This is a genomic window from Porphyromonas gingivicanis JCM 15907 (genome assembly GCF_000614585.1).
Taxonomy (GTDB): Bacteria; Bacteroidota; Bacteroidia; order Bacteroidales; family Porphyromonadaceae; genus Porphyromonas; species Porphyromonas gingivicanis.
On sequence record NZ_BAKX01000003.1, the window covers coordinates 173015 to 230685 of the forward strand.

The 57671-nt window shown below is 41.4% G+C and carries 48 protein-coding genes and 7 pseudogenes (1 of these 55 cut by a window edge); 30 read left to right on the plus strand and 25 right to left on the minus strand.

Annotated elements, in window-relative coordinates; translation table 11 throughout:
* Positions 1-14: 14 nt before the first annotated feature.
* The 5 genes and pseudogenes from JCM15907_RS13835 to lepA all read right to left on the minus strand — a co-directional run bounded on the left by JCM15907_RS13835 (position 15) and on the right by lepA (position 5694).
* Positions 15-443, minus strand: coding sequence for a glycosyltransferase family 2 protein (locus JCM15907_RS13835; RefSeq protein WP_306305474.1), 429 nt, complete (start codon positions 441-443; stop codon positions 15-17).
* Complete coding sequence (locus JCM15907_RS13840; protein ID WP_306305475.1) at positions 431-1033, minus strand: glycosyltransferase family 2 protein; 603 nt, start codon at positions 1031-1033, stop codon at positions 431-433. The genes JCM15907_RS13835 and JCM15907_RS13840 overlap by 13 nt, the downstream gene beginning before the upstream one ends.
* Positions 1034-1048: 15 nt before the next feature.
* Positions 1049-2380, minus strand: coding sequence for a tRNA (N(6)-L-threonylcarbamoyladenosine(37)-C(2))-methylthiotransferase MtaB (mtaB, locus tag JCM15907_RS04495; RefSeq protein WP_025842880.1), 1332 nt, complete (start codon positions 2378-2380; stop codon positions 1049-1051).
* A gap of 8 nt (positions 2381-2388) precedes the next feature.
* Positions 2389-3779: pseudogene (gene dnaB / locus JCM15907_RS10725) on the minus strand (replicative DNA helicase).
* A 128-nt stretch (positions 3780-3907) separates the two neighbouring features.
* A pseudogene (gene lepA / locus JCM15907_RS10730) lies at positions 3908-5694 on the minus strand (translation elongation factor 4).
* A gap of 843 nt (positions 5695-6537) precedes the next feature.
* Here lepA and JCM15907_RS04510 point away from each other — a divergent pair.
* The gene (locus JCM15907_RS04510) at positions 6538-6987 is read left to right on the plus strand and encodes a YbaN family protein (protein ID WP_025842881.1); all 450 of its coding nucleotides are present in this window, start codon (positions 6538-6540) and stop codon (positions 6985-6987) included.
* The gene (locus tag JCM15907_RS04515; protein ID WP_025842882.1) at positions 6988-7476 is read left to right on the plus strand and encodes a hypothetical protein; all 489 of its coding nucleotides are present in this window, start codon (positions 6988-6990) and stop codon (positions 7474-7476) included.
* On the opposite strand, the gene JCM15907_RS04520 is transcribed toward JCM15907_RS04515, so the two are convergent.
* Positions 7473-7709, minus strand: coding sequence for a hypothetical protein (locus JCM15907_RS04520; protein ID WP_025842883.1), 237 nt, complete (start codon positions 7707-7709; stop codon positions 7473-7475). The two genes, JCM15907_RS04515 and JCM15907_RS04520, sit on opposite strands and share 4 nt — an antisense overlap.
* A gap of 154 nt (positions 7710-7863) precedes the next feature.
* Between JCM15907_RS04520 and rocD the strand changes: the two are divergent.
* The 3 genes and pseudogenes from rocD to pruA all read left to right on the plus strand — a co-directional run bounded on the left by rocD (position 7864) and on the right by pruA (position 11709).
* A pseudogene (rocD, locus tag JCM15907_RS10735) lies at positions 7864-9095 on the plus strand (ornithine--oxo-acid transaminase).
* A gap of 3 nt (positions 9096-9098) precedes the next feature.
* Complete coding sequence (ctlX, locus tag JCM15907_RS04530) at positions 9099-10058, plus strand: citrulline utilization hydrolase CtlX (RefSeq protein WP_051522380.1); 960 nt, start codon at positions 9099-9101, stop codon at positions 10056-10058.
* Positions 10059-10083: 25 nt separating this feature from the next.
* A complete protein-coding gene (gene pruA, locus JCM15907_RS04535; RefSeq protein ID WP_025842885.1) occupies positions 10084-11709 on the plus strand; it encodes an L-glutamate gamma-semialdehyde dehydrogenase in 1626 nt (541 codons plus the stop codon).
* Positions 11710-11788: 79 nt separating this feature from the next.
* Here the strand turns inward: pruA and JCM15907_RS04540 are convergent, their stop codons facing one another.
* From JCM15907_RS04540 to JCM15907_RS04605, 16 genes and pseudogenes are all read right to left on the minus strand, one after another.
* Positions 11789-12553, minus strand: coding sequence for a tyrosine-protein phosphatase (locus tag JCM15907_RS04540; RefSeq protein ID WP_036885496.1), 765 nt, complete (start codon positions 12551-12553; stop codon positions 11789-11791).
* Positions 12554-12577: 24 nt separating this feature from the next.
* Entirely contained in the window at positions 12578-15064 is a 2487-nt protein-coding gene (locus JCM15907_RS04545) for a GumC family protein (protein ID WP_025842887.1), read from the minus strand.
* A 13-nt stretch (positions 15065-15077) separates the two neighbouring features.
* Positions 15078-15893 (minus strand): polysaccharide biosynthesis/export family protein, encoded by an 816-nt coding sequence (locus tag JCM15907_RS04550; protein ID WP_025842888.1) that lies wholly within the window; start codon positions 15891-15893, stop codon positions 15078-15080.
* Between the two features lie 96 nt (positions 15894-15989).
* Complete coding sequence (locus JCM15907_RS04555; RefSeq protein ID WP_025842889.1) at positions 15990-17144, minus strand: AI-2E family transporter; 1155 nt, start codon at positions 17142-17144, stop codon at positions 15990-15992.
* Between the two features lie 191 nt (positions 17145-17335).
* Positions 17336-17986, minus strand: a complete 651-nt coding sequence (locus JCM15907_RS04560; protein WP_036884497.1) for a LysE family translocator — start codon at positions 17984-17986, stop codon at positions 17336-17338.
* Between the two features lie 391 nt (positions 17987-18377).
* Positions 18378-19646: an exo-beta-N-acetylmuramidase NamZ family protein gene (locus JCM15907_RS04565; protein ID WP_025842891.1), complete on the minus strand. Its 1269-nt coding sequence runs from the start codon at positions 19644-19646 to the stop codon at positions 18378-18380.
* A 120-nt stretch (positions 19647-19766) separates the two neighbouring features.
* Positions 19767-19943, minus strand: coding sequence for a hypothetical protein (locus JCM15907_RS13150; protein ID WP_199897225.1), 177 nt, complete (start codon positions 19941-19943; stop codon positions 19767-19769).
* 100 nt (positions 19944-20043) lie between these two features.
* A pseudogene (asnS, locus tag JCM15907_RS10740) lies at positions 20044-21440 on the minus strand (asparagine--tRNA ligase).
* 26 nt (positions 21441-21466) lie between these two features.
* Positions 21467-22753: a pseudouridine synthase gene (locus tag JCM15907_RS12595; protein WP_025842892.1), complete on the minus strand. Its 1287-nt coding sequence runs from the start codon at positions 22751-22753 to the stop codon at positions 21467-21469.
* Positions 22754-22885: 132 nt separating this feature from the next.
* Entirely contained in the window at positions 22886-24226 is a 1341-nt protein-coding gene (gene purB / locus JCM15907_RS04585; protein ID WP_025842893.1) for an adenylosuccinate lyase, read from the minus strand.
* Positions 24227-24301: 75 nt separating this feature from the next.
* A complete protein-coding gene (ispF, locus tag JCM15907_RS04590; protein ID WP_148297468.1) occupies positions 24302-24790 on the minus strand; it encodes a 2-C-methyl-D-erythritol 2,4-cyclodiphosphate synthase in 489 nt (162 codons plus the stop codon).
* A 4-nt stretch (positions 24791-24794) separates the two neighbouring features.
* Positions 24795-25973 (minus strand): type IX secretion system outer membrane channel protein PorV, encoded by a 1179-nt coding sequence (porV, locus tag JCM15907_RS04595; protein ID WP_025842895.1) that lies wholly within the window; start codon positions 25971-25973, stop codon positions 24795-24797.
* 147 nt (positions 25974-26120) lie between these two features.
* Positions 26121-26297 (minus strand): hypothetical protein, encoded by a 177-nt coding sequence (locus JCM15907_RS12975; RefSeq protein ID WP_159099910.1) that lies wholly within the window; start codon positions 26295-26297, stop codon positions 26121-26123.
* A gap of 32 nt (positions 26298-26329) precedes the next feature.
* Positions 26330-27961 carry a type IX secretion system sortase PorU gene (gene porU / locus JCM15907_RS12200; protein WP_081773794.1) on the minus strand — a complete coding sequence of 544 codons (1632 nt, stop codon included), beginning with the start codon at positions 27959-27961 and terminating at the stop codon, positions 26330-26332.
* A complete protein-coding gene (locus JCM15907_RS13650; protein WP_159099911.1) occupies positions 27958-29607 on the minus strand; it encodes a C25 family cysteine peptidase in 1650 nt (549 codons plus the stop codon). Before JCM15907_RS13650 ends, porU begins: the two co-directional genes overlap by 4 nt.
* Positions 29608-29761: 154 nt before the next feature.
* Positions 29762-30628, minus strand: a complete 867-nt coding sequence (locus JCM15907_RS04605; protein WP_025842896.1) for a GIN domain-containing protein — start codon at positions 30626-30628, stop codon at positions 29762-29764.
* A 435-nt stretch (positions 30629-31063) separates the two neighbouring features.
* Between JCM15907_RS04605 and JCM15907_RS04610 the strand changes: the two genes are divergently transcribed.
* The 16 genes and pseudogenes from JCM15907_RS04610 (at position 31064) to JCM15907_RS10770 (ending at position 47645) form a co-directional block, all read left to right on the plus strand.
* Entirely contained in the window at positions 31064-32125 is a 1062-nt protein-coding gene (locus tag JCM15907_RS04610; protein WP_051522384.1) for an agmatine deiminase family protein, read from the plus strand.
* Between the two features lie 4 nt (positions 32126-32129).
* On the plus strand, positions 32130-33017 hold the full coding sequence (locus JCM15907_RS04615; RefSeq protein WP_025842898.1) for a carbon-nitrogen hydrolase: 888 nt from the start codon (positions 32130-32132) through the stop codon (positions 33015-33017).
* An 18-nt stretch (positions 33018-33035) separates the two neighbouring features.
* A complete protein-coding gene (zupT, locus tag JCM15907_RS04620) occupies positions 33036-33857 on the plus strand; it encodes a zinc transporter ZupT (RefSeq protein WP_025842899.1) in 822 nt (273 codons plus the stop codon).
* A gap of 190 nt (positions 33858-34047) precedes the next feature.
* A complete protein-coding gene (locus tag JCM15907_RS04630; protein WP_025842900.1) occupies positions 34048-34587 on the plus strand; it encodes a phosphoribosyltransferase in 540 nt (179 codons plus the stop codon).
* On the plus strand, positions 34584-35153 hold the full coding sequence (locus tag JCM15907_RS04635; protein WP_025842901.1) for an adenylate kinase: 570 nt from the start codon (positions 34584-34586) through the stop codon (positions 35151-35153). The genes JCM15907_RS04630 and JCM15907_RS04635 overlap by 4 nt, the downstream gene beginning before the upstream one ends.
* Before the next feature lie 19 nt (positions 35154-35172).
* Positions 35173-36330 (plus strand): GTPase ObgE, encoded by a 1158-nt coding sequence (gene obgE, locus JCM15907_RS04640; RefSeq protein ID WP_025842902.1) that lies wholly within the window; start codon positions 35173-35175, stop codon positions 36328-36330.
* 4 nt (positions 36331-36334) lie between these two features.
* Positions 36335-37018: a B3/B4 domain-containing protein gene (locus tag JCM15907_RS04645; RefSeq protein ID WP_025842903.1), complete on the plus strand. Its 684-nt coding sequence runs from the start codon at positions 36335-36337 to the stop codon at positions 37016-37018.
* A gap of 41 nt (positions 37019-37059) precedes the next feature.
* Positions 37060-37920 (plus strand): glycosyltransferase family 2 protein, encoded by an 861-nt coding sequence (locus JCM15907_RS04650; protein WP_025842904.1) that lies wholly within the window; start codon positions 37060-37062, stop codon positions 37918-37920.
* Between the two features lie 16 nt (positions 37921-37936).
* On the plus strand, positions 37937-38986 hold the full coding sequence (locus JCM15907_RS04655; protein ID WP_025842905.1) for a glycosyltransferase family 4 protein: 1050 nt from the start codon (positions 37937-37939) through the stop codon (positions 38984-38986).
* A complete protein-coding gene (locus tag JCM15907_RS12210) occupies positions 38953-39960 on the plus strand; it encodes a glycosyltransferase family 2 protein (RefSeq protein WP_025842906.1) in 1008 nt (335 codons plus the stop codon). Before JCM15907_RS04655 ends, JCM15907_RS12210 begins: the two co-directional genes overlap by 34 nt.
* A complete protein-coding gene (locus JCM15907_RS04665) occupies positions 39957-40538 on the plus strand; it encodes a glycosyltransferase family 2 protein (protein WP_159099912.1) in 582 nt (193 codons plus the stop codon). Before JCM15907_RS12210 ends, JCM15907_RS04665 begins: the two co-directional genes overlap by 4 nt.
* Positions 40538-40936 (plus strand): hypothetical protein, encoded by a 399-nt coding sequence (locus JCM15907_RS04670; RefSeq protein ID WP_025842908.1) that lies wholly within the window; start codon positions 40538-40540, stop codon positions 40934-40936. The genes JCM15907_RS04665 and JCM15907_RS04670 overlap by 1 nt, the downstream gene beginning before the upstream one ends.
* Before the next feature lie 355 nt (positions 40937-41291).
* Positions 41292-42473: an RIP metalloprotease RseP gene (gene rseP / locus JCM15907_RS10760; protein WP_242396797.1), complete on the plus strand. Its 1182-nt coding sequence runs from the start codon at positions 41292-41294 to the stop codon at positions 42471-42473.
* A 139-nt stretch (positions 42474-42612) separates the two neighbouring features.
* Complete coding sequence (locus tag JCM15907_RS04680) at positions 42613-45171, plus strand: endonuclease MutS2 (protein WP_242396798.1); 2559 nt, start codon at positions 42613-42615, stop codon at positions 45169-45171.
* Between the two features lie 79 nt (positions 45172-45250).
* A pseudogene (gene tyrS / locus JCM15907_RS10765) lies at positions 45251-46545 on the plus strand (tyrosine--tRNA ligase).
* A 26-nt stretch (positions 46546-46571) separates the two neighbouring features.
* Positions 46572-47645, plus strand: coding sequence for a glycosyltransferase family 2 protein (locus JCM15907_RS10770; RefSeq protein WP_025842910.1), 1074 nt, complete (start codon positions 46572-46574; stop codon positions 47643-47645).
* 423 nt (positions 47646-48068) lie between these two features.
* Here the strand turns inward: JCM15907_RS10770 and JCM15907_RS10775 are convergent.
* From JCM15907_RS10775 to aroQ, 3 genes and pseudogenes are all read right to left on the minus strand, one after another.
* Positions 48069-48721, minus strand: a pseudogene (locus JCM15907_RS10775) (O-methyltransferase).
* 97 nt (positions 48722-48818) lie between these two features.
* Positions 48819-50243 (minus strand): pyruvate kinase, encoded by a 1425-nt coding sequence (pyk, locus tag JCM15907_RS04700; RefSeq protein WP_025842911.1) that lies wholly within the window; start codon positions 50241-50243, stop codon positions 48819-48821.
* Between the two features lie 2 nt (positions 50244-50245).
* A complete protein-coding gene (aroQ, locus tag JCM15907_RS04705) occupies positions 50246-50695 on the minus strand; it encodes a type II 3-dehydroquinate dehydratase (protein ID WP_025842912.1) in 450 nt (149 codons plus the stop codon).
* 57 nt (positions 50696-50752) lie between these two features.
* Here aroQ and xerD point away from each other — a divergent pair.
* From xerD to rfbD, 9 genes and pseudogenes are all read left to right on the plus strand, one after another.
* Positions 50753-51675, plus strand: a pseudogene (gene xerD / locus JCM15907_RS10780) (site-specific tyrosine recombinase XerD).
* 291 nt (positions 51676-51966) lie between these two features.
* On the plus strand, positions 51967-53514 hold the full coding sequence (porX, locus tag JCM15907_RS04720) for a T9SS response regulator signal transducer PorX (RefSeq protein ID WP_025842913.1): 1548 nt from the start codon (positions 51967-51969) through the stop codon (positions 53512-53514).
* Positions 53511-53978 (plus strand): tRNA (adenosine(37)-N6)-threonylcarbamoyltransferase complex ATPase subunit type 1 TsaE, encoded by a 468-nt coding sequence (gene tsaE, locus JCM15907_RS04725; RefSeq protein ID WP_025842914.1) that lies wholly within the window; start codon positions 53511-53513, stop codon positions 53976-53978. The genes porX and tsaE overlap by 4 nt, the downstream gene beginning before the upstream one ends.
* On the plus strand, positions 53959-54579 hold the full coding sequence (locus JCM15907_RS04730) for a thymidine kinase (protein ID WP_025842915.1): 621 nt from the start codon (positions 53959-53961) through the stop codon (positions 54577-54579). Before tsaE ends, JCM15907_RS04730 begins: the two co-directional genes overlap by 20 nt.
* Before the next feature lie 4 nt (positions 54580-54583).
* The gene (locus JCM15907_RS04735; RefSeq protein WP_025842916.1) at positions 54584-54919 is read left to right on the plus strand and encodes a ribosome-binding factor A; all 336 of its coding nucleotides are present in this window, start codon (positions 54584-54586) and stop codon (positions 54917-54919) included.
* 109 nt (positions 54920-55028) lie between these two features.
* On the plus strand, positions 55029-55958 hold the full coding sequence (locus JCM15907_RS12980) for an ABC transporter permease family protein (RefSeq protein ID WP_159099913.1): 930 nt from the start codon (positions 55029-55031) through the stop codon (positions 55956-55958).
* Positions 55949-56191, plus strand: coding sequence for an FtsX-like permease family protein (locus tag JCM15907_RS12985; RefSeq protein ID WP_025842918.1), 243 nt, complete (start codon positions 55949-55951; stop codon positions 56189-56191). Before JCM15907_RS12980 ends, JCM15907_RS12985 begins: the two co-directional genes overlap by 10 nt.
* Before the next feature lie 7 nt (positions 56192-56198).
* Complete coding sequence (locus JCM15907_RS04750) at positions 56199-56750, plus strand: DUF4924 family protein (RefSeq protein ID WP_025842919.1); 552 nt, start codon at positions 56199-56201, stop codon at positions 56748-56750.
* 14 nt (positions 56751-56764) lie between these two features.
* A protein-coding gene (gene rfbD / locus JCM15907_RS04755) for a dTDP-4-dehydrorhamnose reductase (RefSeq protein WP_025842920.1) crosses the window boundary here: on the plus strand, positions 56765-57671 show its 5' portion. It continues 23 nt past the right edge of the window; the window shows 907 of its 930 coding nt (coding positions 1-907); the start codon lies at positions 56765-56767; its stop codon lies beyond the right edge, outside the window.

The window sequence follows — 57671 nt, forward strand, 5'->3', positions numbered from 1 at the left end:
AGGGCAATTCACCTTTACAATGGCAATTCTCGAAAGTACTTTCTTCCTCGAATAAAGTATTGCCAAATGATAGAAATAGAAGAGAGTGTAGGCGTATAAGGACAGAGAGCCGATGGAGAAGCTGAAGAATAGAGTTTTTTCATCTTTGCAAAGTCTCGGTAGGCCTTAAAAATGGCTTTACTTAGTTGAGGTTTTGCTTGCAGAAGATATACCATGCTGGCAGTACAATCTAAGAAACATCTTTGCCAAAAGACTTTTTGAAAAGAGTTTTTAGGTAGATTTTTGTAGAGCATGAGTAGGTTGTTACGGAAGTTGAGATAAATCTTTTGAGGAGATCCCTGTTGTAAACTTGCCCCCCCTTGATGATAGATAGAACTAAGAGGGGTATAGACAATCTTTTTACCCATGCGTTGTAGGCGCCAAGCGAGGTCTATCTCTTCCATATGAGCAAAGAAGAGCTATCCAAGCCTCCTACTGCAATGAAGTCAGCTCTTCGAATAAAAAGAGCTGCACCACTAGCCCAAAATATAGGACTTTCTGTGTCATATTGTTGGTAGTCTTCTTCGACACACTCCAATATGCGCCCTTTACAAAAAGGGTAGCCCAAGCGGTCTAAAAAGCCTCCAGCCGCGCCAGCGTATTCAAACATAGAGGGTTGGCTATAACTCTTTATTTTAGGTTGCACGGCAGCTATGTGGCAATTCTCTTTGAGAAGAGAGAGAGGCGCCTCTGTCCATCCTTCTGAAACCTCCACATCATTGTTCAAAAGACATAGATAGGGTGTGGTGATTTCCTGAATACCTTTATTGTATCCCTCTGCAAAACCGTAGTTCTTTTCTAATCGGATGAGCCGAATCTGTGGATAGGAGGAGGTAATAAAGGAGCAAGAAGTATCTGTAGAACCATTATCTATAACCACGACCTCCACATCTCTGTGGTGGGAATAACGTACCACTGAGGGCAAAAAACGTTCTAATAGTGCTTGTCCATTCCAATTGAGTATAGCAATGCTTAGTAAAGGGGAGGCATTCATCTTCAAAAGTGGCGATTATACAATTTCAGAGAGGCAGTAGCCTTTATCGTTATTTTCCTGTACTCCGATGCAAGTTGAGGTAATAGAGCCTGCCAAAGCCTCTTGATAGGGATGGGCTACTCGGATATAATTGTCCGTAAAGCCAAGCATCATACCATCAACCTCGGAACGTTCCCAAAGAACAGGTCTTACGCTACCATGAAAATCTTTGTAGAAGTTAGAGAGATGCTCTTGCGAAAGGTCTTGTAACCTTTGGTTTCTTATTTTTTTGTCCTGTGGGGCAACAATGTGGTTAATCTTTAGAGCATCCGTTCCACTACGCTCGCTATAACTGAATACGTGTAACTGGGTGAAGGGTTGCTGTGAAAGAAAGTCAAATGTCTCTTGAAATAAAGCATCAGTTTCCCCTCTCATTCCGACAATAACATCTACACCAATGAAAGCATCTGGCATAGTTTCTTTGATGCGTTGTAGACGATTGGAAAATAGAGCTGTCGGATAGCGACGTCGCATAAGGCGAAGGATAGTGTCGGAACCACTCTGCAACGGTAGATGCCAATGGGGCATAAAGCTACGTGAAGAGGCTACGAAGTCTATCAATTCATCCGAGAGCAGGTCGGGTTCTAAGGAGCTTATCCGATAACGCTCTATCCCCTCTACTTGGTCTAAAGCTTTAACTAAATCGATAAAACGCTCGCCTGTACTTCGACCGAAGTCGCCGATGTTGACTCCTGTAAGTACGATTTCTCTCCCTCCCTCTTGAGCTACACGTTGGGCAGAAGCTACAAGTGAGGCAATGCTCCCGTTGCGACTGACTCCTCTTGCCTTAGGGATAGTACAATAGGAGCAAGCATAGTTACAACCATCTTGTACCTTGAGGAAGTGACGGGTGCGATCGTCGCTTGAACACCCCTCTTCAAAGCGGTGCAAATGCTCTCTTGTGGCAGAAAATAGATGCTGACGAGAGAGGTCGCCTTCTTGGGCAAAGTATTCGGCTATCTTGCCTACTACCTCACTCTTCCTTCCTGCTCCAAGCACCAAATCTACACCTGGGATTTTGACTATCTCATCTCCTTTGAGCTGAGCATAACAACCCACCACCACTACCACAGCATTGGGATGCTCTCTGATGACTCTATGGATAAGTGTGCGCCCCTTGCGGTCTGCAACGCTGGTTACGGAGCAAGTGTTGATAATACATATATCTGCGGGGTCTCCGTCGGGAGCCTTTTCTACCCCTATGCTTTGCAGTTCTTGGGCTATGGTAGAGGTCTCTGCGAAATTCAACTTACACCCTAACGTGAAGAAAAGGGCAGTTTTTCCCTTAAGGATGGCTCTTAAATCCATTGCGTAGGTTAGAAAGGAACGTTATCTGTATTGAAAGGAGAGAAATTACTACTATTGAGAGAGCTTTCGTAGTTAATGATGCCTAAACTCTCTAAAGGTGCGAATTTGGCAAACTCTCCACGGAACGCCAATTTTACATCGCCCGTTGCCCCATTACGATGCTTGGCTATAATGAAGTAAGCTATCCCTTTAGTGGAGGTATTATCCTCTGGGTCTGTGTATATATGATAGATTTCGGGGCGATGGATGAAGCAAACCATGTCGGCATCTTGTTCGATAGCTCCAGACTCTCGAAGGTCTGAGAGCTGAGGGCGTTTGCTATTGGCATCTCCTTGCCGTGTCTCTACCGATCGGTTGAGCTGTGAAAGGGCAATAATAGGGATATTCAGCTCTTTTGCTAAGATTTTTAGGGAACGAGATATGGTACTGACCTCCTGCTCACGATTGCCCAGCCCCATACCACTGGCACTCATAAGTTGTAAGTAGTCCACTATGATAATCTTAACCCCATGCTCTTTGACCAATCGGCGCGCTTACTACGAAACTCAAATACTGAAAGCCCAGAAGTGTCATCAATGAATAAAGGTTTTTCCTCTATTTGAGAAATTTTAGCGTTCAGCTGTGCCCACTCATGCTCTTCCAAACGACCGCTTTTGAGCTTATTACCCTCAATCTCACAAACATTACTCATAATACGTTTGATGATTTGTAGGTTGCTCATCTCTAAGTTAAAAACAGCTGTAGGAATATTTTGGTCTATGGCAATATGTTTTGCCATAGAGAGGACAAAAGCCGTTTTACCCATAGCGGGGCGTGCTGCAATGATAATTAAGTCAGAGTTTTGCCAACCCGAAGTAATTTTGTCAATGCCCGGGAAGCCTGTAGAGATACCACTTATACCATCTGCCTTATTGGCAGCTTCCATAATCTCTTCGATAGCAAGAGGGGTCAAAGTATCTGCACGGCGGAAGTCTTTTTGAATGTTACGTCGAGAGAGTTCGAAGAGTTTAGCCTCTGCCTCTTGCATCTGTACGTCTACCTCAAGAGAATCTTCGTAGGCTTGGGTAACGACCTCTGATGCGTAGGAGATTAGGTTACGGCTCAACGCTTTATTGGCTACGATATGTGCATGGTAGTCAAGGTTGGCAGCCCCCCCGATATTCATAGTTAATTCGGCTATGTATGCCGCTCCTCCTACCGATTCGAGTTGGTCGGTTCGGCGTAGTTCTTCTGTTACGGTAAGCATATCTATGGGCTTCTGCTGCTGCTCCAAAGAGCGGATAGCTTCATAGATAAGCTCATGGGCATGGACGTAGAAAGATTCGGGTGCAAGGGTCGAAGCTACAGAGCTATAAGCATCTTTTTCACTCATTATAGCCCCCAAGACAGCTTTTTCCATTTCGATAGCTTGGGGCGGTATACGTCCTTCCAAAGAAGATTGTATGGAGGCGGTCGCTCCCTTTGGCTTCTTCTCTTTGGGGATATATTTTTTCTCTGCCATAGCTTTAGCTTTCGATAGCAAAAGGGTTAATCCAATTTAAGTACTGCCAAGAAGGCTTTTTGAGGCACTTCTACCGTGCCTATCTGCTTCATACGCTTCTTACCCTCTTTTTGCTTTTCTAAAAGTTTTCTTTTACGAGATATGTCACCTCCGTAACACTTTGCGGTAACGTCTTTACGTACAGCTTTGATGGTTTCACGTGCAATGATTTTCGCTCCAATAGCGGCTTGGATAGCGATATCGAACTGCTGACGAGGAATGAGTTCCTTGAGCTTTTCACACATACGACGACCAAATGTAACACTATTGTCTACGTGAGTTAGTGTCGAAAGGGCATCTACGGGTTCTCCATTGAGCAAGATGTCCAGTTTGATGAGTTTAGAGGGACGGAAGTCGCTAATATGATAGTCGAAGGAGGCATATCCGCGAGAAATGCTCTTTAGCTTGTCGTAAAAGTCGATAACAATCTCTCCAAGAGGCATATCGAAGATAACTTCTACACGATTACCTGTGATAAACTCCTGTTTTATGAGGATACCTCTTTTGTCCATACAAAGAGATATGATAGGTCCAATATAGGCAGCTTGTGTAATGATGGTAGCCTGATATAGGGTTCTTCTATATGGTCAATAGAAGCAATATCGGGCAAGCCAGAGGGATTGTGTACTTCGAGCATCTTTCCTTTTTTATCGTACACATTGTAAGATACGTTGGGGACAGTAGTAATTACATTCATACCAAACTCTCTATCCAAACGGTCTTGGATAATCTCCATGTGGAGAAGCCCTAAGAAACCGCAGCGAAATCCGAACCCCAAGGCTGCCGAACTCTCTGGAGTAAAGGTAAGAGAGGCATCGTTTAGCTGTAACTTTTCAAGCGAGGAGCGCAAGTTTTCGAAATCTTCTGTCTCGATAGGATAAACCCCCGCAAACACCATTGGTTTGACCTCCTCGAACCCCTCGATAGCCTCTTTGGCGGGTCGTTCGATATGGGTAATAGTGTCGCCTACCCGTACCTCACTACTGGTTTTAATACCAGATATGATGTAGCCTACATCTCCCGTTTTTACTTCGGAGCGGGGTGCCATATCTAACTTTAGCACACCGACCTCGTCGGCTTCGTACTCCATATTGGTGGCGATGAATTTAACCTTATCCCCTGTTTTTATGCTCCCATTTACAACTTTGTAGTAGGCTATAATACCCCGAAATTGGTTGAATACAGAGTCGAATACTAAACATTGGAGAGGAGCATCAGGGTCTCCTTTGGGAGCTGGTACGCGCTCTACAATCGCTTTGAGGATGTCAGCTACCCCTTCGCCTGTTTTGCCACTGGCTCGGATAATATGTTCGGCATCTTCTCCTAAAAGGTCTACGATTTGGTCTTCTACCTCCTCTGGATTGGCACTGGGTAAGTCTATTTTATTGATTACGGGTATTATAGTGAGGTCGTTCTCAATAGCCATATAGAGGTTGGAAATGGTCTGTGCTTGGATACCTTGAGAGGCATCTACAACCAGCAGAGCCCCCTCACAAGCAGCAATAGAGCGCGAAACTTCGTAACTAAAGTCCACGTGTCCAGGAGTATCAATGAGGTTAAGGACATAAGTCTCCCCTCCTTGTTTGTACTCCATTTGTATGGCATGGCTCTTAATGGTTATCCCTCTCTCACGTTCCAAATCCATGTTGTCAAGTACTTGTGCTTGCAAATCTTTTCCAGACACGGTATTGGTTATCTCCAATAGACGATCGGCAAGAGTACTTTTTCCGTGGTCGATATGAGCTATAATACAGAAATTACGGATATTTTTCATTGAGAACGAGCTATAACTTAATAGATAATATGCCACAAAGTTACTCAAAAAAATGTCTGAAATATACAGGGTGTCGATATAGAAATCATTGTGCGATTTTTTTAAGATTGGAGGAGAGCTTTGCATAGTTTCTCAAAAAGGCGATAAAAGAACACTTTTGTAAAGTGTCGGTATCGAAGGAGAAGAGTGTATAGGTATTGAATCGAACATAGATACCGATAATAATGCAACGAATATAGTGCAGTACAACAGCCTTTTATAGAGTAGGATTATATGATGATTGTGTAAGGTGAAAATAGAGTGGGTTTATGCTCTATACCGAGGAAAACTATTTTGTCTGAGAAGGTTCTGAAATGAATTAAGAGGGGAGTGTATGGGAGTAGGTAATGAGTTAGGGTGTCAAAAGTAATGCTGCCGAAAGCCTTGCATAGAAACCTATAATGCTTTGTTGTAATAGGACTAATGGTTATGCCTAAAAGGGTTAATGCTTAAAGAGAAAAGGTACATAGGTTATAGTTGGGAATACAAATCTTTGCCGTGTTGCCTTATTGAACTTGTGTCATAACACCCTGCATACTTCGTTACTTTTGCTTTACAAATTCGATTGAGGACCTATACAGTTTTCTCCTTCGGGCTTTATATTTCACGCTTGTGCTCTACAATACCTTGTGAAAAAATCCCTCATAAGAGACTTTTTTGAGGCTTTCGTGGGTTCTTTTGAGAACTTTTTAGAGGCTTTTTCTTTCAACTTCACTCCCCTTTATCCGCTCCTTTTGCAGTACTTTTGTAATGGATGTCGAACAATGCTTTTCAATAATTGTTTTGTTTGATAGTAAATAGTTGATGCGTTCAAAATATTCTCCTCGTAGGATTGCTTTCCTTATGGCTGGATGCCTCGCTCTGATACTTGGTATAGTGGGGGCATTCTTACCTATTTTGCCGACTACACCTTTTATGTTGTTGGCAGCTTTTTGTTTTGCTCGCTCTTCTCAGAAAGCCTTTTGTTGGCTAATGACACATTCTTTGTTCGGCTTCAAGATATATTCTTACTCCGTAACCCATGCTATCCCCAAAGGAGTTAAGTGGAAGATTTTTTTTGTCCTCTGGATTTCTCTTTTTATCAGTATGCTTTTTATTCCTCTTTGGTGGGTACGCATTTTGCTCGTTGGGGTAGGAGTGGGGGTTACGATACATATTGCTCATCTGAGAACGATTGCCCCCGAAGAGATAGCACTCTATAAAGAGCAGTATGAGGCGTACAAGGCGAGATGGGAATGCAACCGAAAGAAATAGATGAAAGAGCCCCAACTATTAGAGAAATTCTTTAGGCAACTTTTCCGAAGAGGAGGGCATGGAGTACACTCTCCCTTTGTTTTTAATCTTTTGACTCGTGTAGTGGAAGAAAGGGCTCTTTATGCTGCATACCAAGAGATTTTAGGCCTCCCCTCGGATACTTTTATTTCTAAAATGAAAATCAAAGAGAAAGAGGCTTTGTTGCTCTATCGGATAATGGTTCATTATCCGATTTCTCAGGTTCTTTACAAGGGTGAATTTCTCCCTTTTTTGCGCCTTCTTTCTCTAAAACCTACTATCGTAGAGGGCGGAGAGGAGCATCATGCCTATGGTCCTTATTCGAAAGAAGAGATCTTTCGCCTTATTATTGTAGATGAAGAGAAAGATTTACCTTCCCCTAAAGGCTATGGCAGGAGCCTACAATCTTCTATCTCTCTACATCGAAGCGTAAATATGCAAAAGAGTGGTGCAGACATTTTTATGAACTAATGCCCTATGGTGTGGAGGTTGATTTGTTGTATAGTAAACTTTGGATTATAACTCCCAATCTCTTTAAGCAACGCTATAAAAGCATCGTTTAGGGATCTCTTTTTGTTTTTTACATAGTAGGATTTTTTCTTATTAAGATGGTGGAATAGTCTTCCAAAAGTCGTTTTTCTTGTTTTTATAGCCAATATGGAGATTGCTATATAGGGAGTTCCTCGTTCTTTTCTCAGAACCATAGCCCTGCTTTATAGGGGAAAAACTTATTTTTCCTTGCGGTTAAATATTTTGTTTTGTATGTAAAAATAATTACTTTCGCTATTGTAAGATTGAAATAATCTTATTTTATATTTTAGAAGGATAATTATCTGCATACTTTAACTCTATTTGGCTATGTATATTTCTGAAAAAGCAAATTCTTTTATTGAGCAAGAGCATCGCTTTGGAGCTCATAATTATCACCCCCTTCCTGTTGTGCTATCCCGAGGAAAAGGGGCTTTTGTTTGGGATGTAGATGGTAAAAAGTATTTCGACTTTTTATCGGCATACTCTGCGGTAAATCAAGGTCATTGCCATCCTAAGATAATTGCAGCCCTAAAGGAACAAGCGGAACAACTCTGTCTTACTTCTCGTGCTTTTTATAACAACTGTTTAGGACCTTTTGAAGAGTTTATGCACCATTACTTTGGGTACGACAAGGTACTGCCAATGAATAGTGGGGCAGAAGCTGTAGAGACGGGGATTAAGTTGGCTCGTCGTTGGGGCTATCGAAAGAAAGGTATAGAGCAGGGAAAGGCTCTTATCGTAGTTTTTGAAGGGAATTTCCATGGACGCACTGTTAGCATCGTATCTATGAGTACAGACCCTGATGCCTATTCAGATTATGGACCTTATACCCCCGGATTTATAAAAGTCCCCTACAATAATGTTGAGGCCTTACGTGAGGTTTTGGAGCAAAAAGGCAAGGATATAGCTGCAATGATTATGGAACCCATTCAAGGAGAAGCTGGTGTCTTTGTCCCTGACGAAGGGTATCTAAAGAAATGTTTCGATCTTTCTAAAGAGTATAATGTGCTTTTTGTAGCCGATGAAATACAAACAGGTATCGCTCGTACAGGAAAAATGCTTTGCTGTGATCATGAAGGCATTCGACCCGATATAGTTCTTTTAGGGAAAGCTATTTCAGGGGGTGTGTTGCCAGTATCGGCAGTGCTCGCAGATGATGAAATAATGCTTACTATTCAACCTGGAGAACATGGCTCTACGTATGGAGGATTTCCCTTGGCTACGCGTGTAGCTATGGCAGCCTTGACCGTAGTGAAAGAGGAGAACTTGACAGAAAAAGCAGAGTATTTGGGAAAGATATTCAGAGAAGAAGTCGCTAAGATACAAAGTCCAATGGTAGATTTAGTACGAGGCAAGGGGCTTCTGAATGCTGTTGTAATAAAACCTTATAAGGGAAAAGAGGCATGGAATGTGTGCGAGAAATTGGCAGAAAATGGACTTCTTGCCAAGCCAACACATGGCATATTATCCGTTTTGCCCCTCCTCTTGTCATTACCGAGCAGGAGTTAAGGGAAGCTATAGAAATTATTCGCCATTCGATACTCTCTTTAAGTGAATAGTTTATGAAGCGTTTGCAAACTACCGATACGGTTTTAATGGTGCGTCCTGCCCGTTTTGGATTTAATGAGGAGACTGCGGGTAATAACTATTTTCAGAAAAAAGAAGAGGGAGAGCATGTGGCGATAAAGGCTTTGAATGAGTTTGATAATTACGTACAGCTACTTCGTGCCAATGGTGTACGAGTTATCATTATTCAAGATACTCCAGAGCCTTATACTCCAGACTCGATTTTCCCCAACAATTGGTTTAGTACGCACTGCACGGGAGAGTTGGTTTTTTATCCGATGCTTGCCGAGAATAGACAGTTGGAACGAAAGCATCAGGCTGTTAATATGCTCTCTCTAATGCCCGGTGTTAAAAAGACAATTAACTTGACCGATTGGGAAAAAAGAGGAAAGTTCCTCGAAGGTACAGGTAGTATGATTTTAGATAGAGTACATAGGGTACTTTTTGCATGTCGTTCTCCTCGTACTGATGAAGAGGTATTGGCAAAGTTTTGTCAAGAACTAAACTATGAGTACATACTTTTTGATTCGGTCGATTCACATGGGCGTCCCATTTATCATACTAATGTGATGATGTGCATTGCTTCTCGCTATGTGGTGATCTGTATGGATTCAATTCCCGATGCAGTTGATCGTCGTGTGCTTAGAGCTTGCTTTAGAAGCAGTGGAAGAGAGATTATCGAAATAACGCAAGAACAGGTAGACCACTTTGCTGGTAATATGTTGGCTGTACATAATGAAAATGGAGAGTCTATACTGTTAATGTCTCGTGCTGCTTACCAAAGTTTGCGCTCTGATCAGCTCCAAAAACTGGAAGCCTACAGTAAGATATTAGCTCCCGATTTGACGACGATTGAACAGAATGGTGGAGGCTCTGCCCGCTGTATGGTGGCAGAGCTATTCCTCGATGTTGATAATGAAGTGGCCGAAGAGGGTCTCTCCTTTATTTTTGAATAACACAAACAACTAATTAAATTATACAATGGACAATATTCTATATCACTTTGAACGCCCTAAAAATGAACCTGTAAACACTTATGCTCCCAATAGTCCTGAGAGAGAATTGCTACGTGAAGCCCTGAACAAAGTGGCGAGTGAAATGGCAGATATACCCCTAATAATAGGAGGTCAAGAGGTGCGAACAGGTGAAACCGCCAAAGTAGTCATGCCCCACAAGCATAGACATACGTTGGGAGTTTACCATATGGCGGGAGAGAAAGAGGTGAAAATGGCAATAGAGGCTTCGATGAAAGCACATAAAGAGTGGAGTCGTTTGCCTTGGTTAGAGAGAGCTTCTCTGATGCTAAAAGTAGGAGAGCTTTTTAGTACCAAATATCGCTATGAGTTGGCTGCTTCTGTTATGTTAGGGCAGAGTAAAAATCCTATGCAAGCAGAGATTGATGCCCCTTGCGAATTGATTGACTTTTTGCGATTCTCTACCTATTACGCATCAAAGATTTATACCGATCAACCTCTCAGTGAGCCTACGATCCTCAATAGAGTAGAGTATAGACCTTTGGAGGGATTTGTTTTTGCCCTCACTCCTTTTAACTTTACCTCAATTGCCCTAAATTTGACCATGGCTCCTGCTATGATGGGTAACGTTTCGGTTTGGAAGCCCTCTTCAACGGCTGTACTTTCCAACTATTTATTGATGAAAGTCTATAAAGAGGCAGGTATTCCAGATGGAGTGGTAAACTTTATCCCCGGTAAGGGAAGTGTTATTGGTAAAGCCTTAGTGCCTGATCCCAATCTAGCTGGATTCCATTTTACAGGTTCTTCGGCTACATTCAATACGTTGTGGAAACAGATAGCAAGCAATATAGATACCTATCGCTCTTATCCGAAAATTGTAGGAGAGACGGGAGGTAAGAACTTTGTTTTCGTACATCCTTCTGCCGATGCACAGGAGGTAGCTGTGGCTTTAGTACGTGGTGCGTTTGAGTATCAAGGACAGAAGTGTTCAGCAGCTTCTCGCGCCTATATTCCTCGCTCGCTTTGGAAAGAGTTGAGAGAGCGTTTGGAGGCCATGATTGCAACCATTAAGATGGGAGATGTTATGGATTTCTCCAACTTTATGAATGCTGTTATTGATGAGGCTTCGTTTGATACTATTAAGGGATATATCGACCATGCTCGTGTTTCCAATGATGCGGAGGTGATTATAGGCGGAGGATGTGATAAGAGAGAAGGTTACTTTGTACAACCAACCGTTATTCTCACTACAAATCCTCATTTCAAAACAATGGAAGAAGAGATATTTGGTCCCGTGCTAACCCTCTTTGTTTACGAAGATAAAGATTTTGAAAAGACCCTATCTCTTGCCGACAACACGGCTCGCTATGGATTGACGGGGTCAATCTTTGCTCGAGACCGATACGCTATACAAAAGGCTATGGATGCTTTGCGCTTCTCAGCAGGCAACTTCTACATAAATGATAAACCGACGGGAGCCGTAGTTGGTCAGCAACCTTTTGGCGGTTCTCGTGCTTCTGGTACTAATGATAAAGCGGGAGGTATGCTTAATTTGATTCGTTGGACCAATGCTCGTTGTATAAAGGAAACTTTTGTTAGTCCTACAGACTATACTTATCCATTTTTGAAATAAACTCTTTGAGCGATAAAAAAGGTCAAAAGTGCTTTACTGCATTTTTGACCTTTTCTTTTTCTCTTTAGTTGTCGCTCTCTTACCGCCGAGAAGACTCGAACAAGGTGTTCCCACGTTCTACGAGTTCTCTAATCGGAGTCTCATATTTTCTCGGAAGTTTAGCCTCCTTACACATTCGTTCCAGATAACTTAGACGATGCGTATCCGTGCCAATAAAGTCATAATACCCTTCGTTAAGCAGGCTAATAGCTCTCTTTTGCACGGCTTCTCCATAAGAACCACAGAGAGAAAAGAGGTTAAGCTGCATAGCACAACCGCAGTCTTTTATCTCATCATACTCCCTTTCCGATAGATAGAGAAAACGTTCTGGATGAGCCAATACAGGGCGTATGTTTTTCTTGTGCAGGAGAATAATCTTGTTCATATAGTCTGGTATTCGCACTGCGAAAGACATCTCAATGAGTAGTGCATTAGAGTTCCCCAAGGTTAGCAAGGGGGCTTTTATATGATCTGTAAAGAAAGAATCCATCATATACTCTCCTCCCAAATAGAACTCTATATCGGAGTAGTTAGCAACATTGGGTAGAAAATGCTCAAATTTCTTGCGAAGAGAAGTTGAGTTATTGTCTGGAAATTTGTTGTGTAGATGAGGAGTGAAAACGATTCTTTTGAAGCCGATCTTTCTCATCAAATCTATAAGAGAGAGAGATTCTTCTAAGTTACGGGCTCCATCGTCTATTTCGGGAAGAAGGTGGCAGTGAAGCTCTGACATACCCTCAAGCCATCTCTCTTCAATGATGTTAACTTCTCGCTTTTGAAAAAATGTACGCCAATTAATAGACATCACTATGCTCTTGCTTAGATGGCTTTACTTTTGAGAAAAATAGCTTTGATACTCGGAAGAATAGTATTGGTAGCCATAGCCTCTTCCTGAAATATGCTGAGAAGATCCTGCATCATTAAGTACCAATGCTACTTTTTCAAAGTATTTGTTTTTGTGGATAAAATTAATCTCTCTCAGTAAAGCTCTTGGAGTACTACCTTCTCTTACGACCATAAGAGTTAAATCACATGCTTTTGCTATAATTTGTGCATCTGCCATATTCATGAATGGTACTGCATCTATGATTATGTAGTCGTAGAGGGTACGGAGAATACTTATTAATTCTTCAAAGCGAGGAGATAGAAGCAGTTCACTCGGATTAGGGGGGAATACCCCTGCAGGTAAGAAATCAAATATCACATCGTCGTTGTGAGGAACAACAACATCTTCTACGGATAAACTACTGTTTGAAAGATAGGCAGAAAGTCCCTCTGTCTGTTTAGACAGATTTAATCTTAGAGCTGCAGTTAGAGACCCTTTGCGAATATCTCCATCTATGAGAAGAACTCTCTTTTGTAATGTCCTAAAACTATGTGCCAAGTTGGCTGCTACAAAGGTTTTTCCAGAATTCGGAAGGGCCGAGGTTAATGTTATAATTTTACACTCCTCTCCTGTGAGCATAAATGCCATATTACTCCTCAATACAGAGAACGATTCACTAACAAAATCTCGTTCTATCTTACTGCCTAAAAGCATATTAGCTCTTCGTTGGTAACGCTTGTTAGTATGTCTTTTCCCAGGACTCCGGAATAAATCCAAAAACTTATGGAAAAGAATGTTCTGTTTTTTCTCGAGTCGGGTGGAGTGAGGCACTTCTCCTAAAATGGGTATCTGTGTATAAGTTTCTAAATCTTTTCTCCCTCGTACTGTGTTGTTCATCATGAAGCGTATGTAGAGGTGAGCAGCTGGTATTAGAAGACCTAAAACGAGAGCTGCAAGCATTATAAGAGCTTTCTTAGGAGCTATGGGGGTAGAAGATCCTACTGCTGGTTGGATGAGTTGAACATCAGACACCGCTCCTTCTATACTTAAAGCATTTCTTTCTCGAGCATTAAGCAGGAATAGATACAACTCCTCTTTAATCTTCTGATTTCGATATATCGAGGTAATAATTCTCTCCTGCATAGGAACAGACGATATCTTGCCTTCGTTTTTATCTGACTGCTTATTTATAGAACTTAACTTGATATTTAAGGACTTAATATAGTTATCTATGGATTTTATAATAGCCTTTCGCAAGGACTCTAATTGCTTCTGTTGTGTTTCAATAAGCGGATTAGTCTGACCTGACTCAGAGAGTAGTTGCTCTCTGTATAAGTATAATGTATTGTATTCTTTTATCAAACTGTTAGAAGCAAGATCTTCCAGTCCTGAACTTGCAGGAATAAGCCCATTCGCACTGGAGGGATTAGTCAGGTGTTCTTTGATAAAACCAGCTACTGCCAATGCATTATTGACCTCAATGGTTTGTTTCGTAATTTCTTTCGAACTCTCTATGTATACTTCTGCCTCGCTCGCTATATTGGCTATTTGGTTATTTTGTTTGAAACGCTCTATTTCTTGATCTACATCTCCCAATTCTTTGCTGATAATGGTGATACGATCGTTGATGAAAGCCTCTGTGTTGTGAGCTATTTTTAATTTTTCTGATCGAGAAGTGGCATCATGCTGAGTAATAAGAGTATTCAAGAAGTCTTCAGCAAAATCGGTGTTTTCGTCTTTGAAACGCAGATCTATTACGGAACTTTGTTTGCCACTTTGAGAAATAGTTAACTTTTTGGATAAGTCGGCAACTGTTTTTTCTTTACTATTTACAATGATTTCTATTGGTTCTTTTTTGCTTGTTGCTATAGTATTAGAGGTAAGAAAAAAAGAGCCGATAGGGGTTTCGATTGTTTCTCCGAGGGAGACAATCATTTTAGGAGCGGAGGAGAGTTGTTCAAAGTCTCCCTCAAAGTTGCTCAAACTAACTTTATTCTCTTCTATAAAAGAAAGGGAAAAAGAGCCTGAGAGTGTGTCCGAGGTATTGAGAAGAGTTAGTCGTATAGGAGTTTCTTTATATAACTTCTTTGAGCGAAGCCCTTCCTTTTTTCGATAAGTAACTCTTAAGTTAAGTTCGTCTATCACCCGAGAGAGAAGTCTTTCGGTACGGAATATAATAATCTCGTTTTCGATTTTATCATTTCCCTTAATACCTCCTATATCAGTACCCGATATTTTCATGATATCGGCAAGAGGACCAGACATATCAGATTTTGTATTTACAAGTACACTTGCAGTCCTTTCGTAGGAGTTAGGCGTACTTTTTATGTATACGTACCCACATATTAGTGCTATGAGCAGACAAGCTATGAAATAGTACCAATTTTGACGCAACAAATAGAAAATATCTGATAAAGATATCATTTGCTCTTCTGACAGATTGTTTTCTATAAATCCCTCTTCTGAATTGGTGTAAAGATTATTATTCATAAATCTGTTCCTTTTATTTGCTTTGAGAGTTACGAACTACCGTCATAATGAGCGTTGATATAGAAGTTACGCTACCTACCAAACTTACCCAAACCCCAACATTGTTGTTTTGGTTAATAGCTCCCATTTGTATCTTCGTTTTATTCGGATTAATGATAACTACATCGTTTTGAGCAAGATAATAGCAGGGAGAATTGAAAATATCTTTCGAACGTAAATCTTGCACGAAGATTTGACGTTGTCCGTTGTGTTCTCTTATAACAACAACATTGTCTCTTCGACCATATATAGTCATATCTCCTGCCAATCCAAGAGCATCAAATAGGGTTACTCTTTCATTTGCAATATTGAAAGAACCCGGTTTATTAACTTCCCCTAATACTGAAATCTTAAAGTTTTGATAGGTTGTAACAACTACAGGGTCTTTGATAAAATTGCCTCGGATTATTTCTTCTTTTATTTTTTTGGATAACTGAGAGGTGGTATTTCCTGCTACAGAAAGCTCTCCCAATATCGGAAAGTTAATTGTTCCCTTAGCCGAAACCAAGTAACCTTGCAAGTATTGTGTCCCGAGGTGCCTTCTGTCAGTACCAATACCAGATATAACCGAAAGATTAAATGGAGCAGCTAACTCGTTGTTTTGAGCATTTACAGTGATAGAGAGCATGTCTCCAGGTTGTATTTCAGGCTCAAAGAGTTTGAGCTGTGCCGAGCTATTTTTTTCTATATCTTGTATATAGAGGACATCTCTGGCACTTTTGCACGATGAAAAGACGGCTATACTAAAAAGCATTAGTACAGCTCCGATAAAGAAAACTATCTTTTTCATATTTCTCCTTTTAGAGGGTTCAGGTTAGCTTTACTCCAAAGCATTATTGGTGGAGAGCATTGTTTTTTCCCACAAAGATAGCCCTTTTTGAGTTTTTTACTTGCTTTCTTTTTCTTGTTTGTTCTTTTTTATCAAATTCATACCCTTTTCGAGGATCGCAGGAGCCCTTTCTTGTCTTTCTGCTGTGATGCGAGGTTTAGCAATCGAACCTGGGATATAGTCGTGGCGGAACATATTCAGTAATAAGAGTGCCAATGAAAGAAGAAGAGGGCCAAAGATAATGCCCCAAAAACCAAATATACTGAGACCGAGTATCACCCCAAAAACAGTAATTAAAGGATGAATATCTGCTAATTTCTTTTGGAGGATAAAGCGAGCCAGATTGTCTACTCCTCCAATGATTAGGAATCCATAGATGGCGAGTCCTATCCCCATTGGCCAGTTACCCACAACCATCAAAGATATACTGAGAGGAATCCAGACAATCATTGTTCCAAGCATCGGAATAATTGAAGAAAAGGCAGTTAGTACTCCATAGAATAGAGCTGCCTCGATGCCAAACACCAAATAACCTACATAGGCAAAGGCCCCTTGAATAATAGCCAAAAGAGGAATGCCAATAGCATTGGCTACAATAATCCTTTTGCTTTCGTCTATTACGATGGCTTTGTTTTTCGAAGAGAAGGGTAGAAGTTCTTTTATGGCAGCTTCAAAACTTTCTTGTTCGCAAAGCATAAAGAAAAGGATAAAAAGCAGTACAACGCCATTTACGAAGAAAGAGTAAACCCCCATAACCAATTTTGTTGTAAATCCTTGTCCTATTTTGGCAAGAGAAGGGAGTATTTGATTCATGAAGATTCCATCTCCGCGTGTTAAGTCTATTCCGAGTTTTTCGCCGATGGTATCAAGGGTCGTAATTGATTGTTGATAGACTTCATTGATATCTATGTGGGTGTTACTAAAGACATCAATGAGCATAGATATTATGCCTCCCAAAGGTATCAAAAAGAAAAAAATTGCTTCTAACAACAAAAGTGTAGCCGCAATTCCTCTTTTCATTTTCTTTTTTTGAGTTAGCCATTTCATTTGTCCTCTCAGTAGCGAAAATATAGTAATAGCTCCTAAAAAACCACTGGAGTAGGTCCAAGCCTCTTTCCCAAATACGATAAAAAGTAGCACCATTGGAGCCAATAAGGCCACTAAGAAGAGCTTTCTATTGGTAGATTCACTAATTCCTTTTAATCCTTCCATATATGTATTGTGTTATTTTTTACTGTTTCTATTATAGCGTAGTTAGAGGTGTTATTTGATAAATCTTATTATACGATGATGAGGAGTAGAGAACAAGTAAGCCACAACAACTCTTGGGCAAAGTCGGAGAATAGGAGAACTTTTGCTTTGAAAAATTTTGAAGGGTGGTATTTCAAGCATAAAAAGACAGGCTATACGGCTTGCGCTATAATCCAAAGTGTGTAGCCTATAGCAAATGCAATCACTGCAAGGGCTACAATTTTGTTAAATACTCGGATATTCCCTATGGTAAAAGAGTCTCGTAACTTCTTTACACAGTAGGTTATAAAAAACCACCAAGAAATGGCTCCTCCAGCTACGGAAAGAATTGTAATGACAAACACTATCCAGAGCTCCGAAGGCTCTTCAAATAGCGCATAACGAGAGAAAAAGGTGATGAAAACGAGTATTATAAGAGGATTGCCAATGGCGAGGAGAAAAGAAGAACCCAATATCTGCCACGGACCTGACACTTTCTGAGGAGTCTTAAGATTGCGAGCAGGATTGGAGTAATACATATATATCCCTAAAGAGAGTATAATTAAAACTGCCACTCCTTGGAAAACAAGTTCATATTTATCTACCCAATCCAATATATAGGTCATACCTCGATAGGTTAAGAGAAATGTAGCTATTGCATAGAATAAATCTGCCATAGTTGCCCCTATCCCAGTAAGCATACCAGCCTTTCTACCATCGTAAAGGGTGCGATGTATGCACAAGATACCTACAGGCCCCATGGGAACGGAGATAAAAAGACCAAGGAATACTCCTAAAAGTATGGCAGTTATTATCGTTTGCATAGTAGACTCAAAAACTTGTATATCATACCACCTTAGTGCAAAGATAATCAATAAGCTAAAAGCAAGAAGCCTTTTTCATCATAATTGTAAAGAGGATTTTTAAGAAGTCTCGGTAGTGGAGATAACTCGATCGAAGTAATGGATATTTTTTATCTTCTTGGAATAAGAGTGTAAGAAAAACGACTTACAACTAAGTTCCTTTGTTTGAGAGTGAAAAAAGGAAGCTAACGAGAAGCTGTCTCTATGATGAGGCAACGTAGAAGAGAGGTTTAGAGAAATCTCCAGATGTTTTATGTCAAAGGGTTAATCGTTTTGTGGGAAAGGTATAATCCTTGGACGAATTTACAGAGATGGTTTGAGGCAATAGGTATAACGAGCTAAAAACAAAAGTTTATTTGTTGACAATAGGAGGAGTAGAGACCTCTCTTTTCTTTATTCCGTATTTACCATCGTAGATGAGGTATCGGGCGTGTAAGATGCGGTATTGAACTAAGTCTTTTTCCCATGAGGCTCGTATTTGATGCTCACTCCATCCTTTGTTTAATTGTTCTCTAAGAGAGGAGGAGCCTGCAAGCAGGTCGAAAGTTCTCTTACGGTTAATGAGAGTGTAGCCTAAACTTTTTGCCTTTTTGTAATACTCTAATAGAGGAGAGAGACTCAAGCCTTTTATAGCATAGTTTGTGCTAAAATCTTCACCATAGCAACGTTTACCCTCATGTTTGGGGGCAGTTGCTCCTACTTGACTAAGAGGTATGAAGGAGTAATTGCCCATTTTCTTATCGGGATAACCTATGCACGTAAAAGGGTCGTTTGTGCCCCTTCCTACACTCATTATAGTAGCTTCAAAGAAGCATAATGAGGGGTATAGGCGCAGAGCATTATCTGTTTTTAGGTTGGGACTTGGAGGAGTTGGAAGAGAGTAGCTATCGCCGTGTTTCCAACCACTTACAGGTATAATAGTAAGGTCGCATTGTAATCCCTTGGGAGATAGCCATTGCTCTCCATTAATCATAAGTGCTAATTCTCCGACTGTTAATCCATGCAGTATGGGAATGGGGTGCATACCAATGAAAGAGCGACACGATGGCGTTAAAATGGGACCATCTATAAAATCATTGGGATTGGGGCGATCCAAGATAATGACAGGGATTTTTTCTTCGGCAGCTGCTTCCATAATGTAATGTAGAGTACTGATATAGGTGTAAAAACGTGTGCCGACATCTTGTAAATCAAAGAGAAGTATCTCAATATTTTTCAGTTGTTGTTTGTTGGGCTTTTTTTTATCACCATATAGAGATACAACGGGTAGCCCTGTCTTCTTATCAATTATGTTTTTTACTTTGGCTCCAGCATCGGCTGTACCTCGAAATCCATGCTCAGGAGAAAAGAGGCGAACGACTCTCTGTCCAAGAGACAAGAGAGTGTCGGGTAGTAAAGTGCCACCACTACCGACTCTCCCTGTATGATTGCTTACAATGCCGATAGACTTCCCCTCGATAAGAGGAAGTAATAGATCCAATCGCTCAGCTCCTACAATAACGGAGGACTCTTTCTTCTTTTCTACACTCTCTTTTTTAGGAATGATTTGTGCAGAAGCACATCTGAAGAAAACCAAGAAACAGAGAAGAGCAGTAACTGTCTGAAAAAAAACTTTGAACATAAAAAGAAATCTTCCCCTTTTGATGTTGTAAGGGTATTACATACACCAAAAAGGGAAGTAAAGATTTATGGTGAAAATCAAATAAAAGTTTCTGTAAAACTTCTTCTTATAAGAGAGCTATCAATCTTCTCCAACACGGCGATTAAAGACAATATGTCCTACGAAACCTAATATCACCAGACATAGTCCTAAGCCCAAAGTTACATTGGTAGTTACTTTTAAAAATGCAGGTACTGCTATTACCAAAACTCCAATGAGAAGAATTATAGCACCTAAATATTTGAGTAGATTATTCATAACAAATAGATTTAGCTTTTGTGTGTGCAAATAAAGTAATAAATACTGATACTACGAAATAAAATGCTGTTATTCGCTACTTTTTCTTGCTTTTACAGACTTAAAACTCTGCATTGTTAGGTGTGCGAGGGAAGGGGATAACATCACGAATGTTGCTCATACCTGTTACAAAGAGAAGCAAACGCTCGAAACCTAATCCAAAACCAGCATGAGGCACTGTGCCATAGCGACGAGTATCAAGATACCACCAAATATCTTTTTCAGGAATGCCCATTTTGGTGGCATGAGAGAGCAATTTCTCATAGTCTGCTTCTCGTTCACTACCTCCAATAATTTCTCCTATGAAGGGGAACAAAATATCCATCCCTCGAACCGTTTTGCCATCTTCGTTCTGTTTCATATAGAAGGCTTTTATTTCCTTAGGATAGTCTGTCATAATAACCGGTTTTTGGAAGTGCTGCTCCACAAGATAGCGTTCATGTTCGCTTGAAAGATCTGCTCCCCAATAGACGGGGAATTCGAATTTCTTACCCTCTTTGATAGCTGTTTCTAAAATCTCAATCCCCTGCGTGTAGGTTATGCGTTCATAGTTGTGGGCAAGGACAAACTCTAAGCGACTGATAAGTTCTTTGTCATAGTGTTCTGCTAAGAAATTCAGATCATCACGCAGTGATCTAATGCCCATTGTACACAATATTTAGTGAACTCCTCAGCCAAATCCATATTGTCGTTGATGTCAAAGAAGGCAACTTCAGGCTCTATCATCCAAAATTCTGCCAAGTGGCGAGGAGTATTGGAGTTCTCTGCTCGGAAAGTAGGTCCGAAAGTGTAGATTCCTCCTAAAGCTAAGGCAGCTAATTCTCCTTCCAACTGACCCGATACTGTAAGAGAAGTTGGTTTGCCAAAAAAATCTTTTTTGTAGTCTACATTTCCCTCCTTGTTTTTAGGGAGCTTTTCTAAATCCAATGTTGTTACACGAAACATCTGTCCGGCTCCCTCTGCATCACTTGAAGTAATAATAGGAGTGTGGATATAATAATATCCCTTCTGATGAAAGAAGTTGTGGATAGCAAATGCCATATTGTGACGGATACGTAAAATAGCTCCGAAAGTATTGGTACGAGGACGTAGATAAGCAATCTCTCTTAAGAATTCAAGAGAATGTCCCTTCTTTTGTAGAGGGTATGTATTAGGGTCGCAAGTGCCGTAAACCTCAATTTCTTGAGCTTGTACTTCTACCGATTGCCCAGCTCCTTGGGAGGTAACTAATAAGCCTGTTACGCCGATTGCAGCACCGGTGGTAATGGAGCTAATTAGTGAGGAAGAAAATTTTTCCAAGTCTGCTACCACTTGTATATTGTGGATAGAGCTACCATCATTAATGGCTATAAAGCTCACTGCTTTGTTGCCTCTTTTGGTACGCACCCAACCTTTTACGGTTACAGTTTCGTTGATGGTTGGGGTATTTATCAACTCTTTGATCATTGATCTTTTCATAACAACATATTTTCTGTTAGAGTCTATTATTCATAACTATCCATACGTAAATTACGTACTTCTACCTCCGTAAGGTAGCGCCAACGCCCTCTTGGTAAGTCCTTTTTCGTAAGTCCCGCAAAATACACTCGATCCAATTTGGTGACTTTATAGCCTAAATGTTCGAATATGCGACGTACAATGCGATTACGTCCAGAATGTATTTCTATACCTACTTGAGAGAGATCCTGGTCATTGATGTAGCTGATAGCATCGGCATGTATCTCTCCATCTTCTAATTCTATACCTTCTGCTATCTGTTGCATATGCTCTATGCTGACAGGCTTATCAAGCGTAACTTGATAGATTTTTTTCTTGCTGTAGGAGGGGTGCATTAGCTTAGAAGCCAAATCTCCATCATTGGTAAGAAGCAGTACGCCTGATGTATTTCTATCTAATCGCCCTACAGGGTAAATTCTTTCAGGGCAAGCATTTCTTACAATATCCATAACTGTAAGTCGCTTTTCAGGATCATCACTGGTGGTAACGCAGTTCTTTGGCTTATTGAGTAGGACATATATTTTGCGTTCTATGGATACAAGTTTACCATCGCATTTAATCTCATCTTGTCGAGTTACATGAGCTCCGAGTGTGGTAACTATAACACCATTGACAGAAACTTTTCCTTCTGTAATTAGTTCGTCTGCTTTACGTCGGGAGCAAATACCAGAATTGGCTAAGAATTTATTCAAACGAATCGCTTCTGTGCTCCCCTCATTCGCTTCGGGGTAAGAGATGACTTCCCGAGGAGGAGGTTGTATTTTGCTCTTCTTCTTCCTTTTTTTGCCTTTATGAAAAGGCTCTCTTCCATCTAAACTGTCTTTTTTATGACCATATTTCGTCCTTTTATCACGAGAGTTGGAAGCTGTTTTGGCAAAAGGATAGTCGGAATTGAACATGCGTTCTTTTCGGGGATAGATAGCTTTTCGAGGTTCTTGATTGTCCTGTAAAAAAGGTCTATTCTCTTTGTTGGTATGCTCCTCTAAAGTTTCGTAATCTTTGAAAATCTGTTCAAAAGAGGTATTCCAGTCCTTTGGCATATCTTTTTCTTCTGATACAGAGGGGTTGGATCTATGTTGTTCATCCAAGTGTCTCCTTATTATAGAAGCCTCCTTCTCTCCCTTTTGCTGCGTACCGACCAGAATACAAGATTGCTTTGCATTCTCTCTCTTGGTTATGCGTGTACGCACCCTCTTTCTGGAAGAGTCAGCAGACTCTTTGAGGGGAGCCTCTTGTTCCATCTCTTGATTTAGATTGGGGTTTTGTTTATCCATATTGAATAGTTATACGTCATAATTTTCAATTACGACAATTTTAGTGTTATGTATTTTACCTAATCTCTCATCAGGTGGCTGACAAATACTTTTTAGATAGATCTGTTCTTATGTTGTCCGATAAAAATCTTTTTAGAGTCCGACATAGGTCTCGGGAGTGATCTTTTTCATTTCACTCTTGACACTATCTGATATTTCTAAAGTATCTATGAATTCGACGATGCGATCAGCTGTCATAGCCTCTCCCGTACGAGTTAACTCTTTTAGGGCTTCGTAAGGATTGGGGTATCCTTCTCTGCGGAGGATAGTTTGTATGGCCTCTGCAACTACTTCATAATTTTGCTGTAAGTCTTCCTTTAGGGCTTGAGGATTAAGTATGATTTTATCCAATCCTTTGCTTAGGCTGGTCAAAGCGATTAGAGAGTAGGCGAGAGGCATACCTTCATTACGGATAACAGTAGAGTCTGTAAGGTCTCTCTGTAATCTTGAAATGGGTAGTTTGGACGAGAGAAAATGGTATATAGCATTAGCCATAGCCAAGTTGCCCTCTGCATTTTCGAAATCTATAGGATTTACTTTATGAGGCATTGCAGAAGAACCTACCTCTCCTGCTTTGATTTTTTGACGAAAATATCCCATCGAAATGTAGGTCCACACATCTCTTGCCAAATCTATTAGTATTGTATTAATACGGGCTAAATTATCCAACAGGGCAGCCAAATGATCATAGTTAGATATTTGTGTGGTTATTTGTTCTCTGTGAAGTCCGAGAGAGGAGACAAAACTATTAGCAAAATTAATCCAGTTGTGGGAGGGGTAGGCTACTTTGTGAGCATTGAAGTTACCTGTTGCTCCTCCAAACTTAGCACCATAGGGAAGATTCTTATAGAGTTCAAGTTGCTCTTTTATTCGGTAGCTATAGACTGCAAACTCTTTTCCTAATCTTGTGGGCGAAGCTGGTTGTCCGTGGGTGCGTGCTAACATCGGTACATCTTTCCACTCTTCGGCACATCTTTCTATTTTATCCAATACTTCTACGAGATGGGGGATAAAAACTTCTTCGAGTGCCTCTTTGAGCATAAGAGGAAAAGCCGTATTGTTAATATCTTGAGAGGTTAGACCAAAATGGACAAATTCCTTAGCCCACTCTAATCCAATATTGTCAAAAACTCTTTTTATGAAGTACTCTACAGCTTTAACATCATGGTTAGTAACAGACTCAATCTCTTTCACTTCTTGAGCCTGAGTAGTAGAAAAGTTCTGATACGTCTTACGGAGCACTTCTATTTGCTCTTTAGATAATTTCCCTTTTAGTTGAGGGATTTCCTTACTCAATGCAATAAAGTATTCGATTTCTACTCTTACGCGATAGCGAATTAAAGCCTCTTCAGAAAAGTATTTTCGCAAGGGAGCTGTTTTGGAATAGTAACGCCCATCTATGGGAGAGAGCGATTCAAGACTTGATGATGTCATACTGATGGTGAGAGAATCGTTAGATTATATTCTATCTTAAGCCTCGTCGGCTTTATTTTATTATCGTTCTTTTTTCTATTCAGAATCTTGATACAAAAGTACCGTTGCCATAGAAGCAATTCCTTCTTTTCTTCCCGTAAAACCAAGGTGTTCGGTAGTAGTAGCCTTTACAGAAACTTGTACTTCTGAGCCTAAGAGTTGAGAAAGTACTTCTTTCATCTCTATGATGTAGGGTGCCATCTTGGGGGCTTGCGCTATGATAACTATATCAACATTGCCTATCCCCCAACCCTTTTCGTGAAGCAAATTTACAACCTTTTGAAGTAAAATCCGACTATCAATCCCCTTGTATGTGTTGTCACTCGGAGGAAAATGATACCCAATATCCCCTAAAGCAGCAGCTCCTAAAAGAGCATCCGATAAGGCATGCAGTGCAACATCTCCGTCTGAATGAGCCTCTAAGCCCATCTCGTAGTCGATTTCTACACCGCATATTTTAAGAGGAATATTAGGAGACAGACGATGTACATCGTACCCTATTCCAACAGAAAAAGGCATCTTCATAGCTTTATCGGAGAAGGTTACGGATACCGTCCATGTCAAACGAAAGAGTAAAGCGCAATGTTTGGTCCAAAGGGTTGCTTTGTACAGTAGAGAGCAGATAAGAGGCGTCTATACTAAAGACATTCATTTTGAACCCTGCTCCTAAGGTAAAGTACTGCAAGTTCCCTTTGTTAGGGCTTTGATAGTGATATCCTGCACGTAGGAAGAAGCGATTGTTATAGCTATACTCTCCTCCCACACCTAAGCTAATCTCTTCTAATTCTTCCTTGAACCCGCCTGGAGCATCTCCAAAAGATTTGAAGATACCTCCAATGGATGATGTCTTTTGATACTCATCCCATCGTTTGGCTGAGCCTTCAGGATCTTTCTGATCTTTTTGAGGAGGAGTGGGAACTAACAACTTGTTCATTTCAAGATTGAGAGAGAAAGCATTGTAGTCGTCAAAAGGATAAAGGATACCTGTACCCAAAGACATATTGGTAGGGATAAACATTGAGTTACTGGAACCTCCATAAGAAATCTTAGTTCCGACATTTTTTATGTTGAACCCAAAAGTCCACAAGGGTTCTGAGTCTCCTAATACAAAGTATTTGGTTAAATAGCCTGCAATATCTGCGGCAAAGGCATTACCTGCACTAGACTCTCCCGTTGCTAAGTTTTGGTCACTGCGTATATATCGAAGAGCGACAGCCATAGAGTAGTCTGGGGTTATTTGTAACGAGTAGCCGAAGTCTACTGCAAATTCATTAGGGTGTGCTTCTCCGAGAGAGCGAGCCAATTCGTCAAATTGCTGAATAGCTCCCAAAGAAAAATATCTGAGAGATGCACTTAGTGCTTGATTACCCTCAGCCCCCAATTTATAGTAACCCGACAGCTCCATCAACTTAATGTCTCTAACTAAGTTAGCCAACCATGGAGTGTAAGAGAATGTTACTCCTGCTTTGCTACTTAGAAAAGCATATTTAGCCGGGTTGTAGTACTGAGAGTTTACATCCGGTGTGGTAGAGACTCCCATATCCGCCATACCAGCGGCTCTTGCACTGGGAGATATTTGAAGAGAAGGGACTGAAGTTGTAACAGCATTGAAAGTTCTCACTGTGGTTTCTTCTTGGGCATACAAAGAGATGAATGATGCCGATAGAAATGCCCCTAAAAGGAGATTTCTCAATATTCTTTTACTCATTGTCTTGGATCTGTTTTTAGGAGGTAGAGTATTCGTTATACTCCACCTTGGTTGTACAAAAGTAATTATTTCCGCTTGTTTAAGAAAAGAGTTATTCTTCTTGTGTATGTATACCTTTCATCAAAAGAGTATGTACTTCATCCTTGTTTAATCTACAATAATCATTTTACCAGGAGCGGTCGCACTTTTTCCATTTCCTCTTGTTATGGTCCACCTATAGAGATAATGCCCTGCTGGAATGGTAGTCCCATACGATGTTGTAGGTATCCACGAGAGTTGTATAGGTGCGTTTACTCCTGCCTGTACTTGTATAGACTCACTCATAGATACTCTTTTTCCCGTGAAGTCAAATACTTCTATGTAGCTAGCATACTCTCTCCCGGATTATCTGTATGGAGTTCAAATGTCATTGGTTCTCCTCGTTTGGCTGGAGTGGGGTAGAGGCGGACTTCGGTGGCCGTAGGAGGTAAATCTTTATTCACTCTAAACTTGAAAGAGTGTCGAGTTACATTATTAAATACATCCCAAACAGTTAGGGTCGCCGTATGATCGCCCTCTTCAAGAGTGGGTAGCATATAGATTATTTCTCCTTTTCCAGCCTCTGTATCCGAAGCTGTGTAGTAATTGTTAAGATTGTAAGAAAGGTCGAAGCGATTATCTATAACCAAGGTAATATCGTGTCCTACACCGCCTCCTGTTATGTTAATACCATTGAGGTCGAAAACCCTTGCTACCAATAGAGGAGTACTGCCAACAATAAAGTTATCCTTTAATGAAGGAGTATTGAGATAACAATACTCAATCAAAGGTGGCGTTGTGTCTGTAATCTCTTGTTGGGGCGCACCTTCCACTACACGGATAGAACGATTTACTCCCATAGCCTCCAGAGACAAATCGGGGGCATAGGCGTAGAGATTTATCTTCCCTTTTAATTTACTGTAAGAAACATCTTTGGGTACAATAAAGGAAAACTCAAAGTAGCCGTTTTTTATGTATGTATTGCCTGCGTAAATAACTCCCGAATAGTCTCGGTAGCTCATCGTTTTTTCAGAATCGGGAGGTACGTTAGAGGGATGTACTTGTTTATCTTCTCCTCCATCAAAGACTGTTATGTACAATTGTCCTGAAAAATTACCATCTACACTGCCTTCTATGTCTTGTATAAAGCCTTTAATTACTACTTGTTCAAGAGCTTTTAGGGCTATCTCTTTACCTGAATCTAAATTGTGATCATTAATAGTAGATATAATCGCTCTTCGAGTGGGCATTCTAAGATGTAAGGCAGGATCTCCTATAAGCATAAAGTTGAGTTTGTTGATAGTATCATTCCCTCCCCTTTCGTTTTTGGCGTTACGGAGTATGTTGCCTAACTTTTGTGTAGTGCCTTGGTGATTGTTCCCGAAAAGACTTTTGAGCATAAGCTCATTTAGTCTTTGGTTGTCTATATCTAAGACGACACGTGTGGTTGTGAATAGAGCTATGGCTCCGCTCGTTTCATTCAAAAAAGCTATTTCTCCTCCCGAGGTTTGAGTATTGTCGAAGTTACAAAAGTCACACGTGGCTGTTATCCAAACAGGAAGGTGTTTGTATTTGAATTGTTGGATATCGTTTAGGGTCATCAACTGTTCGTCTGCCCAAGCGGTAGGACTACCGTGTCCGATATAATTGACGAGAAGTGTACCCTTTTCAAAAGCATCGTGAAGTTGTCTTTTGGCTGTAGGAAATGTGGTAAGCCCATTTTCGGTTTTTTTTGCATGAGCATCCATATAAATCTTATTGATAATCAATTCGGGTTGTAGACGTTCGGTCAAATTAGCCAATTCATCAGCATTATTTAGATGCGAATACACCCCTGGATAATCGGCATTGTCTGCGACAAAAGTTGCTCTTGTTTTCCAAATCCCTAAATCTCTGTTTTCGGCATAGGCAATGGTTTTGTCTACTGCTATTTTTGCCTCCGATAATGTACGTACGGGGAAACGTCCTATGCTATATTCAACTCTTTTTGTCCATTAGTTTTTGGGTCTTCTTCTTCCAGAAGTTTACCGAAATAATCATCATTGGTATAGCTGTAGATGTTTAATGAGTTGACACTTTGGTAGGAAAGTAAGAACTCTGTGTTTAGAAATGCAGGTTGTTTCCAATCATCAGATAGCTTTCTGTTATCTGCTGCTCCATCTCCAAAGAGTAAAAGCTGTATGGGACAATAAGTTTCTCCCTGATGCTCTCTCTGCCATTTATCGTAGAAGTGTTTTGCAATTAATCGGTAGGCTGTTGCATCTGGTGTGCCACTTGAGAATTCGTTAAATACCTCTTCTTGCGTTACGACTAAAGTGGGCATGGCGTCATGCTCTCGGTGAAAAAGCCCTAATCGTTCTGCTTCTGAACGTAACTCTTTAGTGGTAATGATAATGAGAGCAGGTGTGGCTACTCCTCGTATATTTTGATTTTTTACAGACTCATTTTGGGAAGGTTTAAAGGCATCTTGCGGACGTAGGGCTATGAATTCTAAGGGCAAACCGTTTGAACCGAGTGTGTTGGAGGTAAAGGTTTGTGAAGAGTTGTTTTTCTGTGTTTTAACTAAGGAGGCTACTCCTTTTTCATCAATTGCAAATACCAATCCTTCATTACCTAATTCTGTTATCTTAAAAAGTAGGCTTTCATTATCCTCTGTCCAACGTCTGATGTGCATTTGCTCTCCCTGCTGATAAGATAAAGATTTTCTACTTTGCACTTCGATATAATCTAAGTAGGCTGGATCTCCAGCAGGCGAATAGGTAACTTCTAAATCGAATCGACGCCCATCGACTTGCGCTGTAGCTCCGCTTCGTAAGTGATAAATCCCCGAAAGGTAAGTAGAGTAGGAGTAGTCTTCGCTTAGGCTTATAGGATCTTTCTCAAAAACCTTACCGTTTATAGCTAATGACAACTCGCCTGAAGACTGTTTCTTTGGTAGAGCCGTATAGGCATAGTTTATATTTAGGGTATTGTCTACTCTTGGCGAATTCCCCAAGTCAAAAGATATACGACGAGGCTGACCGTTGAGGAACGACTCTCCAAAAAGCAGTCTACCCGATTGTTTTAGAGTTCGTAGCTCTTGCTCATGAAGGTATAGAGCATCGTAATACTTAGCCTCTTTTGGAGTTCCTGTAGTTGAAAGTTGAGCCTCCTGCATTGTTTTGACCCCAGTAGAGGCATTATCACTAAGGAAGAGATAACCTTTGGTGCTATAATGATTGGTAACATGTCTGTAAGATTTTCTTACAGTATCGTAATACCACTGAATCGGACCTCTTCCATAGAAGTAGATAGCATTGTTGTAGTGATATACTGGAGCTGCAGGAAGATCGGCAGGAGGAGCTTCCTTTAATTTTTCACTTAAGAGAGCGCCTCCGTAGCCGTATACCCCCACCTTTTCAGGGTTTGAAAAACCTATTTTTTTGAGTTCATCGTACGTAAGAGCATATATTCCAGTATTTTCTATTGTTATTTTCACCCACTTCCCCTCACTGAGAACAGATTTCTCTATACCATTCGTGTTTTGTGCAGAGAGCGTAATAGGAAACAAAATGCCCCAGACTCCCACAAATCTCCATAGAGTAAACAGCAGTAGAACAGGTTTTGCTATGTTCATTTTCATCATATCACACAACTAACGTAACGAAGATAGTGATTATTGCTTAACTCTAGGCTATAGAGGAAAAATAAAAACTTACAGATGGGGAATTTGTTATCCCCCTATCTGTAAGCCCTACAAATTATTTATGTTATAAACCTGTGAAGGTTGATTAATTATGCCTTGTTACCGAAGAGGTTCTCGAACTTTTTTGATGCACTACGTTTGCATCTCCATAAATGTCGAGAGAAGAAGCCCCTGATAGGGTATAGGATATTTGTCTTCCAGCATATACTTTTGAAGAGGAGGCCCCGCTCAAGTCTATATTTGCTTTCTCCGCATAAAGTTTTTTTGCCTCTATATCCGAGCTCCCAGAGGCGTTTAGGGAAAGATTTTGGCTATTCCCTCCTATTTCTAAATTGGAAGCCCCCGATAATTGCAAAGAACATTTGTCATTATTCAAAAGCTGTACATTGGCTTCTGAAGCCCCTGACATACTAACTGTTGTACTTTTGCTTTCAAAAATACCCGAAAACTCTGTTGCTCCTGAAAGAGAAATAAAAGTCTCAAGTGCATTAGCTTTCAAATCTTTGAGTTCGGTTGCCCCACTCATTCTTATAGAAAGGTTGTCGCTTTTCCATTCTCCTACAAAAGAAGCTTCGGCTGCTCCAGAGAGCTCTATTGCATCAATACGTGGGGTTGATATTTTTACTAAAATTTCCGCCTCTTTGTATTGATATTTGTCATCCATGAAGAGGAGTAGCTTGTGTCCTTTTTGCTTCATCTGAACAAAAGGCATAATGTTTTCGTTGGCAGAAATTTCAACAAATTGTACATCACTTTGAATTACTTTTATCTCTACTATAGAGCTTGCCTCTATATCTGTGATTCCTTTCACGTTTTCATGCCTAACGGTTACTATATTACGCTCTCCGATGATTGTTTCTTGATTCATTAAAACACAAGAAGGGAGGGTCATAACGAAAGAGAGCAGAAGTGTTAGATACTCTACCTTTCTAAGTCTTTTAGATGTTCTCATAGGTTTCTTTAAAATATTTGTTGTGAGTTGTAGAATAATTAACGTATGTACAAAGGTATATAAAAAGGTATATAATTCAGAAAGAAAATACAGAAAGGTTATGGATATTTCCCAAAATAGCTCTCTTGAAAATTTTACCTTATAGAATGGGTATTGAAAAAACGTAACATCGAGTGAGGTATAATCCTTTTGAATGTTTGCACAGATGGTTTATGAGTTTTGCACAGATGGTTTTAGATGTTGCCTCTATAGGTTACAAATGGAGAGCATTGTGTGGAGTTCAAAAGTCTATTTTATGATCTTTTCTTCCGACTATTCAGAATACTACGCTCAAGGCTTTTTAGATACTCTATTGGAGAGGAATTGCTTGAAATGTCGATAAATACCTTTTTCTTGTTAGAGATATTTTTTTGAAATATTGAGTACTTTCGTGCAATGAAACATTTGTTGCCAATAGAGAATGGGTTGCTCCCAGAGTGGGTAGAGCAAGATGCTGTGCTGATTGCTTGGCCTCATAAGAATAGCGATTGGAACTCGATGCTTGACGAGGTGGAGAAGACTTATGTTGAGCTCTCACAAGCCATATTGCGCTATGAGAAACTTGTAGTTCTATTACCCCCCGAGGATATAGGTATTGCTTCTCTTCTGCCTGAAAATCATCCCAATCTACACATTCTCCATATGGAGACCAACGATACTTGGGCGCGTGATTATGCTCCTCTTTCTTGTCTCAAACGAGGTAGGAAAGTGATTGTAGACTATAGGTTTAATGGCTGGGGACAGAAGTTCGCTTCCAATTATGACAACTGGGTAAGTCGTAAACTCTATGAGCAGGGATTTTTTGCTCCCGATGTCGAGTGGAGCAACAGGCAGGATTTTGTTTTCGAGGGCGGTGCCATAGAATCCAATGGAAAAGGAGGCTTGCTCTCTACGGAATTTTGTTTGATGGAGGGCAATCGTAACCCGACGTGGTCAAAAGAAGCTATTGAGCTTGATTTATGCAGAGAATTGAACTCGACTTCTATATATTTGCTCTCCGAGGGTGCTATTATGGGCGATGATACCGACGGACATATTGATACATTGGCTCGTTTTATAGACGAGCAGACTATAGCTTACGTAGCACCAACCGATGCAGAGTCGTTCAATTATACTTATCTGTTAGCTATGGAACGAGAGTTAAAGGAACTACGTCAATCTGATGGGGTTACTCCTTTTCGTTTAGTTCCCCTTCCTGATGCTGGGTCGTTTTATGATGAGGAGGGAGCCCCAATGCCTGCAACGTATGCTAATTTTCTCTTTGTCAACGGAGCTTTACTTGTACCTATTTATGGAACATCTCGAGACGAAGAGGCTATAACGGTGTTGCAGAGGGCTTTGCCTGAACGAGAGATTGTAGGGGTAAATTGTTATAATTTGATACGTCAGCATGGGAGTTTGCATTGCGCTACAATGCAGTTCCCCAAAGGTTTTTTGAATCCAAAATTTTTAGCTTGAAACTATGAAAGTCGGCATAATACAGCAAGCCAATACTTCTAATAGAGAAAATAACAAGAATAGATTGGCAGAGCGTATAGGGGAATTAGCCCAAAAAGGGGCAGAGCTTATTGTGTTACAAGAGTTACATAATGGACTTTATTTCTGTCAGGAAGAAGATGTGGCTATTTTTGACCAAGCAGAAGAGATACCAGGACCCTCTACAGAGTTTTTTGGAGCGATAGCTCGAAAGTATAGTGTTGTGTTGGTTCTTTCTCTCTTTGAGCGTCGAATGGCGGGGTTGTATCATAATACAGCTGTTGTCTTGGAGAGAGATGGGTCTATTGCTGGTCTTTATAGAAAGATGCATATACCCGATGATCCTGCCTACTATGAAAAATACTATTTTACTCCTGGAGATTTAGGATTCAATCCTATCGAAACTTCTGTGGGTCGTTTGGGGGTTTTAGTGTGTTGGGATCAGTGGTATCCAGAGGCAGCAAGAATTATGGCTCTTCGAGGAGCCGATGTCTTGATATATCCTACAGCTATAGGAACAGAGAGTACAGACCCATTGAAAGAGCAGGAAAGACAGTTAGAGGCTTGGCGCATTGTACAACGTGGTCATGCCGTAGCCAATAACTTACCTGTTATCTCCGTAAATAGAGTCGGGCATGAGAGCGATCCTTCGGGTAGGACTAATGGAATACAGTTCTGGGGTAATAGTTTTGTTGCAGGACAGCAGGGGGAGTTGCTTTGTTTGTTGGGAACAGATGAGGCTATGGCATGTGTTGAAGTAGACCTTAAACGAACGGAGCATGTACGTCGCTGGTGGCCTTTCTTCCGAGATCGTCGCATAGACTATTTTGCGCCTTTGCTCAAAAGGGCAGATTGTGATAAAAATAGGATATAGAGAGCTTTATTTTGATCTATGGACCAGCAAGTTTTATTTGCCTTTTTACTAACCCTTTTTGCAGGAATTTCTACAGGAATAGGTAGTATTATTGCCTTTTTTTCCAAGAGAACAAACACTTCTTTTCTGTGTATTTCGCTGGGTTTCTCTGCAGGAGTAATGATATATGTCTCTTTTGTTGAGATGTTCCCAGAGTCTTTGGCTATGTTTAGCCGCATCTATTCTCCTCGTTTGGCAGCTACTTACACGGCACTTTCTTTCTTTGGAGGTATTTTTCTTATTGCCTTAATCGATAAGTTAATTCCACAGAAGGAAAACCCCCATGAGATGCACGATGTGGAAGAACTCGCACATCCTTCTCAAACAACGAGTATGGGCAAAAATAAAGAGCGCAAACTTTTACGTGTAGGTTTGTTTACGGCGTTGATTTTAGTAATACACAACTTCCCAGAGGGTATGGTTACTTTTCTTTCGGGGATGCAGGATATACGTATTGCTGTACCTATTGCTTTTGCTATTGCAATACATAATATCCCCGAAGGAATATCGGTTTCAGTACCTATTTTCTATGCTACGGGCAATCGTAAAAAGGCCTTTTGGCTCTCTTTTTTGTCGGGATTGGCAGAGCCCTTGGGCGCACTTTTCGGCTATCTTATATTAGCCCCCTACTTAAATGACACCATTTATGGTATTATTTTTGCGGCTATTGCTGGTATTATGGTTTATATTTCTCTGGACGAACTATTACCTGCTGCAGAGGAATATGGTTTGCACCATCAAGCTATTTATGGGGTGATTTCGGGTATGTTGGTAATGGCAATTAGTCTTCTAATTCTTTAGTGTAAAGAGAGTTGCACAGAGTATTTCTTACCTTTAAGTCTTTGAAGAAAAGAAGTTGAGGTTTCTCTCCTTTCTTTATGAACAATATTTCTCTTGGAAGTAGAGTTGTTTGAGAAAAGTATTTTCCTCTTATTAGGGATTTCTTTTTTTAGTGGGAATAATAGTACCTTTGCCGAATGAAGCAAGTCTTATGGAAACGATAGAATTATACGGAAAAGTATTTGAGTTATATCTGACATACGAGCAAATAGACAAGGCCATACGAGATATGGCAGCTAAGATTGCCAAAGATATGGAGGGCAAAGACCCTCTTTATGTTTGTGTTATGAATGGAGCTTTTATGTTTGCCTCCGAATTGTTGGGCTATATAGGTGGAGATTGTGAGGTGGCTTTTGCCCGTTACTCTTCTTATCAGGGTACACAGTCAACCTACAACCTGAAAGAGATAATGCCTGTAACAACTCCTTTGCAGGGGCGTACAGTGGTAATTTTAGAAGACCTCATAGATACGGGTTATACCATGAGTTGCGTTAAGGACTTGTATTACAAGCAAGGTGCCACCGAGGTTTTCATAGCCACAATGCTTTCAAAGCCTGCTGCTCTTAAGTGTGCTGTGAAGTCTGACTATGTGGGCATAGAGATTGCCAATGACTTTATTGTGGGGCATGGGTTAGATTTTGACGAGCGAGGCCGTATGCTTCGTGACATATATAAGATAAGAGAGTCATGATTAATTTAATACTCTTTGGTCCTCCAGGATCTGGTAAAGGCACACAAAGTACTGCTCTTGTGGAGCATTATGGACTAAAGCACATTTCAACGGGCGAAATCCTTCGCAAGGAGATACAGGAGGAAACCGCCTTAGGGCAACAGGCAAAAGCCTTGATGGATAAAGGGCAGCTTGTGCCTGATGAGATAATTGTAGCTATGATTGAAGAGATTGTGGCGCATCACAAAACGGTAAAAGGTTTTATCTTTGACGGTTTTCCGCGTACGGTAGCTCAAGCTGAAGCCTTAGATGCTTTACTTAGTCGTAATGGACAGCATGTTTCTCAATTGTTAGAGCTGGTTGTACCCGATAATCTTCTGGTGGAGCGTTTGTTACTGCGTAAGCAACAGGAGGGGCGAGCAGATGATAATTTGGAGACTATTCAGCATCGTCTGAATGTCTATCACACACAAACAGCTCCTATAGCAGCTTATTACAAAAATCAAAATCTATCTACCTCCATCGATGGAGTAGGTACTGTAGGAGAAGTTACGGCACGTTTGTTCGACGTAGTAGATACTCTATAACGTAATACATTAAAACTCCATGGCCGAAACGAATTTTGTAGACTATGTGAAGATTTATTGCCGTTCAGGAAAAGGAGGGCGAGGCTCGGCACATTTTAGAAGAGAAAAATATATTCCCAAGGGTGGCCCCGACGGAGGCGATGGAGGTAATGGAGGCAGTATCTATATCAAAGCCAATCGTAACTACTGGACTTTGCTCCATTTGCGCTTTAATAGACATATCTACGCTCCTTCGGGAGAGGCTGGTTCTGGTGCGTTAAAAACGGGAACATCGGGAGATGATGTTATCATAGAAGTACCCATCGGAACCTCTGTGTATGATGCCCAAACGGGAGAGTTTATTCTTGATGTTACTCAGCATGAAGAGAAACGCCTCCTTTTGGCTGGAGGTCGTGGGGGTAAGGGTAACACTTTTTTTAAGTCCGCTACCAACCAAGCACCTCGTTTTGCTCAGCCTGGAGAGCCTGCTCAAGAGAGAGAAATCATTCTACAGCTTAAGACTTTGGCGGATGTTGGGCTGGTGGGGCTTCCCAATGCCGGGAAGTCTACATTGCTAAGTGCTATAACCTCTGCCAAACCAAAGATAGCAGACTATCCATTCACCACATTAGTTCCCAACTTAGGCATCGTAGGGTATAGAGATAATCGCTCTTTTGTGATGGCAGATATTCCTGGAATTATCGAGGGAGCTTCCGAGGGTAGAGGGTTAGGATTGCGCTTCTTACGTCATATAGAGCGTAACTCAATACTTCTCTTTATGATTCCTATTGATACAGACCATATTTATAAAGAGTATCAAGTCTTGCTTAATGAGCTTTTGAAGTATAACCCAGGGTTGGGGGATAAGCGTAGGATTTTAGCTATTACTAAGATAGATTTGGCGGATGAAGAGTTGATTAAACTCGTTGAAGAGGAACTTCCTGATGATTTACCTCATATATTTATCTCTGCTGTCGCCCAGAAGGGAATAACAGAATTGAAAGACCTTCTTTGGCAAGAACTCAATAGAGAAATGCCTTATGATAATACCGAGTTGGTACGTCAAACAATGACAGTCGAGACTTTACACGATGATGATACTCTTTTCTCTAAGGAACTTCCCGAAGAGGAAGATGATGAGGACGAACTTCTCGAAATAGAGTGGGACGAAGATATTCAAGAGGATATTGGTTTGTGATACTATGGCACGAGAGATTCGTATAGAGACTTCTTTTGCAGAAATATTGCCAGACTTTACAGTAGCTGTCTTGGAAGCAGACATAACCAATAAGCTTGTTGATATGAGTCTGCAGAGAGAATTGAATCGCACCATAGGCATCGTGGCTCTCTCTGGAGGTGTGGATAAGATAAAGGATTTGGAGACCATAGCCTCTACACGAGAGGCGTATAAACGTTTGGGGAAAGATCCGAATAGATACCGTCCAGCTGCAGAGCAATTACGACGACGCATACTGAAGGGTTTAGGTCTGTATACAATCAATCAGTTAGTAGATATAGGTAACTTAGTTTCTTTAGAAACAGGCTTTTCTATTGGAGTTTTCGATGCAGACAAGGTTGGACAACATATTTTACTGCGCCAAGGAAAGGCAGAGGATGATTTCGAAGGCATCGGTCGAGGTACACTTAATGTAGAAAACCTACCCCTTTACGTAGACGAAAATGCTCCTTTTGCCACTCCTACAAGCGATGCCGAGCATACAAAAGTCACACTTTCGACAAAACGGACATTGGTCTTTATCAATAGTTATCTTCCTAAAAAGGAGGAAAATATGATACTTCTTTCTGAAGCTCTGGATATGCTCAAGGAGCTTCTTGTAAAGCATGTAGAGGCCCAAAATATAGAGCAATGGTTCGTAACCTCTTAATCTTGTTTACTTAAAACTCATTCTTATAGTTTCTCCTTGTAGTGAGTATTCCCTCTTCGCATACCTATCGTATAGCCGCTATTACCATGGCTCGTAATGATCTCTTTTTTTTAGAGAGATGGATTGCTTATTATGGTCGCGAGTTAGGCGAGGAGCATCTCTATATTTATCTCGATGGTGAAGATCAACTCCTACCTTCCAATATGGGGAAAGCTAATATTAAACATTTTCCCCATAAAGAGTTAGCGAGAGCAGAGGGCGATAAGTATCGTATTGGATTGTTGAATACTCTCAAGGACGAACTTCTCTGTAAGGGGTATGATATGGTGATTGGAACTGATGCCGATGAGTTCCTTGTCGTAGACCCAGCTCGTAAGCAAAGACTTCGAGATTTTCTATATCAGCATCGTTCGTATGCTACTATTTCGGCATTAGGTTTAGACTTGGGACAAAAAGTGGGTATAGAGCCTAACTTAAATCCCTCTCTTTCTTTGCTCAAACAGAGAGGTTATGCTGTTCTTTCTTCCCGTTATACCAAAGCTTCTATTCTAACACAGCCTCTACGTTGGGGGTCTGGTTTTCACCGAGTAAAGGGTTCAAATTTCCATATACTTCCAGATTTTTACTTATTACATACGGGCTATTGTGATTGGGAGCGCATACAGAAACGTTTTGCCGATACGGCTCGAATAGAAGGCGGATGGGATGCGCACCTCAAAAGACGTGCACGTACCATTTATTATGTAACGCATCGTAAGCCTATACGCGCCGAACATATTTTCAAAAGAGCTCGTTTGTTGCAGTCGCTGTGTCGCCCTTTCTATGCGCTGAATAAGCCTATGATGCCTACTCCTGCTCTGGTTGTGGCATTGCCTTCTCGTTTTCAAACTGTCGAAATCTAATGTTCTCTTTATAGTTATGCAGCAGAAGATTGTTTTTGTGACAAGAGGGTTGCACGATGGGGGTGGTATTGAACGTGTAACCAGTTACATAGCTTCTCTTTTGGCACAAGAGGGTTGGAAAGTGGATATTCTTTGCTTACAGAAAAGAGGAGAAGCCTACTTTCCCCTTTCTGAAAAGGTCAATGTGGTTTACCAATCGGAGTACAAAGGATGGAGTCGAACGAAGCGGATAAGAAATTATTATAAAGAAGTTCAACCGGATCTAATCATTGGTGTGGGGAGTAATAGGTCTCTAACGCACTATTTTTCTGCTAAAGGATTCAAGTTTGCTACGTGGGAACACTTTAATACGACCATTCAGGCGCATCCATTGCATTCGTTTTCTCGTTGGTGGGCTACTCGTTTAGGTTGGATTATAACCCTTACCCCTGCCGATGCTGAGGCTTATCGTCAGTGCTATAAAACCCAAAAGGTGATTTCCATAGCTAACCCCATTACAATAGATAACTTACAACCGACTGACTTAAGTGCCAAAAGAGTACTTTCTGCGGGTCGTTTAGTCGGTCAGAAAGGGTTTGACCGACTACTACAAGCGTGGTCTTTGGTAGAGGGCAAGCATCCAGATTGGCAATTGCGTATTGTGGGGTCGGGCAAGAAAGAATTCCTTTTGAAAGAGCAGATACGACGTTTGGGATTAGAAGATCGTGTAGAGATGCTTCCTCATTCGAAGAATATGACAGAACAGTACCGACAGGCTTCTATTTATGCCATGGCATCTCGCTACGAAGGCTTCCCTCTTGTGCTATTGGAGGCCATGGCTTCTGCTCTCCCGATTGTAAGTTTCGACTGCCCGAGAGGCCCCAGTGATATTATAACTCCCCAAGAAACGGGGATATTAGTTCCTGATAACGATATAGAAGCATTCGCCCAAGCTCTTGACTCCCTGATGATTGATGCCCATTTGCGCCACTCGATGAGTCAAAAAGCTCTTGAGAAATCCATCCGATACACACCTCAACATATACTAAAAGAATGGACCCAAGCATTGCAAAAGCTGACTCTATAAAGGAGTCACATAGACCTTTAGTCCAAGTTATTATACCAGCTTACAATTCGGCAACATATATTGATGCTTGCTTTGCCTCTCTGATAAACCAGACCTATCAACACTGGGAAGCCTTAGTTATAGAGGATGCCTCTAATGACGGGTTGACTCCCCAGCTTTGTGATAGCTGGGCTCAAAAAGATAAACGTATTAGGGTATGGCATTTGGAGCAGAATAGAGGCGTTGCTTATGCTCGCAATCGAGCTTTGCAATATGCCACAGCGGAGTGGATAGCTTTTCTCGATAGTGATGATTTATTGCTTCCTAATCATTTGCAAAGCCTTGTCGAAGCGGTGGTCTCTTCGGGGGCAACGATGTCTTTTACAGGTTATTATCCTTATCAAACACCTAAGGGTACACGTTCAGCCAATGGAGTACTTGCTCCTAACAAACTCTTCACAACTCGAGAGATTATAATTCGTACATGTTTGGAAAAGAGGGGAATGGCTACTTACCTTTGGCGTTGTCTTTTCCGTCGTGAGATGTTTACCTCTATTAGCTTCCCCGAGGGGCGTGTTTTTGAGGATTATACGATCTTTCTTCCGCTCATTTCACAAGCCGAAAGAATTGTACACACTGGGCGAGCAACTTATAATTATCGTTGGACACCCAATAGCATTGTAAACACTAATTCGGTGCGTAATTTGAGGGACTATTCGTATGCTCTTTTGGAGCGTTACTATCAGATAGAAAACAGTCTCATCCTTTCTGAGAGAGAGCGAACTATGTTACTCCTTTGGCCCACGAAGCGTTTTTACCAATTGGTGCATGAGGCGGAGCATTTGCCTCTTGGAGTAGAGCGAGAGGCTGTACTCCAAGAGCTTTCTACTATGATGATTTCTATCGGATTACGTCCACGTACTTCTTATCCCTACTCCTTGCAAATGCTACTCTTCTCTATAAAGAAAAGATTTTTTGAATGGATACTTCTATGAACATACAGGTAGGGCAACCTCTAATAACTATTATAGTTCCTGTCTTTAATACGGCACCCTTTTTGGAGCCTTGTCTTAAAAGTATAATAGAGCAGACCTACACTCATTGGGAAGCCCTTCTGATAGACGATGCTTCGACGGATGGACTTTCGCTCTCCATTTGCAACGAATGGGGGCGCAGAGACGAACGATTCAGAGTACTATCTCTGCCTGAAAATAAGGGTATTAGTTATGTTCGCAACCAAGGGCTGTCTTTGGCGCAAGGGCAGTTTATTACCTTTTTAGACAGCGATGACTTCCTGTCCTCCAATCATCTCTCCTCTCTTTTAGAGGGGGTGGAACAGAGTAATTGTGAAGTAGCCGTAACAGGTTTCTTGCATTGCACTGTGGAGGGGCGTGTAAAAAAACGTCTTTATGCTAAGGTGCGTAAGGGCTACACGTGGAGTAAATCGGAAGCTCTAAAAGCTTTATTGATGGATCGTAAACTTACCAGCCATTTATGTAATAAACTTTTTGACAAGAAACTTTTCGAAGGAATAACCTTTCCCGTAGGCAAGTGTACGAAGACTTTTCGATAATGCTTTCCCTTATAGAGCGAGCGAATGGCGTAGTGCATACAGGAGGGTATACCTATTACTATCGTCGTCATAATGCGAGTATAACCAAGGTTACTACTCCTAAGCACTTGATGGACTTCTTTATAGCCAACGAGGAGCGTTATCACTATCTTTTGAGAGAGAATGATGCTATTTCGTCCAGAGAGCGTGCTCTTTTGCGCCTTTGGTATGAAAAAACACTTGTACGTGTACATTACGAGGCACAGCACCTGCCTGCTTCGGAAGAGCGGGATGCATCTTTGCTTCACATGTCTCTCTCTCTAAAACAGATAGGGATAAAAGAGATCAAGCATTGCTACAGATTATGTATGCTGGGCTATTCTCTGCGCAAACGTTACTATGAAAGCTTGCTCAAGTAACCTATTACTTATAGAAACTACAGTCGCGCCCATTGTCTAAATGGGTAAATTGTAAAAATTTGTTTAGGAAGACTTTTTGTTTTTGAGATGACTTTTGCGACTTGCACAGGGAGCAAAGCTGTAAAACATTTACACGGAGGGTTTTGAGAGTTAGCACGGAGGGTTTGGCTTGCAAGCATTATACCTTTTCTTTCCAACCCTTATAGGTTGCAAGAGAAGCCTGTAATGAAACTCTTGTATAGGAGTGAAAAAGGAAGCAAAGAGGTTTGAAAGAGGCCCTACAATGTTTACTAACTGAGAGAAAAAGTATACTTTCGCTCCTTAATTGTTAGGTAAAGAATAGATTTAAGATACTATGCTATTGGTGGTTCTAATGAAAGCATTTCAGTTGATGCTTTCTTTTACATTGCTCGTTTTCGTGCATGAGTTGGGACATTTTCTTGCCGCACGTCTTTTTGGGGTACGTGTAGAACGCTTTTTTCTCTTCTTCGATATGGGGAAACCGTTACTACGATATAAGTCTTCCAGAAGTGGCACGGTGTATGGCATCGGTTGGTTGCCTCTCGGAGGGTATTGCTCTATGTCGGGGATGGTAGATGAGCGTTTTATTATGCATAATGAGAGTACGCATCCACAGGCGTATGAATTTCGAGCCAAACCTGCATGGCAACGCCTCATTATAATGATTGGAGGTATCGTCTTCAATCTTATTTTAGCTGTAATACTCTATACGGGCATCTCTTTCCATTGGGGCGACTATCGCCTATGGAGCGACCAAGTTTCCTCTGGAATGAGCTTCTCACCTACGGCACAGAAAGTCGGCTTTCAGGATAACGATATTATTCTGAGTGCAGATGGAAAGCGGTTGGATGTTTTTTCGGATGCGTTTTATCGTTCTGTAATCACTGCTCAACAGGTCAAAGTACTTCGCAATGGAGAAGAATTGACTATCACTATTCCTGCTGATATGATGCAGAGAGTAATAAGTGATAAGGCTGGTTTGATGGGTGTACAAATTCCTTTTGTAATTGATAGTGTGCTTGCTCATTCGCCAGCCCAAAAGATCGGTCTTCTTAAGGGCGATCGTTTACTCCGAGTAGATAGCACCGAAATCAAAGATGCTGTAGATGCTCAGTTACTATTCAAAAATGCTCCTATGGTGGAACGGGAGATAGTGGTGGCTCGAAACGATGAAGAGATTTACCTATCGATACAGCCCGATTCGGCAGGATATATAGGCGTTTCACTTTCTTCTATCAATGCCGTTTACCCCGTAGAAAAGGTTAAATACTCTATTGTAGAGTCCGTCCCTGCTGGTATTCGCAAGGCTTTGCGCACGTTGAAAAATTATGTGGGCGATATGAAGTATGTCTTTACCAAAGAGGGAGCTTCACAGATGGGCGGTTTGCTTTCTATCGGTAATCTCTTCCCTAAAATGTTCGACTGGTACAGCTTCTGGAGCATTACAGCTTTATTGTCAATTATTTTAGCCTTTATGAACTTCCTCCCTATCCCGATGCTTGATGGGGGTACATAATGTTTACTCTTTGGGAGATCATTACACACAGACGAGTGAGCGATAAGGCGATACTCAAAGCCAATAGAATAGGGCTGATTTTCTTATTACTTCTATTGCTTTATGCCAATGGGAACGACCTCCTTCGCGCTTTCTTTTGATGGAACAATCGTATATGAGTAAGCTAACCATTTATCCTCACTCTTTTGAAGAGAAAATAGGCTTCGATGCTATACGACTGCTTTTGAAAGAAAAGTCGCGCAGTCTTATGGGGCAAGAGGTTTTGCAGGAGTGGCAAGCTACTGCAGACCCCCAACAGCTCCAAGAAAGGCTTGAGCGTATGCGAGAGTTGCTCCTCATATTGGAGGAGAAAAAGGACATTCCTAACCTTGCTTTAGAAGATTTGAGAGCCAGTATAGAGTCTATCCGTCCAGAGGGAACGTATCTTTCCGAGGAGAAACTACCTCATTTGGCGTCTCTGATCAATCGAGTGGCTAATCTCTATTCCTTCTTAGGTTACCAAAAGAGAAATATACCCGAAGAAGAAGGAACTACTCCGACTCGCTTTCCTCACCTATTGACATTATTACCCGAAGGACTTTTACTTCCCGACATTAGTCGTCGCATTGAGGAGTTATTAGACCGATTTGGACGTATCAAGGATACCGCTTCGCCTGAGTTGGCTACCATAAGAAACGAAAGAGTACAGGTCGAAAGAAACATTAGTCGAGAGGTAAAGCGCATCTTAGCCTATGCCATAGAGCAGGGGTGGGCAGAAGAAGAGGCGCGCCCCACACTAAGAAATGGACATTCCGTAATACCAGTTACGCCTACTTATAAGCGTTACTTAAAGGGTATTGTACACGACGAATCGAGTACTGGTAAAACTATTTTTATAGAACCCATAGAAATCGTTGAAGCCAACAACCGCATCCGTGAGTTAGATGTAGCAGAGCGACGAGAGATTATACGGATCCTCATTCAGCTATCCAATGCTATACGCCCTCATATCTCCTCTATTTTAGATATGTATCGTTTGGTGGGGCTTTTCGATGCACTCTTTTCCATGGCTCTTTTTGCCCAAGAGGAGCGAGCGGTCATTCCCAAACTTTTGCCCAAACCTTACCTTGATTGGTTGCAGGCACGTCACCCTGTTTTGCGTAGAACGTTAGAGACAGAGCATCGCTCTTTAGTACCCATAGACCTTTCTTTGCAAGCGCCTGAAGGGCGCATTTTGATTATATCAGGTCCCAATGCTGGGGGAAAGTCCGTTTGCCTCAAAACCTGTGCTATGCTCCAATATATGTTACAAATGGGGTTTCCTATACCTGTGCATCCAGACTCTACCGCAGGGATTTTTTCAACCATAGCGGTAAATATAGGAGATGATCAATCGTTGGAAGATGATTTGAGTACATACAGCTCTCATTTGGTAAACATGAGGCGTTTTTGTGCCTTAGCTTCTCCTTCTTCTCTTCTCTTAATAGATGAGTTTGGGGCAGGTACAGAACCCGAATTGGGGGGAGCTATTGCCGAGTCTCTTTTGGAAGAATTCAACAAAGCAAAGAGTTTTGGACTCATAACTACCCATTACCGGAATCTAAAGCAGTATGCTACGGAACATGAGGGGGTTGTGAATGGGGCAATGCTCTACGATAGGGGGGAGATGCGTCCTCTGTTTAAGCTCTCGATAGGACACCCTGGAAGCTCTTTTGCCATAGAGATAGCCAAGAAATCGGGATTACCAAAGGAGGTTATCGAGCATGCCTCGCTTTTGGTAGGTAAGGAACTTATTGACTCGGACAAATATGTTCAGGATATAGCGCGTGATAGGCGTTATTGGGAGCGTAAGAGAGAACTGGTGCGTAAAAGGGAGAAAGAACTTGAGGAAAGTATAGAGCGGTATCAAAAAGACTTGCTACAACTTCGTTCGTCAAAACAGCAAATTATACAAGAAGCCAGAGAGCAGGCGCAACGTCTTCTCAGCGAAAGCAATGCAAAAATAGAGCGTACCATTCGAGAGATTAAAGAGAGTGGTGCAGAGAGAGAGCGTACTCAAAAGGCGCGTCAGGCTTTGGAGAGCTTTTCGAAGGAGGGACTTCCTGCCATGGAGGCAGAGAACGCTGACAATAGTTCAGAACGCATAGAGAGGGAGATAAAACGCCTCGAAAAGAGAAATAAGCGCAAAGAGGAAAAACGTCTTAACCCTAAGCAGGAAAAGAGCATCACAGAGTCTCCAAATCCAACCAAAGAGAAACCTATCGAAGTGGGTTGCTGGGTTATTACCCCTAATGGTATAGAGGGAGAGGTCTTGGAGATAAGAGGAGCTTCTGCTTTGCTTGCCTTGGGTGGCACGATGCAGACCTCCGTTCCCCTTGTTCAACTTAAAAGAAGTAGCAAGGGTAAAGTTACTTCTCCAGCTCTTAAAGAGAAGAAGAGTAGCAATGTTACCGAACATTTGCACGAAAAAAAAGTACACTTCAAACAGGAGTTAGACCTCCGAGGTATGAGAGCTTTAGATGCCATGCAAGCAGTAGATTATTACCTCGATGAGGCCATACAGGTCGGTTGTCATCGGATACGCTTACTACATGGCACAGGTACAGGCGCACTACGCCAGAGCATACGTCAGTTGTTGGCAACACGTCCCTATGTCTTGCGCTATTATGACGAGGATGTACGATTGGGAGGAGCAGGTATTACTATTGTAGAATTGTGATACACGCATTTGAAGCGTGTGCTATTTTCATGAGACGTCGTACCTTTGTGGATAAATCATAACGAACATACATACGGTAATGAATTCATTTGTAGAAGAGTTAAAGTGGCGTGGCATGCTACACAACATAATGCCGGGCACAGAAGAACAATTGTCGAAAGAATTAACATCTGCTTACGTAGGTATTGACCCTACCGCAGATTCTCTGCATATAGGACATTTGGTGGGTGTGATGATGCTCCGCCATTTACAACGCTTCGGACATCGACCCATCGCTCTTCTGGGAGGTGCAACTGGTATGATTGGAGATCCCTCTATGAAGAGTGCAGAGCGCAAGCTATTAGATATAGAAACATTGCGTCATAATCAGGAGGCAATAGGGCGTCAGTTAGCTCGCTTTTTGGACTTCGATAGCCACCTTCCCAACGCTGCAAAGTTGGTCAATAACTATGACTGGATGTCGGAGTGGCGCTTCTTAGACTTTATCCGTGAGATAGGAAAGCATATTACCGTCAACTATATGATGGCCAAAGACTCTGTCAAAAAGAGAATTGATGGACAGGATGGTGCGGGGCTCTCGTTTACGGAGTTTTCATACCAACTACTCCAAGGGTATGATTTCCTCTACCTCTATCGTAATGAGGGTTGTCGTTTGCAGATGGGAGGTTCCGATCAGTGGGGCAATATTACCACGGGGACAGAATTAATCCGTCGTATTGATGGGGGCGAAGCTTTGCGATTACCTGTCCTCTTATTACTAAGGCAGATGGCGGAAAGTTTGGAAAAACGGAAAAAGGCAATATCTGGCTCGATCGGCGCTACACTTCACCGTACACTTTCTATCAGTTCTGGCTCAATGTGAGCGATGATGATGCTGTACGTTACATCAAGATATTCACATTTTTGTCTAAAGAAGAAATTGAGACTCTAACAGAAGAGCATACTCAAGCTCCTCATAAGCGTATCTTGCAACGCAAGTTGGCAGAAGAGATGACCATATTGGTGCACAGCGAAGAGGATTACAAAGCAGCAGTCGAAGCTTCGGAGATACTTTTTGGTAATGGTACTGCCGAAGCATTGAAGAACCTACCCGAAGAACTTCTTTTAGCCGTAATGGAGGGCGTTCCTCAGTTTACGATAACCCGAGAGGCTTTTGTCGCTTCGCCCAAGATGATAGACATTTGTACGGAGTTAGCTCCTATTTTTCCTTCAAAAGGAGAGCTTCGAAAACTCATAAAGAGCGGAGGAGTGAGCCTCAATAAGGAGAAGGTTGGCGATACAGAGTTGCTTCTTGGCGATGAATATCTTATCGCAGGGCGTTATCTATTGGTACAGAAAGGGAAGAAACAGTACTATTTGCTGACGGTTCAGTAAGAAGCTGTTTTTGCTACTATTTAATTATGTCTAAGCAACTGACTATCGTTATTGTTAATTACAAAGTACCCCATTTTGTAGTACAATGCCTCGATTCGGTTGCTAAGGCTATAGCTTCGCTCGATGCAGAGGTGTGGGTGGTGGATAATGCTTCGGAAGATGGTTCGGTAGAACTGCTTTCCGAAGCATTTCCTTGGTGTCATATCATTGCCAATAGAGATAATGTTGGTTTTGCGAGGGCTAATAATCAAGTCTTGAAGCAGGCTACTTCTAAGTATGTATTGCTCCTTAATCCTGATACTTTGATTGGAGAATCTACACTAAAAGAGTGTATCTCTTTTATGGAAACCCATCCCGATGCAGGTGCTTTGGGCGTACGTATGATGGATGCACAGGGGACCTTTCTTCCAGAGAGTAAGAGGGGAGTTGTTACGCCTTTTGTTGCTTTCTGTAAGATGACCGGCTTGGGCAAGATGTTTCCACGGAGTGCATTTTTCAATCGCTACTATTTGGGGCATTTATCCGATGATGCTGTTTGTAAGGCGCCTATACTGGCTGGAGCTTTTATGTTTATGCGTCAAGAGGCAGTACAGAGTGCCAACTACCTTGATGAACGTTACTTTATGTACGGAGAAGATATCGACCTTTCTTATAGTATTTTGCAATGCGGTTACACCAATTACTACCTGCCCATACCAATACTGCACTATAAGGGTGAGAGCGAAAGTGCTTCGGCTCATCCTGAACGTTACTTAGAGGCGTTTTATGGTGCAATGGAGCTTTTTTATGATAAGTATTACCATTCTTCACGTCTGACTCGCTACTTGATGCGTTTGGTAGTTCGATGGCAAAAGAGTAGAGGGAAGAAGAGGTTGGTTAAGCGAAAGGAGGATTTGCCAACTCCTTTGCGATCTAAGCAGTGGTCTAAAGATGCGTTGGAAGCAGTCCCTCCAGGAAGTTCCATTATTATAGAGCGCATACAGTTTTCCTACGATTCCTTACTGGAGATTATCCGTTCTTTAGAGGGAAGAGGAATAACGGTTTTTATCTACGATTCTATCCGACAAGTTACGATAGCCCCTGGAGGCATTTACTCCTAATAAGATTCTTTCGACCTCACTCTCCAAAAGAGAACCTCCCTCGAGTTAGAAAACGAGAGAGGCTCTTGACGAATAAGGAAATAAATTGAAAGAGAGAAGAAAATATCACGACAACTCTGCTAAAAGAAGCAGATTATGTGTCTTTAACAGTTGGCTTACTCCGAACAGTGGTATGGTAAAACTGACCTTTGTGAAGATACTTTTTAACCTAACCTTTGCAACCGCTTATTGCAAGCTCTGACGGGAACTTCCTGCCTGTTATTTTTTCTACGATGCAAAGGTAGTAAGGTGCAAAAAAGACAACAATACCCTGAAATAGGCATTTTAATATACTTACCCTAACAGATTATAGCGATAAAGAATATTTTTTAAGAGATAAATAGAAGTAGAGGGAGATATTTATGCTTATTGCGAGCCACGACTTCACTTTTTTCGGATAAGGGTAAGTCCATCTCTTAGAGGGAGTAAAACGACTTCCACCCGAGGGTCGGAAGCAATCTGTTCATTGAAATGTACAATACCTTGTGTCTGTGCATCTTTTGGGGTGGGTGTTTGTAGTACTTTACCATCCCAAAGAGTATTGTCGGCTATAATTAAAGCACCTGATGGTAGCTTGTCGATGAGCAATTCATAGTAAAGAGTATACTGTCGCTTATCGGCATCCATATAGATAAGTTGGAAAGAAACTTCTTCTAATAATGTGGGTAAAATCTCTTCAGCTTTGCCAATATGAAGGGTGATATGTTCCGAAAGAGAGGATTGAGTCAATGATCTGCGGATGAAGTCTTCCATTTCGTCATTGCGCTCTATGGTGTGTACACGTCCAGAAGAGTTAGAAGAGAGTCCCTCTGCTAAGCATAAAGTAGCGTAAGCAGTATAGGTGCCTATCTCTAAGATGTTTTTTGGTTGTGTCAAGGAGACCAGCATTTTGAGAAAACGCCCCTGCAAATGTCCAGAAAGCATACGAGGTTGCAGAAGATGCACCTGTGCCTCCCTTCTTAGATAGGAGAGTAGAGAAGCTCTTCTGAAGAATGCGCCTCTAAGTACTGTTCTAATTCTTCCGATTGTAACGACATAGATAAGAAAGGAAACCTATTGATAGGTTTTACAAAAAAGAGAGATGTGAGGGGTAATTTTCCTCTACGCTCTCTCTTTTTTATCTATTTCAGTTGTTTACTTTTGGCTTATCAGATTATGCACTGTGTCTATTTCCAAAGAGTTGGTAGAGCCATTTTTACCGATATTACCACTCATATGAGCCACCTTATCTTCCATTGTGAGGTAGCCAGAGGCTACTAATTGCTCCAAAGCCTCAGTCAAGTTTTGGGGCATTCCCTTTTCGAGAGGAACGTATTTGGTTTTTACTCCATAGGAGAGCGATAGTTGTCTCGAAATAGGTTTTCGGTAGCAAACGGCATAAATGGGTACTCTGCCTCGAAATGCAGCTAAGTACCGAGCTGTACGACCTGTATAGCTATCCGCAATAAGTGCCTTTACGTTGAGTTTAGTAATACTCTTTACTGCTTGTTTTGCCAAGAAGGCAGTGGTGGTTAGGTCGTCTCCCTCTATTGGCACTCTTATATCATTGGCTTCCAAACGAGTTTGCTCTGCTTCGTATATCACTCGGCTCATTGTTTGCACTGCCTCTATGGCATACTTCCCGTAAGCAGTTTCTCCGCTCAACATAACCGCATCTGTACGATAGTAAATAGCATTAGCAATGTCTGTTACCTCCGCACGTGTGGGGCGAGGATTGGTAATCATTGAGTGTAGCATTTGTGTGGCAACGATGACGGGCTTTTTCTTCTCGATAGCTTTTCGTATTAGGTGGCGTTGTATTCCAGGTATTCTTTCAAAGGGGATTTCTATCCCTAAATCGCCTCGAGCTATCATAATACCCGATGCCACAGAAAGGATTTCGTCGATATTATCTACCCCTTCTTGATTTTCTATTTTAGCGATAATTTCGATGGAGCTGTTATAGGCATTCAAAATGCGTTGGATATCCAACACATCCTCTTTGGTACGCACGAAAGAGTGAGCGATGAAGTCAATTTCTTTACGGATAGCATACTCAATAAAGGAGAGGTCTTTCTTTGTGAGCGAGGGTAGTGGAATGTGTACATCGGGTATGTTCACACTCTTGCGACTTTTTAGTTCTGCTTCGTTTTGTATGGTACACACAGCTTCTGTAAGCCCCACCTCCATCACCAAGAGTTCCAAATCTCCATCGTCAATCAATATACGCATTCCCGGTTGGAGCACATTAATGATGTCAGGATAGGAGAGTGCAATCTGCTCGTGGGTTGTTAATTCATCGGGTGCTCCTCGAAGGATAACCTTCTCGCCAGCTTTGAATAGGATAGGGCTTTCACAAACAGTTGTTCTAATTTCTGGCCCCTTGGTGTCCATAAGAATACCTACGTAGGGATCTACGGCACGGACATTATCGACTACCTTATTCATCCCTTCTGGAGTCATATGGGCTGTGTTCAAACGTACCACATTGACACCTGCATCAATTAGTGATTTGAGAAACTCTTTGTCGCAACGCTCGTCACTGATGGTTGCTACTATTTTGGTTAATTTTTGTGACATAATTATTGGGTAGATGATTGATTAAGTAAGGCAAGCACTGCTAAGTGATAACCATATAATCCCAAGCCAGAAATAGTGCCAGCTACTACGGGAGAGAGGTAAGAGTGATGCCTATATGCTTCACGAGCTGCGATATTACTGATATGAACCTCTATTACAGGGGTTTGTATAGAACGTACTGCATCGGAAAGAGCTATTGAGGTGTGTGTGTAGGCACCTGCATTGAGTACAATGCCTGTTACCTGCTCTTGCTCCAACTCCTGCAACCAATCAATGAGTACCCCTTCGTGATTGCTCTGTCGATGCTCCAATGTTATATTGGGAAACTGTCGTTTGAGCTCTTCTATCCATTCTGACAGGGAGGTCGTACCATATATATGAGGTTCGCGTATCCCTATTTTATTTAGGTTAGGACCATCTAAAATAACGATTCGTTGAGATCGCATTGCCATATTGCTCGTATCTTTGCTTACAAAGATAAGGCTTTACCTTGAAAATATTTCTTTGCTATGACAGATAGAGAGTTGATAGATGCCTACAAGCGTTATCTGCGCTTGGAACTTAATTTAACCGAGAATAGTATACAGGCTTACCTTGGAGATGTGGAAAAACTCTTTCATTTCTTACATACTTCAGGCATAACATTGGAAGAAGTTACCTACGCTACTCTTCAGCAATTCGTAGCTCAACTCTACGATTTGGGCATTTCTCCCCGTTCTACAGCAAGGATTATTTCGGGTGTTAAGAGCTTTTATAGATTTCTTATGTTGGAAGAGTATGTCGAGTTGGACCCAAGTGAACTTTTAGAGACACCAAAGATTGGACTTCATTTACCCACAGTACTTTCTGTCGAGGAGATAGACCATATCATTGAAAGTATTGATATGACTAAGGACGAAGGGCTGCGTAATAGAGCAATTATAGAGGTACTTTACAGTTGTGGCTTACGAGTGAGTGAACTCTGCCATCTGCGTTTGCGAGATGTACATCCCGAAGAGGGGTTTGTGCAAGTATGGGGCAAGGGGCGTAAAGAGCGATTGGTGCCGATTAGCTCATCTGCTTGGAAGCTATCAATACCTACCTTTCTTCGGATAAGCGTTATACTCCCAAAGCTGGAGAGGGAGAGTATATATTTCTCTCTCGGCGGGGAAAAGCCATCTCACGCATAACGGTTTTCTGTCTTATCAAACAGCTTGCTACGATGGCGGGTATTACCAAAGAGATAAGTCCCCACACCTTTCGGCATAGCTTCGCGACCCATTTGCTTGAAGGGGGAGCTAACTTGCAGGCCATACGTATGATGCTGGGACATGAAGATATCGGTACTACCGAGATTTATACCCATATTGACAAAACAAAATTGAGGAGAGATATACTGAAATATCACCCTCGAAATAGTGCTTACTATGATTCTCTGAAAGAAGAGGAGTAATCTCTCAAAATCCCTATACAGATAAGCGTTTTCAACGCAGGATAAACACTCCTTCTTCCTCTTTTTATCCTTTTTTTTATTTACCATATTTCTTGCTCCCAAAAGGTATAATGGTTTTTGTAAAAAGGGTTATAGGGTAGGAACGAAAGGTATAACCCTTATGAGCGTAACCATTATACCTTTCGATAAACTCTACTATACCTACTCTCGTAAAGCCTTCTGTCCAAACAATGTTTTACCTAAACTCAATAAATAGTACCTTTGTGGGAGAGCAATAAATAGATTATAACTATGCCAACACAGTACAGAATACTTTGGGCAGACGATGAGATAGAGCTTCTCAAGCCTCATATCCTCTTTTTGGAGAAAAAAGGGTACTCTGTATTCCCTGCTCAAAGCGGTAATGATGCCTTAGATTTGCTCAAGAAGGAGTCTTTTGACTTAGTTTTCTTAGATGAAAATATGCCAGGTCTCTCTGGGCTTGAAACTTTAGAGCAGATACGCCACCTCTCTCCCTATTTACCTATTGTTATGGTGACCAAAAACGATGAGGAGTTTTTGATGAATAAAGCCATTGCAGGAAAGGTGGCGGACTTCTTAATAAAGCCTGTCAATCCGAGTCAGTTGCTCCTAACTCTTAAGAAAATACTCCAAAAGGAGCACCTCATCAGCGAGGCAGCAGTACTTGACTATCAGCAAGAGTTTCGCAATATTAGTATGCAACTTATGGGGCAACTTTCTTTGGAGGAGTGGAAAGAACTCTACAAGAAACTCATGAAGCGTAGCTTACAACTTGAAGAGGAGTATCCCGATATGCTCGATATGCTTGATATGCAACGGAGAGAGGCTCAACAGCAATTTGGACGATTTGTTTGCCGCGAGTATGAGGGGTGGATAAAGAACCCTACTTCTCGCCCTTTGATGAGTCCCGACCTTTTTTCAAAACGAGTATTCCCTCTTTTGGATAAGGGAGAGAAAGTCTTTTTTGTACTGATTGACAACTTCCGTTACGACCAATGGCTCTCTGTAAAAGACTTGCTGAGCGATCTTTTTCACTTTGAAGAAGATCTGTATATGGCCATCTTACCTACGGCTACACAGTATGCTCGCAATGCTATCTTTTCAGGGTTGATGCCTGCACAAATAGCCCAACAATTTCCCGACCTATGGGTAGATGAGGAGAGCGAAGAGGGTAAGAACCTCAATGAAGCTCCCATGATTCAAACTCAATTGGAGCGCTTTCGTAAACCCTATGAGTTTTCGTATCACAAGGTTTATGAAACACGTTATGGAGAGAAGTTGCTTGCTTCGATGGACCAACTGGCTCGCTATCCGCTGAATATCATTGTGCTTAACTTTGTCGATATGCTTTCTCATGCCCGCACAGAGAGTCGTATGATTCGGGAGTTGGCGAACGATGAAGCTGCCTACCGCTCCTTGACCCGAAGTTGGTTCAAGCATTCTACTACCTACCGTCTTTTCAAAAAAATGGCTGAGATGAAGTGTCGCATCATACTCACTACCGACCATGGTACAGTACGAGTAAAAAATCCAGTCAAGGTAATAGGCGATCGCAATACAAGTACTAATTTGCGATATAAGTTGGGGCGCAATCTTACTTATGATAGCAAAGAGGTATATGCTGTAGTAAAACCCCGAGAAATAGGGTTACCCTCTACGCACATAACAGATAAGTTCATATTTTGCTATGAAGATGACTTCTTTGCTTATCCTAACAACTATAATTACTATGTGGGTTACTATCGAGACACTTTCCAACATGGAGGTATCTCTATGGAAGAGATGATGGTACCTATAATTGATTTACAGCCTAAATGAATACTATTGTAATAGAGAGCTTGGCAGATATTGCTCGAGCGGCTCAGTACTTTATAGAGCAGGTGCAAGGGTATAAGGTATTTGCTTTTGTAGCTCCCATGGGTACGGGTAAGACAACTTTTATAACCGCTCTATGCCGAGCTTTGGGGGCGGACGATGTTATGAATAGTCCCACCTTTGCCATCGTTAATGAGTATGCCCTGCCCAATAGCGAGAGTGTTATCTATCATATGGATTGCTACCGTTTTGATTGTTTGGAAGATGCTCTTAACTTAGGCTTCTCGGATTATATTGAGAGTGGCAACTATTGCTTTATTGAGTGGCCCGAAGTTATTGAGGCTCTCCTCCCAGAGGATACAATTTATGTAGAGATGAAGGAAATCGAAGATGGACGTCGCCATATAATGCTTTACAATAGCAAAGAGTACAATTCTATACAGAACCATGGAGTTGGGAGAGATTGAAAGAGCCTACACGAGCTCTCACAGAAGAGGGTCGATAGAGGTAATTTGTGGCTCGATGTTTAGTGGTAAAACGGAAGAGCTGATGCGTCGCTTGCGCAGAGCCTCCATAGCCCAACTTAAAGTGGAGGTGTACAAACCTGCCATAGATACTCGCTATGACGATAAGAATATAGTCTCGCACGATGCTCGTAGTTTCGACTCCAATGCAGTAGACAATGCTCAGTTGATACTTCTATTGGCCTCCGATGCAGATGTAGTAGGTATTGACGAGGCGCAGTTTTTTGACGAAAGTATTGTATATGTAGTGGAGCAATTAGCCGATGATGGCAAGCGAGTCGTTATTGCAGGGCTTGATTTGGACTATAAAAGAAATCCTTTTGGCTCTATGCCTGCGCTTATGGCAGTGGCAGACTATGTATCTAAAGTACATGCTGTTTGTATGGATTGCGGAGCTCCTGCCAATTATTCTTATCGTCTCTCTGAGCAAGAGCATCAAATCCTTTTGGGAGAGCTTGAAAGCTACCGCCCTCTCTGTCGCAATTGTTATTTACACAGAGTACTCAACCCATTGAAACAAGAACCAAATAAACAAGAAAACTAAGGCTATGGATAATAGACGAATTAATAAAGTGTCTCGCCTCATTCAGAAAGAATTGGGCGAGCTTATACGTAAGCAGACCGCTTCCGTCTCTGGGGTTATTATTAGTGTAACGCAGGTAGTTATATCGCCAGACCTTGCCGTGGCAAAAGTCTATTTGAGCGTTTTCCCCAGTGCAAAGTCTTCTACCTTGATGCCCATTATACAAGGCAATGCAGCACAACTTCGTTACGATTTAGGGGTAGAGTTAGGCAAGCAGTTGCGTGTTATCCCCGAACTTATTTTTTACTTGGACGATACGTTAGATTATCTTGATAACATAGATCGGCTACTGAAAAAATAATTGCTTTTCTTGTTTGTACTTACAATAGGTCTTTGTAGTTGACGCTGTTTTTTCTCTAAACTTTTGTAGAATGCTCTCTTTGCGCTTAGCTTCTCGTTACTTCTTTTCGATGAAGAGATTGCATTCTGTACATATCATCTCTACAATCTCTTCTATTACGGTGGGGATAGTGGTTATGGCAGCGGTTTGTATCCTCTCTATTTTTAATGGATATGAACGTATTTTGCTCAATCAAGTTAGCTTCTTAGACCCTCCTCTACTTATTGAGCGTGCAGATAAACAGGTTTTTCTCTCTGAAGAACCGCACTTGCAGAAGATACTATCGCAGACTACAAGTTTAGAAAACTACTCCTTTGCTCTACAAGCAGATGGGGTAGTGCGCTCTGACGTTACACAGCGAGTAGCACATCTTTATGGTGTAGATACCGCTTTTGCTGAGGTCAATAATGTTGCACCCCTTGCTTTTTTAGGACAGTTTACAACAAAGGAAGAACAGTACACTTTGGGGTTAGAACTCTATGGAACTCTCTTTCCCGTCTTTTCTGCTTTGGAGGATAGCGTTATGATTTACAGCCCCAAAAGGAAAGGATTTATCAATCCAATGTTACCCAATACCGCCTTTCGATTGAAAAAGGGCGAGGCGACTTCCGTAATTAATGTGCAAAATGAGTATTATGACCAATCTCTTTTTTTAGATATTGATGCGCTACGCACTCTTTTGGATTATACCTCTTCCGAAGCCGATAGGGTGCTATTACTACCCAAAAAAGAGCTTTCGCTCTCAGAGGTACAAAAGAGCTTGCAAGAGGATTTGGGAGATGAATGGAGGGTGCTTAATCGTGCGGAGCAACAACCTGATTTGATTCGCTTGGTTGCTATTGAGAAATGGATGAGCTTCTTTATCCTTTTTTTCGTTCTTCTGTTAGCAGCGTTCAATGTGGTATGCTCTTCCTCAATGTTGATTATCGAAAAAAAGAGAGACGTAGAGATACTCTCTTTCTTGGGGGGCAGAGTAAATTCGTTCGTCGAGTGTTTTTAATCCAAGGTTTTTTTGTTACTTTTTTAGGAGCCTTTATTGGTTTCTTTTTGGGGCTACTGCTCATAGGAGCGCAAGACCGATGGGGGTGGATTACCTATGGACAAGGAATTTACAAGCAACCCTATCCTGTAGAGATACAAGGTCTTGATATTTTCATCCTACTGATGACTATTGTTATAGTAGGCTACTTGTCTTCTCTTTATCCCGTATATCGTTTACTCAGAAAAAAATAACTCTTCTATGGATAACCAACTCTTTTCTCAACCCATAATGCAGAAGTTAAGAGACGAAAACCCTGCTGAATACCTTCTTTATATATGGAAACTGGAAGAATTAGTAAGAGCTTTTCCATCCCAAGAAACTTTCCAAGAGTATTGCAACGGATTGCTCACCGATAAGGAGAATGTGCCTCTTGTTACGTTGCTCCGAAAGGTTTACGCTGAGTTGCAAGAAGAAGAACTTTTGGAAAAGATGGGAACCCATAGCCAAGATATACGGTGTTTGATTAAAACTTTAGAGGATTTGCACCTAAGGTTGCTTGAAGATGAGCGAGAAGAGATTTATCAAGGTTTACATTTACAAGTGTTACCTTCCATTATTGCTTTGCAAAAGAAAAACGGAGCGCAAGCAAAGGGCGAGATAGAGACCTGCTTGGAAGCTATCTATGGTTTACATAGGTTGCAAAGCACGCAAAAAGAGGTTTTCCCAGACACATTAGAAATGCTCAAAAAGTTTGGTCTTCTTCTCAAAGTATTGGGTGAAAAACGAATGACTTATAAAGAGTCGGAGTAAGATACTGGACGTTTATGGCAGAGAAAAAAGCTCTAATTGTACTTTTGGGAGCTAATGGACAGTTGGGACGTTCCCTGCTTCGCTATTTTTCTTCAGAAGAGCAGTGGAAGGCTTCGGATTGTTTTCCTATAACAAGAGCGGAGTGTGATTTTGAGAAGAAACAAGAGGTCGAAGGTTTATTTCACCTCTTGGACAACTTGTATAAGGAGAGAAACTATGGCACTTGTATAGTTGTCAATACTGTGGCTTATACTCAAGTTGATCAAGCAGAGGTCGAAGAGGAGCGAGCTATGTATCTTAATGCCTATTTGGTAGCAGATTTAGCGCGAGAGATTGATGCCCGAGGGTGGGCTATGGTACAAATAAGTACCGACTATGTTTTTGATGGCAAAAAGAGAACACCCTATTTAACCACAGATATACCACATCCACTTTCTGTATATGGTAGAAGCAAATATGAAGGAGAGTTGGCTCTTCAGAATAACATAATGAGGGGCAGAGGTGTGGTTGTAAGGACCTCGTGGCTTTATGCTCCATTTGGCAAAAATTTTCTCAAGACTATTCTGCATCTTGCTCGTTCTAAAAAAGAGCTGCGAGTAGTAGCCGATCAGTGTGGAGCCCCTACATATGCACCTCATTTAGCAGAGTACATAGGGGGGCTTTGTCAGAAATTTGTAGATACAGGGCTATTTCCTTCTTTTATAAATCATTTCTGTGATCAAGGAGAAACCTCATGGTATGGCTTCGCTAAGGAAATAGTCAAAGAAGCTTCTTTGGAAGCTTCTTGTAGAGTACTCCCTATTACTACCGAGGATTATCCAACATTGGCTCTTCGTCCTGCTTATTCTCTTCTCGCTTTGGAGAGTACCATTTGTCCTTGTTGCCCTTGGCAGGTAGGTGTGAAGAAATGTATCGAAGAAC

Excerpts from the sequence above, each read along its gene's own strand:
- JCM15907_RS04670 (WP_025842908.1), top strand. The coding sequence starts at position 40,538 with ATGCTTTCCCTTATAGAGCGAGCGAATGGCGTAGTGCATACAGGAGGG.
- JCM15907_RS04545 (WP_025842887.1), bottom strand. The coding sequence starts at position 15,064 with ATGAATAATAATCTTTACACCAATTCAGAAGAGGGATTTATAGAAAAC.
- JCM15907_RS04520 (WP_025842883.1), bottom strand. The coding sequence starts at position 7,709 with ATGGTTCTGAGAAAAGAACGAGGAACTCCCTATATAGCAATCTCCATA.
- JCM15907_RS04750 (WP_025842919.1), top strand. The coding sequence starts at position 56,199 with ATGGATAACCAACTCTTTTCTCAACCCATAATGCAGAAGTTAAGAGAC.
- JCM15907_RS04635 (WP_025842901.1), top strand. The coding sequence starts at position 34,584 with ATGATTAATTTAATACTCTTTGGTCCTCCAGGATCTGGTAAAGGCACA.
- obgE (WP_025842902.1), top strand. The coding sequence starts at position 35,173 with ATGGCCGAAACGAATTTTGTAGACTATGTGAAGATTTATTGCCGTTCA.
- JCM15907_RS13840 (WP_306305475.1), bottom strand. The coding sequence starts at position 1,033 with ATGAATGCCTCCCCTTTACTAAGCATTGCTATACTCAATTGGAATGGA.
- tsaE (WP_025842914.1), top strand. The coding sequence starts at position 53,511 with ATGAATACTATTGTAATAGAGAGCTTGGCAGATATTGCTCGAGCGGCT.
- JCM15907_RS13650 (WP_159099911.1), bottom strand. The coding sequence starts at position 29,607 with ATGAACATAGCAAAACCTGTTCTACTGCTGTTTACTCTATGGAGATTT.
- JCM15907_RS04605 (WP_025842896.1), bottom strand. The coding sequence starts at position 30,628 with ATGAGAACATCTAAAAGACTTAGAAAGGTAGAGTATCTAACACTTCTG.
- JCM15907_RS04735 (WP_025842916.1), top strand. The coding sequence starts at position 54,584 with ATGGATAATAGACGAATTAATAAAGTGTCTCGCCTCATTCAGAAAGAA.
- porX (WP_025842913.1), top strand. The coding sequence starts at position 51,967 with ATGCCAACACAGTACAGAATACTTTGGGCAGACGATGAGATAGAGCTT.
- JCM15907_RS04665 (WP_159099912.1), top strand. The coding sequence starts at position 39,957 with ATGAACATACAGGTAGGGCAACCTCTAATAACTATTATAGTTCCTGTC.
- JCM15907_RS13150 (WP_199897225.1), bottom strand. The coding sequence starts at position 19,943 with ATGAATAATCTACTCAAATATTTAGGTGCTATAATTCTTCTCATTGGA.
- JCM15907_RS04615 (WP_025842898.1), top strand. The coding sequence starts at position 32,130 with ATGAAAGTCGGCATAATACAGCAAGCCAATACTTCTAATAGAGAAAAT.
- JCM15907_RS10770 (WP_025842910.1), top strand. The coding sequence starts at position 46,572 with ATGTCTAAGCAACTGACTATCGTTATTGTTAATTACAAAGTACCCCAT.
- purB (WP_025842893.1), bottom strand. The coding sequence starts at position 24,226 with ATGACATCATCAAGTCTTGAATCGCTCTCTCCCATAGATGGGCGTTAC.
- JCM15907_RS04565 (WP_025842891.1), bottom strand. The coding sequence starts at position 19,646 with ATGTTCAAAGTTTTTTTTCAGACAGTTACTGCTCTTCTCTGTTTCTTG.
- ispF (WP_148297468.1), bottom strand. The coding sequence starts at position 24,790 with ATGAAGATGCCTTTTTCTGTTGGAATAGGGTACGATGTACATCGTCTG.
- JCM15907_RS12210 (WP_025842906.1), top strand. The coding sequence starts at position 38,953 with ATGGACCCAAGCATTGCAAAAGCTGACTCTATAAAGGAGTCACATAGA.
- JCM15907_RS04730 (WP_025842915.1), top strand. The coding sequence starts at position 53,959 with ATGGAGTTGGGAGAGATTGAAAGAGCCTACACGAGCTCTCACAGAAGA.
- rseP (WP_242396797.1), top strand. The coding sequence starts at position 41,292 with ATGCTATTGGTGGTTCTAATGAAAGCATTTCAGTTGATGCTTTCTTTT.
- aroQ (WP_025842912.1), bottom strand. The coding sequence starts at position 50,695 with ATGGCAATGCGATCTCAACGAATCGTTATTTTAGATGGTCCTAACCTA.
- JCM15907_RS04510 (WP_025842881.1), top strand. The coding sequence starts at position 6,538 with ATGCGTTCAAAATATTCTCCTCGTAGGATTGCTTTCCTTATGGCTGGA.
- JCM15907_RS04560 (WP_036884497.1), bottom strand. The coding sequence starts at position 17,986 with ATGCAAACGATAATAACTGCCATACTTTTAGGAGTATTCCTTGGTCTT.
- JCM15907_RS04550 (WP_025842888.1), bottom strand. The coding sequence starts at position 15,893 with ATGAAAAAGATAGTTTTCTTTATCGGAGCTGTACTAATGCTTTTTAGT.
- pyk (WP_025842911.1), bottom strand. The coding sequence starts at position 50,243 with ATGTCACAAAAATTAACCAAAATAGTAGCAACCATCAGTGACGAGCGT.
- JCM15907_RS04610 (WP_051522384.1), top strand. The coding sequence starts at position 31,064 with ATGAAACATTTGTTGCCAATAGAGAATGGGTTGCTCCCAGAGTGGGTA.
- JCM15907_RS04555 (WP_025842889.1), bottom strand. The coding sequence starts at position 17,144 with ATGGAAGGATTAAAAGGAATTAGTGAATCTACCAATAGAAAGCTCTTC.
- JCM15907_RS13835 (WP_306305474.1), bottom strand. The coding sequence starts at position 443 with ATGGAAGAGATAGACCTCGCTTGGCGCCTACAACGCATGGGTAAAAAG.
- JCM15907_RS04680 (WP_242396798.1), top strand. The coding sequence starts at position 42,613 with ATGGAACAATCGTATATGAGTAAGCTAACCATTTATCCTCACTCTTTT.
- JCM15907_RS04540 (WP_036885496.1), bottom strand. The coding sequence starts at position 12,553 with ATGTCTATTAATTGGCGTACATTTTTTCAAAAGCGAGAAGTTAACATC.
- pruA (WP_025842885.1), top strand. The coding sequence starts at position 10,084 with ATGGACAATATTCTATATCACTTTGAACGCCCTAAAAATGAACCTGTA.
- JCM15907_RS12595 (WP_025842892.1), bottom strand. The coding sequence starts at position 22,753 with ATGGATAAACAAAACCCCAATCTAAATCAAGAGATGGAACAAGAGGCT.
- zupT (WP_025842899.1), top strand. The coding sequence starts at position 33,036 with ATGGACCAGCAAGTTTTATTTGCCTTTTTACTAACCCTTTTTGCAGGA.
- JCM15907_RS12980 (WP_159099913.1), top strand. The coding sequence starts at position 55,029 with ATGAAGAGATTGCATTCTGTACATATCATCTCTACAATCTCTTCTATT.
- JCM15907_RS04630 (WP_025842900.1), top strand. The coding sequence starts at position 34,048 with ATGGAAACGATAGAATTATACGGAAAAGTATTTGAGTTATATCTGACA.
- JCM15907_RS04515 (WP_025842882.1), top strand. The coding sequence starts at position 6,988 with ATGAAAGAGCCCCAACTATTAGAGAAATTCTTTAGGCAACTTTTCCGA.
- JCM15907_RS04645 (WP_025842903.1), top strand. The coding sequence starts at position 36,335 with ATGGCACGAGAGATTCGTATAGAGACTTCTTTTGCAGAAATATTGCCA.
- JCM15907_RS12975 (WP_159099910.1), bottom strand. The coding sequence starts at position 26,297 with ATGAGTGAGTCTATACAAGTACAGGCAGGAGTAAACGCACCTATACAA.
- JCM15907_RS04655 (WP_025842905.1), top strand. The coding sequence starts at position 37,937 with ATGCAGCAGAAGATTGTTTTTGTGACAAGAGGGTTGCACGATGGGGGT.
- ctlX (WP_051522380.1), top strand. The coding sequence starts at position 9,099 with ATGAAGCGTTTGCAAACTACCGATACGGTTTTAATGGTGCGTCCTGCC.
- mtaB (WP_025842880.1), bottom strand. The coding sequence starts at position 2,380 with ATGGATTTAAGAGCCATCCTTAAGGGAAAAACTGCCCTTTTCTTCACG.
- porV (WP_025842895.1), bottom strand. The coding sequence starts at position 25,973 with ATGAGTAAAAGAATATTGAGAAATCTCCTTTTAGGGGCATTTCTATCG.